53 protein-coding genes (1 of these 53 running past the window's edge) are annotated in these 57,285 nt (G+C 56.5%); 39 read left to right on the top strand and 14 right to left on the bottom strand.

The window, feature by feature from the left end:
* Positions 1-227: 227 nt before the first annotated feature.
* Both mltA and tcdA read left to right on the top strand, forming a co-directional pair.
* A complete protein-coding gene (gene mltA, locus IM265_RS09240) occupies positions 228-1,325 on the top strand; it encodes a murein transglycosylase A (RefSeq protein WP_028014275.1) in 1,098 nt (365 codons plus the stop codon).
* Positions 1,326-1,400: 75 nt separating this feature from the next.
* Positions 1,401-2,207: a tRNA cyclic N6-threonylcarbamoyladenosine(37) synthase TcdA gene (gene tcdA / locus IM265_RS09245; RefSeq protein ID WP_006811804.1), complete on the top strand. Its 807-nt coding sequence runs from the start codon at positions 1,401-1,403 to the stop codon at positions 2,205-2,207.
* Here tcdA and csdE read toward each other — a convergent pair.
* On the bottom strand, positions 2,198-2,644 hold the full coding sequence (gene csdE, locus IM265_RS09250; protein WP_047364461.1) for a cysteine desulfurase sulfur acceptor subunit CsdE: 447 nt from the start codon (positions 2,642-2,644) through the stop codon (positions 2,198-2,200). The genes tcdA and csdE overlap by 10 nt on opposite strands.
* Positions 2,644-3,849, bottom strand: a complete 1,206-nt coding sequence (csdA, locus tag IM265_RS09255) for a cysteine desulfurase CsdA (RefSeq protein ID WP_193031070.1) — start codon at positions 3,847-3,849, stop codon at positions 2,644-2,646. The genes csdE and csdA overlap by 1 nt, the downstream gene beginning before the upstream one ends.
* Before the next feature lie 192 nt (positions 3,850-4,041).
* On the opposite strand from csdA, the gene IM265_RS09260 reads away from it, so the two are divergent.
* From IM265_RS09260 to rlmM, 4 genes are all read left to right on the top strand, one after another.
* The gene (locus IM265_RS09260; RefSeq protein ID WP_008499648.1) at positions 4,042-4,269 is read left to right on the top strand and encodes a YgdI/YgdR family lipoprotein; all 228 of its coding nucleotides are present in this window, start codon (positions 4,042-4,044) and stop codon (positions 4,267-4,269) included.
* A 349-nt stretch (positions 4,270-4,618) separates the two neighbouring features.
* Positions 4,619-5,536: a glycine cleavage system transcriptional regulator GcvA gene (gene gcvA, locus IM265_RS09265; protein WP_014885066.1), complete on the top strand. Its 918-nt coding sequence runs from the start codon at positions 4,619-4,621 to the stop codon at positions 5,534-5,536.
* 39 nt (positions 5,537-5,575) lie between these two features.
* Positions 5,576-5,971, top strand: a complete 396-nt coding sequence (locus IM265_RS09270; RefSeq protein WP_028014272.1) for a DUF423 domain-containing protein — start codon at positions 5,576-5,578, stop codon at positions 5,969-5,971.
* On the top strand, positions 5,964-7,064 hold the full coding sequence (gene rlmM / locus IM265_RS09275; RefSeq protein ID WP_028014271.1) for a 23S rRNA (cytidine(2498)-2'-O)-methyltransferase RlmM: 1,101 nt from the start codon (positions 5,964-5,966) through the stop codon (positions 7,062-7,064). The genes IM265_RS09270 and rlmM overlap by 8 nt, the downstream gene beginning before the upstream one ends.
* A gap of 62 nt (positions 7,065-7,126) precedes the next feature.
* On the opposite strand, the gene xni is transcribed toward rlmM, so the two are convergent.
* The 5 genes from xni to queF form a co-directional block, all read right to left on the bottom strand.
* Complete coding sequence (gene xni, locus IM265_RS09280) at positions 7,127-7,882, bottom strand: flap endonuclease Xni (RefSeq protein ID WP_193031072.1); 756 nt, start codon at positions 7,880-7,882, stop codon at positions 7,127-7,129.
* 112 nt (positions 7,883-7,994) lie between these two features.
* On the bottom strand, positions 7,995-9,362 hold the full coding sequence (sdaB, locus tag IM265_RS09285) for an L-serine ammonia-lyase II (RefSeq protein ID WP_028014269.1): 1,368 nt from the start codon (positions 9,360-9,362) through the stop codon (positions 7,995-7,997).
* 65 nt (positions 9,363-9,427) lie between these two features.
* The gene (locus IM265_RS09290) at positions 9,428-10,723 is read right to left on the bottom strand and encodes an HAAAP family serine/threonine permease (protein WP_028014268.1); all 1,296 of its coding nucleotides are present in this window, start codon (positions 10,721-10,723) and stop codon (positions 9,428-9,430) included.
* Positions 10,724-11,237: 514 nt separating this feature from the next.
* Positions 11,238-12,602 carry a nucleotide 5'-monophosphate nucleosidase PpnN gene (gene ppnN, locus IM265_RS09295; RefSeq protein ID WP_047364454.1) on the bottom strand — a complete coding sequence of 455 codons (1,365 nt, stop codon included), beginning with the start codon at positions 12,600-12,602 and terminating at the stop codon, positions 11,238-11,240.
* Between the two features lie 114 nt (positions 12,603-12,716).
* Positions 12,717-13,559 carry an NADPH-dependent 7-cyano-7-deazaguanine reductase QueF gene (gene queF, locus IM265_RS09300; RefSeq protein WP_048957216.1) on the bottom strand — a complete coding sequence of 281 codons (843 nt, stop codon included), beginning with the start codon at positions 13,557-13,559 and terminating at the stop codon, positions 12,717-12,719.
* Positions 13,560-13,628: 69 nt separating this feature from the next.
* On the opposite strand from queF, the gene syd reads away from it, so the two are divergent.
* The 8 genes from syd (at position 13,629) to IM265_RS09340 (ending at position 21,939) form a co-directional block, all read left to right on the top strand.
* The gene (syd, locus tag IM265_RS09305; RefSeq protein ID WP_028014266.1) at positions 13,629-14,174 is read left to right on the top strand and encodes a SecY-interacting protein; all 546 of its coding nucleotides are present in this window, start codon (positions 13,629-13,631) and stop codon (positions 14,172-14,174) included.
* A 630-nt stretch (positions 14,175-14,804) separates the two neighbouring features.
* Entirely contained in the window at positions 14,805-15,134 is a 330-nt protein-coding gene (locus tag IM265_RS09310; protein ID WP_028014265.1) for a YqcC family protein, read from the top strand.
* Positions 15,131-15,907 (top strand): tRNA pseudouridine(65) synthase TruC, encoded by a 777-nt coding sequence (gene truC / locus IM265_RS09315; RefSeq protein WP_028014264.1) that lies wholly within the window; start codon positions 15,131-15,133, stop codon positions 15,905-15,907. The genes IM265_RS09310 and truC overlap by 4 nt, the downstream gene beginning before the upstream one ends.
* Before the next feature lie 24 nt (positions 15,908-15,931).
* Positions 15,932-16,381, top strand: a complete 450-nt coding sequence (locus tag IM265_RS09320) for a flavodoxin (RefSeq protein ID WP_028014263.1) — start codon at positions 15,932-15,934, stop codon at positions 16,379-16,381.
* A 292-nt stretch (positions 16,382-16,673) separates the two neighbouring features.
* A complete protein-coding gene (gene gudP / locus IM265_RS09325; protein WP_041908405.1) occupies positions 16,674-18,029 on the top strand; it encodes a galactarate/glucarate/glycerate transporter GudP in 1,356 nt (451 codons plus the stop codon).
* The gene (locus IM265_RS09330) at positions 18,029-19,369 is read left to right on the top strand and encodes an enolase C-terminal domain-like protein (RefSeq protein WP_069732813.1); all 1,341 of its coding nucleotides are present in this window, start codon (positions 18,029-18,031) and stop codon (positions 19,367-19,369) included. Before gudP ends, IM265_RS09330 begins: the two co-directional genes overlap by 1 nt.
* 15 nt (positions 19,370-19,384) lie before the next feature.
* The gene (gene gudD, locus IM265_RS09335) at positions 19,385-20,722 is read left to right on the top strand and encodes a glucarate dehydratase (RefSeq protein WP_045261271.1); all 1,338 of its coding nucleotides are present in this window, start codon (positions 19,385-19,387) and stop codon (positions 20,720-20,722) included.
* A gap of 77 nt (positions 20,723-20,799) precedes the next feature.
* Positions 20,800-21,939, top strand: a complete 1,140-nt coding sequence (locus tag IM265_RS09340) for a glycerate kinase (protein WP_028014259.1) — start codon at positions 20,800-20,802, stop codon at positions 21,937-21,939.
* Positions 21,940-22,028: 89 nt separating this feature from the next.
* Here IM265_RS09340 and barA read toward each other — a convergent pair whose 3' ends face one another.
* Positions 22,029-24,788 (bottom strand): two-component sensor histidine kinase BarA, encoded by a 2,760-nt coding sequence (barA, locus tag IM265_RS09345; protein WP_048998526.1) that lies wholly within the window; start codon positions 24,786-24,788, stop codon positions 22,029-22,031.
* Between the two features lie 57 nt (positions 24,789-24,845).
* Between barA and rlmD the strand changes: the two genes are divergently transcribed.
* The 5 genes from rlmD (at position 24,846) to eno (ending at position 32,527) form a co-directional block, all read left to right on the top strand.
* Positions 24,846-26,144: a 23S rRNA (uracil(1939)-C(5))-methyltransferase RlmD gene (gene rlmD, locus IM265_RS09350; protein ID WP_193031074.1), complete on the top strand. Its 1,299-nt coding sequence runs from the start codon at positions 24,846-24,848 to the stop codon at positions 26,142-26,144.
* A gap of 51 nt (positions 26,145-26,195) precedes the next feature.
* Positions 26,196-28,427: a GTP diphosphokinase gene (gene relA / locus IM265_RS09355; RefSeq protein ID WP_028014256.1), complete on the top strand. Its 2,232-nt coding sequence runs from the start codon at positions 26,196-26,198 to the stop codon at positions 28,425-28,427.
* Positions 28,428-28,494: 67 nt separating this feature from the next.
* A complete protein-coding gene (gene mazG, locus IM265_RS09360; RefSeq protein WP_045261274.1) occupies positions 28,495-29,286 on the top strand; it encodes a nucleoside triphosphate pyrophosphohydrolase in 792 nt (263 codons plus the stop codon).
* A gap of 223 nt (positions 29,287-29,509) precedes the next feature.
* A complete protein-coding gene (pyrG, locus tag IM265_RS09365) occupies positions 29,510-31,147 on the top strand; it encodes a glutamine hydrolyzing CTP synthase (RefSeq protein WP_028014254.1) in 1,638 nt (545 codons plus the stop codon).
* Between the two features lie 81 nt (positions 31,148-31,228).
* Positions 31,229-32,527 (top strand): phosphopyruvate hydratase, encoded by a 1,299-nt coding sequence (eno, locus tag IM265_RS09370; RefSeq protein ID WP_006811784.1) that lies wholly within the window; start codon positions 31,229-31,231, stop codon positions 32,525-32,527.
* 53 nt (positions 32,528-32,580) lie between these two features.
* Here eno and IM265_RS09375 read toward each other — a convergent pair whose 3' ends face one another.
* Together IM265_RS09375 and IM265_RS09380 are read right to left on the bottom strand one after the other, a co-directional pair.
* Positions 32,581-33,690 (bottom strand): SDR family oxidoreductase, encoded by a 1,110-nt coding sequence (locus IM265_RS09375; protein WP_126817268.1) that lies wholly within the window; start codon positions 33,688-33,690, stop codon positions 32,581-32,583.
* Positions 33,691-34,047: 357 nt separating this feature from the next.
* Positions 34,048-34,872 (bottom strand): MurR/RpiR family transcriptional regulator, encoded by an 825-nt coding sequence (locus IM265_RS09380; RefSeq protein ID WP_028014252.1) that lies wholly within the window; start codon positions 34,870-34,872, stop codon positions 34,048-34,050.
* Between the two features lie 165 nt (positions 34,873-35,037).
* Between IM265_RS09380 and IM265_RS09385 the strand changes: the two genes are divergently transcribed.
* From IM265_RS09385 to queE, 3 genes are read left to right on the top strand one after another with little or no spacing between them, the layout of a single operon-like run.
* The gene (locus IM265_RS09385) at positions 35,038-36,597 is read left to right on the top strand and encodes a PTS transporter subunit EIIC (RefSeq protein WP_193031076.1); all 1,560 of its coding nucleotides are present in this window, start codon (positions 35,038-35,040) and stop codon (positions 36,595-36,597) included.
* On the top strand, positions 36,597-37,304 hold the full coding sequence (locus IM265_RS09390; RefSeq protein ID WP_193031078.1) for an N-acetylmannosamine-6-phosphate 2-epimerase: 708 nt from the start codon (positions 36,597-36,599) through the stop codon (positions 37,302-37,304). Before IM265_RS09385 ends, IM265_RS09390 begins: the two co-directional genes overlap by 1 nt.
* A 54-nt stretch (positions 37,305-37,358) precedes the next feature.
* Entirely contained in the window at positions 37,359-38,030 is a 672-nt protein-coding gene (gene queE, locus IM265_RS09395) for a 7-carboxy-7-deazaguanine synthase QueE (protein WP_028014249.1), read from the top strand.
* 28 nt (positions 38,031-38,058) lie between these two features.
* On the opposite strand, the gene queD is transcribed toward queE, so the two are convergent.
* Positions 38,059-38,421, bottom strand: coding sequence for a 6-carboxytetrahydropterin synthase QueD (gene queD, locus IM265_RS09400; protein ID WP_100170800.1), 363 nt, complete (start codon positions 38,419-38,421; stop codon positions 38,059-38,061).
* 306 nt (positions 38,422-38,727) lie between these two features.
* Here queD and cysJ point away from each other — a divergent pair, with 306 nt between their 5' ends.
* Genes cysJ through cysH form a run of 3 tightly spaced genes read left to right on the top strand, consistent with a single transcriptional unit; the run spans position 38,728 to position 42,995 of the window.
* Positions 38,728-40,533, top strand: a complete 1,806-nt coding sequence (gene cysJ, locus IM265_RS09405; protein ID WP_041908421.1) for an NADPH-dependent assimilatory sulfite reductase flavoprotein subunit — start codon at positions 38,728-38,730, stop codon at positions 40,531-40,533.
* Positions 40,533-42,245, top strand: a complete 1,713-nt coding sequence (gene cysI / locus IM265_RS09410) for an assimilatory sulfite reductase (NADPH) hemoprotein subunit (protein ID WP_063437541.1) — start codon at positions 40,533-40,535, stop codon at positions 42,243-42,245. Before cysJ ends, cysI begins: the two co-directional genes overlap by 1 nt.
* Positions 42,246-42,260: 15 nt before the next feature.
* Entirely contained in the window at positions 42,261-42,995 is a 735-nt protein-coding gene (cysH, locus tag IM265_RS09415) for a phosphoadenosine phosphosulfate reductase (RefSeq protein WP_193031080.1), read from the top strand.
* Positions 42,996-43,039: 44 nt separating this feature from the next.
* Here the strand turns inward: cysH and IM265_RS09420 are convergent, their stop codons facing one another.
* Complete coding sequence (locus IM265_RS09420; RefSeq protein WP_193031082.1) at positions 43,040-44,083, bottom strand: aminopeptidase; 1,044 nt, start codon at positions 44,081-44,083, stop codon at positions 43,040-43,042.
* A 246-nt stretch (positions 44,084-44,329) separates the two neighbouring features.
* Here IM265_RS09420 and cysG point away from each other — a divergent pair, with 246 nt between their 5' ends.
* The 13 genes from cysG to rpoS all read left to right on the top strand — a co-directional run bounded on the left by cysG (position 44,330) and on the right by rpoS (position 55,322).
* Positions 44,330-45,679 carry a siroheme synthase CysG gene (gene cysG, locus IM265_RS09425; protein ID WP_162196524.1) on the top strand — a complete coding sequence of 450 codons (1,350 nt, stop codon included), beginning with the start codon at positions 44,330-44,332 and terminating at the stop codon, positions 45,677-45,679.
* 9 nt (positions 45,680-45,688) lie between these two features.
* A complete protein-coding gene (gene cysD / locus IM265_RS09430) occupies positions 45,689-46,597 on the top strand; it encodes a sulfate adenylyltransferase subunit CysD (RefSeq protein WP_008499613.1) in 909 nt (302 codons plus the stop codon).
* 9 nt (positions 46,598-46,606) lie between these two features.
* Entirely contained in the window at positions 46,607-48,031 is a 1,425-nt protein-coding gene (gene cysN / locus IM265_RS09435; RefSeq protein WP_193031084.1) for a sulfate adenylyltransferase subunit CysN, read from the top strand.
* Positions 48,031-48,636, top strand: a complete 606-nt coding sequence (gene cysC / locus IM265_RS09440; RefSeq protein WP_028014242.1) for an adenylyl-sulfate kinase — start codon at positions 48,031-48,033, stop codon at positions 48,634-48,636. Before cysN ends, cysC begins: the two co-directional genes overlap by 1 nt.
* Before the next feature lie 58 nt (positions 48,637-48,694).
* Positions 48,695-49,021 carry a DUF3561 family protein gene (locus IM265_RS09445; protein WP_028014241.1) on the top strand — a complete coding sequence of 109 codons (327 nt, stop codon included), beginning with the start codon at positions 48,695-48,697 and terminating at the stop codon, positions 49,019-49,021.
* A gap of 79 nt (positions 49,022-49,100) precedes the next feature.
* Entirely contained in the window at positions 49,101-49,412 is a 312-nt protein-coding gene (ftsB, locus tag IM265_RS09450) for a cell division protein FtsB (protein WP_003862095.1), read from the top strand.
* Between the two features lie 19 nt (positions 49,413-49,431).
* Positions 49,432-50,142, top strand: coding sequence for a 2-C-methyl-D-erythritol 4-phosphate cytidylyltransferase (gene ispD / locus IM265_RS09455; protein WP_193031087.1), 711 nt, complete (start codon positions 49,432-49,434; stop codon positions 50,140-50,142).
* Positions 50,142-50,621, top strand: a complete 480-nt coding sequence (gene ispF, locus IM265_RS09460; protein ID WP_006811766.1) for a 2-C-methyl-D-erythritol 2,4-cyclodiphosphate synthase — start codon at positions 50,142-50,144, stop codon at positions 50,619-50,621. The genes ispD and ispF overlap by 1 nt, the downstream gene beginning before the upstream one ends.
* Positions 50,618-51,667, top strand: coding sequence for a tRNA pseudouridine(13) synthase TruD (gene truD / locus IM265_RS09465; protein WP_045261236.1), 1,050 nt, complete (start codon positions 50,618-50,620; stop codon positions 51,665-51,667). The genes ispF and truD overlap by 4 nt, the downstream gene beginning before the upstream one ends.
* The gene (surE, locus tag IM265_RS09470) at positions 51,648-52,409 is read left to right on the top strand and encodes a 5'/3'-nucleotidase SurE (protein WP_028014238.1); all 762 of its coding nucleotides are present in this window, start codon (positions 51,648-51,650) and stop codon (positions 52,407-52,409) included. The genes truD and surE overlap by 20 nt, the downstream gene beginning before the upstream one ends.
* Positions 52,403-53,029: a protein-L-isoaspartate(D-aspartate) O-methyltransferase gene (locus IM265_RS09475; protein ID WP_028014237.1), complete on the top strand. Its 627-nt coding sequence runs from the start codon at positions 52,403-52,405 to the stop codon at positions 53,027-53,029. The genes surE and IM265_RS09475 overlap by 7 nt, the downstream gene beginning before the upstream one ends.
* A gap of 116 nt (positions 53,030-53,145) precedes the next feature.
* On the top strand, positions 53,146-54,270 hold the full coding sequence (gene nlpD / locus IM265_RS09480) for a murein hydrolase activator NlpD (RefSeq protein ID WP_041908436.1): 1,125 nt from the start codon (positions 53,146-53,148) through the stop codon (positions 54,268-54,270).
* A 59-nt stretch (positions 54,271-54,329) separates the two neighbouring features.
* Positions 54,330-55,322 carry an RNA polymerase sigma factor RpoS gene (rpoS, locus tag IM265_RS09485; protein ID WP_013098493.1) on the top strand — a complete coding sequence of 331 codons (993 nt, stop codon included), beginning with the start codon at positions 54,330-54,332 and terminating at the stop codon, positions 55,320-55,322.
* A gap of 52 nt (positions 55,323-55,374) precedes the next feature.
* On the opposite strand, the gene IM265_RS09490 is transcribed toward rpoS, so the two are convergent.
* Entirely contained in the window at positions 55,375-55,752 is a 378-nt protein-coding gene (locus IM265_RS09490; protein WP_193031089.1) for a DUF4440 domain-containing protein, read from the bottom strand.
* Positions 55,749-56,951 (bottom strand): MFS transporter, encoded by a 1,203-nt coding sequence (locus IM265_RS09495; protein WP_193031090.1) that lies wholly within the window; start codon positions 56,949-56,951, stop codon positions 55,749-55,751. The genes IM265_RS09490 and IM265_RS09495 overlap by 4 nt, the downstream gene beginning before the upstream one ends.
* Positions 56,952-57,059: 108 nt before the next feature.
* Here IM265_RS09495 and IM265_RS09500 point away from each other — a divergent pair, with 108 nt between their 5' ends.
* Positions 57,060-57,285: the 5' end (the start) of a LysR family transcriptional regulator gene (locus IM265_RS09500; RefSeq protein WP_045261239.1), read on the top strand. 662 nt of this gene lie beyond the right edge of the window; 226 of the gene's 888 nt are visible here — the first part of the coding sequence; its start codon is at positions 57,060-57,062; its stop codon lies off the right edge, out of view.

Here is a 57,285-nt window from a genome sequence, read left to right on the forward strand (position 1 = left end):
AGGCTGCTCCACCCCGCGTCCGTGGAAGCGCACTATACTCGGATAGGTTTGTGATGCAACCCCTTTTTCACATAAATCATTAACTTTGTATGTAAAGTGAACGGCATTGCGACATTTAGACTATTTTTTGCTCTGAATTTGCCAAAGGGCATGCGATCGCATTTCATTCGCTTTGTCGGTTTGTTATCTTCATCACGCGGAAATGGGCAACTTAAAGACGAGATATAATGAAAGGACGTTGGGCGAAGTATCTGATGGCGGGCGCAATGGTAGCGATTCTTGCGGCCTGTTCTTCCAAACCGACCGATCGCGGTCAGCAGTATAAAGACGGGAAGTTATCCCAGCCTTTCTCTTTAGTTAATCAGCCTGACGCCGTTGGCGCGCCGATCAACGCCGGTGATTTCTCCGAGCAGGTCTACCAGATCCGCAATGCGTCGCCGCGTCTGTATAGCTCACAGAACAATGTTTATAGCGCGGTACAGGACTGGCTGAAGGCGGGCGGCGATACGCGCAACATGCGCCAGTTTGGTATTGATGCCTGGCAAATGGAAGGGGCAGATAACTACGGCAACGTCCAGTTCACCGGCTATTATACGCCCGTGGTTCAGGCGCGACACACGCGCCAGGGCGAGTTCCAGTACCCTATCTACCGTATGCCGCCAAAACGCGGCCGTCTGCCGTCCCGCGCCGAAATCTACGCCGGTGCGCTGAGCGAAAACTACGTCCTGGCCTACAGCAACTCCCTGATGGATAATTTCATCATGGACGTGCAGGGCAGCGGCTACATTGATTTTGGCGACGGTTCACCGCTCAACTTCTTCAGCTATGCCGGGAAAAACGGCCATGCCTACCGCAGCATCGGTAAGGTGCTGATTGACCGCGGCGAAGTGAAAAAAGAAGATATGTCGATGCAGGCGATCCGCGAGTGGGGCGAAAAGCACAGTGAAGCCGAGGTGCGCGAGCTGCTGGAGCAGAACCCATCGTTCGTCTTCTTCAAGCCGCAAAACTTCGCCCCGGTGAAAGGGGCCAGCGCCGTGCCGCTGATTGGCCGCGCGTCGGTGGCATCGGATCGTTCTATCATTCCTGCGGGTACCACGCTGCTGGCGGAAGTCCCTCTGCTCGACAACAACGGCAAGTTCAACGGCAAATATGAGCTGCGTCTGATGGTAGCCCTGGATGTGGGCGGAGCGATTAAGGGACAGCACTTTGATATCTATCAGGGCATTGGCCCGGATGCTGGTCACCGTGCAGGCTGGTATAACCACTACGGACGCGTATGGGTGCTTAAGGCCGCGCCGGGCACCGGAAACGTATTCAGCGGCTGATTGTGGTATTCTGAGCGCAATACGGATTACTGTTCAGGGTGAGGAAAACCTCACCCTTTTTACATCTGAGGTTTTATGTCTGTGGTAATCAGCGATGCCTGGCGCCAGCGTTTTGGCGGCACGGCACGTCTCTATGGTGAAAAAGCCCTGCAGCTGTTTGCGGATGCGCACGTCTGCGTCGTGGGCATTGGCGGTGTCGGCTCCTGGGCGGCGGAAGCGCTGGCGAGAACCGGGATTGGCGCAATCACGCTGATTGATATGGATGACGTTTGTGTGACCAACACTAACCGTCAGATCCACGCCCTGCGTGATAACGTCGGTTTGGCGAAGTCCGAGGTGATGGCGGAGCGCATTCGCCTCATCAATCCGGAGTGTCGGGTGACGGTGATCGACGACTTTGTGACGGCAGATAACGTCGCGGAGTACATGAGCAAAGGCTACAGCTATGTGATTGACGCCATCGACAGCGTGCGGCCTAAAGCGGCGCTGATCGCATACTGCCGTCGTTACAAGGTGCCGCTGGTCACGACCGGCGGCGCGGGCGGGCAAATCGATCCCACGCAGATCCAGGTTGCCGATCTGGCGAAAACCATTCAGGATCCGCTGGCTGCCAAGCTGCGTGAACGCCTGAAGAGCGACTTCAATGTGGTGAAGAACAGCAAGGGCAAGCTAGGCGTCGACTGCGTGTTCTCCACCGAAGCGCTGGTCTACCCGCAGGCGGATGGTTCAGTTTGTGCGATGAAAAGCACGGCGGAAGGGCCAAAACGCATGGACTGCGCGTCAGGCTTTGGGGCGGCCACCATGGTAACCGCCTCTTTTGGCTTTGTGGCGGTCTCTCACGCCCTGAAGAAGATGATGGCGAAGGCGGAACGTCAGGCCTGAGCCTGACGTGCGGCGTCCAGCACCGCGTCGCTGAGCGCGATCAGGCCCTGACCGCGCGAGGCGCTAAGCTGCGCGCGCAGCCCCAGTTCGTCGAACAGCGCCAGCGGCGAGTGCGTTAACAATTCCGCCGCGCTTTTCCCCTCAATGGCGGTTAACAGGACCGCCAGCAGGCCCCGGACGATGCGCCCTTCGCTGTCGCCGAAGAAATGCAGCTTCTCGCCGGAGACGCTCACGCCCAGCCAGACGCGGTTTTCACAGCCCGCAATTTCTTTCGCCTGCGCTTTAAGATCGTCGGAAAGAGCTGGGAGCTGTTTACCCAGCAGGATCAGCTGACGATATTTATCTTCCCACTGCTGGAGCGGGGCGAAGGTCTGTTTTAAGGTCTCTTCAGTGATGACCGTGCCAAACGGATGTCCGGCTAAAGCAGCGCTAGTCATTAATCCACCAGTATTTCAAGGGCGCGGTCAACGGCGCTAACCAGCGCGTCGACATCGCTTTGGGTATTATACGGCGCAAACGAGGCGCGCAGCGTACCGCTTACGCCAAGCGCCGCCAGCAGCGGCTGGGCGCAGTGCTGTCCTGCGCGCAGGGCAATGCCGTATCCGGCCAGCAGCGTCACCATATCGCTATGATGCACGCCAGCAAAATCAAAGGCGAGCAGGCTGGAATCCTGAACGCGGAACGAGCGGAAACCCGGGCGTTTTTTCAGTTCTTCCTCTGCCAGCGTCGCCAGCCCTCGGCTCCAGCTTTCCGCCTGAACCGCGTCCGTTTCCGCCAGCCATTCAAGTGCGGCGCTGAGGCCGATGACCCCGGCCACGTTCGGCGTGCCCGCTTCCAGACGGTAAGGCACCTCCTGCGTTTTAAAACCGTCGAAGGTCACCTCGGTAATCATTTTGCCGCCGCCGAGCCACGGCGTCATTTTGGCCAGCAGTTCTGGCTTACCGTACAGCGCGCCAATCCCGGTTGGCCCGTAGAGTTTGTGCCCGGAGAAGGCGTAGAAGTCGATATCCAGCGCCTGCACATCAGCGGGGAAATGAACCACGCCCTGAGCACCGTCGACCATCACCACCACGCCGCTGGCATGGGCAATCTCAATGGCGCGAGCCAGATCCGGACAGCCGCCGGTGACGTTGGACATCTGCCCCAGCGCCAGAATGCGGCTGCGGGGGGTAATCAGCTCAGGGAGACGGGCCACGTCAGGCAGAAAGTCTGCACTCAACGGGAGCTTAACAACGCGCGCGCCCGTTTGCTCAGCCACCATCAGCCACGGCACCAGGTTAGCGTGGTGCTCTGCTTCGCTGACAATGATCTCGTCCCCTGGCTGCAGCAGCGGGCGGGCATAGCACTGGGCCACCATATTGATGGCTTCAGTCGTACCGCGCGTCCAGACGATATTTTTCCCGCTTTCGGCATTGATCAGGCGCGCAACCTGATCGCGTGCGGCTTCATAGCGCGCGGTCAGGCGCTGCGCTTCGGCAAACTGGCTGCGATGTACGTTGCCGGCGCTCAGGCTGTAGAACTGCTGCGTGGCCTCTATCACCGCCTTGGGCTTCAGGGCCGTGGCGGCGCTATCAAGATAAATACCGGCATCGGCCAGCGCCGGAAACTGTGCGCGAAACTGCGCAGGACTGAAAGCGTTCATGGAATTCCTCGTGTCGATAGAGAGATCGTCGCGCAATTTCAGCGGCAGGGCAAGGAGGTTGATATCTATCAGATTTGTCTGCTTATCCTGGCGACCTCGAAAAAGCAGGTTATGCTAAATAGTGTTAGGCGGATGTTTTAGCCTGTTATAAATCGAGGTTTGAATAGCATTAATTGCTAAAGGAGAATAATCATGAATAAGACAGCTGCAATCATTTCTGCCTGTGCGTTTACTTTTGCCCTGAGCGCCTGTTCTGGTAACAACTACGTGATGCACACAAACGATGGTCGTTCTATCGTTTCGGAAGGGAAACCGACTACCGATAACGATACCGGGATGATTTCGTACAAAGATGCTAACGGGAACAAGCAGCAGATCAACCGCACGGACGTGAAAGAGATGAAAGAGATCGAGCATTAACCGATCGCAGGCGAAAAAAAAGCACCGCAAATTGGCGGTGCTACATTAATCACTATGGACAGACAGGGTAAATGTACAGGAAGTGAAAAATTGGTAGCGTTGCTACCGTGGTCTGAATCGCAGACCAATTGCAAACACAACAACACAACATCACAACCGTAAGCCAAAAGCCCTTCAGAACACGCATTCCGAAAAAAGCTCTTCGTTCCGGCTCAGGAAGTGCCGCCACTATAGGTATTTGCTGGTAGTTCCTCAACGGACAAATTATAATGGCTCAGATAAAAAAAACTAATAGGTTAAACGTTGTTTCCTGTTTGTTAAATTCCGTTAACATCTAAGCCAGATAACCATGTCAAAGCGATTGCCACCCCTTAATGCATTACGCGTTTTTGATGCAGCAGCACGTCACCTGAGCTTCACCCGTGCGGCAGATGAGCTTTTTGTGACACAGGCCGCAGTAAGTCACCAAATCAAGTCCCTGGAGGATTTCCTGGGCCTTAAGCTGTTCCGCCGACGCAATCGTTCCTTGCTGTTGACCGAAGAGGGGCAGAGCTATTTTCAGGATATTAAAGAGATTTTTTCCCAGCTCACGGAAGCCACGCGTAAGCTGCAGGCCCGCAGTGCAAAAGGTGCCCTGACTGTTAGTTTATTGCCCAGTTTTGCCATTCAGTGGTTGGTGCCAAGACTCTCAAGCTTTAACTCAGCTTATCCGGGGATCGACGTTCGAATCCAGGCGGTGGATCGTCAGGAAGACAAGCTGGCCGATGATGTGGATGTCGCCATTTTTTATGGTCGCGGCAACTGGCCGGGCTTGCGTGTCGAGAAATTATACGCAGAATATCTGCTGCCGGTCTGTTCGCCTCTGCTTTTAACAGGCGACAAGGCGCTAAAAACGCCCGCTGACCTGGCGCAGCATACGCTTTTACATGATGCCTCTCGCCGCGACTGGCAAACTTATACCCGTCAATTAGGTCTTAGTCATATAAACGTGCAGCAGGGCCCCATTTTTAGCCATAGTGCGATGGTGCTACAGGCTGCCATTCACGGACAGGGCGTGGCGTTGGCGAACAACGTGATGGCGCAGTCCGAAATTGAGGCAGGCCGTCTGGTTTGCCCTTTTAATGATGTACTGGTCAGCAAGAATGCATTTTATCTGGTTTGTCATGACAGTCAGGCAGAACTGGGTAAAATAGCCGCCTTCCGGCAGTGGATACTGGCGAAAGCGGCAAGCGAGCAAGAAAAATTCCGCTTCAGGTATGAACAATAACGTTTGTGTGCCGGGCACGCATTAATTCAGGACTTAAACATGACCAGCCGATTCATGCTGATTTTTGCCGCGGTGAGTGGCTTTATTTTTGTTGCACTGGGCGCCTTTGGCGCGCACGTATTGAGCAAGTCTTTGGGCGCCGTCGAGATGGGCTGGATCCAGACCGGCCTTGAATACCAGGCGTTTCATACGCTGGCTATTTTTGGGCTGGCGGTAGCGATGCAGCGCCGGATAAGCATCTGGTTTTACTGGAGTAGCGTATTTATGGCGCTGGGTACCGTGCTGTTTAGCGGCAGCCTTTACTGTCTGGCCCTCTCGCATTTGCGCCTGTGGGCGTTTGTTACACCTGTCGGCGGCGTGAGCTTCCTGGCGGGTTGGGTATTAATGTTTATCGGAGCTATCCGTCTGAAACGCAAGGGCGTTGTTCATGAATAAGGTTGTTTTATATTGTCGCCCGGGGTTTGAGAAAGAGTGCGCCGCGGAAATTACCGATAAAGCGGCGAAGCGCGAAGTCTTCGGCTTTGCTCGCGTAAAAGAAAATGCGGGCTATGTGGTATTCGAGTGTTATCAGCCTGAAGACGCCGACAAGCTGGCGCGCGAGCTGCCGTTCAGCTCGCTGATTTTCGCCCGCCAGATGTTCGTCGCGGGTGAGTTGCTGAAAGATCTTCCGCCGGAAGATCGCATCACGCCGATTGTGGGCATGCTGCAGGGCGTGGTGGAGAAGGGCGGCGACCTGCGCGTTGAGGTTGCCGATACCAACGAAAGCAAAGAGCTGATGAAGTTTTGCCGTAAGTTCACCGTGCCGCTGCGCGCAGCGCTGCGTGACGCGGGCATACTGACAAACTACGAAACGCCGAAGCGTCCGGTGGTGCATATCTTCTTTATCGCACCGGGCTGCTGCTATGCGGGCTATTCGTACACCAATAACAATTCGCCATTCTTTATGGGCATCCCGCGCCTGAAGTTCCCGGCAGATGCGCCGAGCCGTTCAACCCTGAAGCTGGAAGAGGCGTTTCACGTCTTTATCCCGGCAGATGAGTGGGACGAGCGTCTGGCTAACGGCATGTATGCCGTCGACCTTGGCGCGTGCCCGGGCGGCTGGACCTATCAGCTGGTGAAACGCAACATGTGGGTGTCGTCTGTGGATAACGGCCCAATGGCGCAAAGCCTGATGGACACAGGACAGGTCACCTGGCTGCGAGAAGACGGTTTCCGCTATCGCCCAACCCGCAACAACATCTCGTGGATGGTGTGCGACATGGTGGAGAAGCCGGCAAAAGTGGCCGCGCTGATGGCCTCCTGGCTGGTGAACGGCTGGTGCCGTGAGACCATTTTCAACCTCAAGCTGCCGATGAAAAAGCGCTACGAGGAGGTATCCCAGAACCTGGCCTATATTCAGGCACAGCTGGATGAGCACGGTATTAACGTGGAGATCCAGGCGCGTCAGTTGTACCACGACCGCGAAGAGGTGACGGTACACATTCGTCGCTGGTGGGCGGCCGTAGGCGGACGTCGCGACGAGCGATAGTGCGTGCTTTGTTTTGCCCGGTGGCGCTGAGCTTACCGGGCCTACAAAACCGTGTTGACGTTTTAACGTTCTAACCGCAACTGCTGTAAATTCCCGTCCAGCTGTAAATCCGTCTGTAGCGTCGCCACCTCGCGGCAGATAAACGCCATCTCTTTATGCGCCTCCAGCTTCTTGCGCCACTTTTCTGGCACCTCATCCAGACGGGCGTAAATCCCTTCCAGACTCTGAAAATCGGTCAGCAACTGGGCGGCGCTCTTTGGTCCAATACCGGCGACACCCGGAACCTTAGAGCTGCTGATGCCTGCCAGACCCCAATAATCCGGCAGTTGCTCAGGCAAGACGCCGAACTCGCTGGCAATAAACGGCGCGTCCAGCCAGCGTTTTTGAAAATAGTCGCGAATGCGGATAGTTGGGGAGAGCAGCTGGCAGTAGCCTTTGTCAGTTGAAACGATAGTGGCCTGATGCCCGGCACTTGCCACTTTTACGGCCAGGGTGGCCGCGAGATCGTCGGCTTCATTGCCCTGTGCACCCCAGCAGGGGATGCCACGCTGCTCAAAGGCGGCACGCAGGGCGGGCATTTCGGCATGCAGATCGTCCGGCATCGGCGCGCGTCCGGCTTTGTAGTCGGGCAGGCGCTGATGTCGCCAGCCGCTGTTGCGCGCTTCGTCATCAAACACGGCCACGACGTGCGTCGGCTCGCTGTGGCGAATAAGCTGCTCCAGCGCGTGCAGGCAGGTGTCCTTGCAGGGCGTGCCTTGTACCGCATGGATTCGGCGAATCAGATTGAGCGCGTCGACGATAAGCAAATGAACAGCCACAGATATTCTCCCTTAAATCTAATGGGTAAAGGGTATCACTGTCGGCAGGATGAAACGAATAGCGTGAGGGAAAACAGGAAGAAGCCTCGCAAAACGAGGCTTCATGAGAGGCTTAATCGCAGGTTACGATCTTCATCGCCAGGCCGCCGCGAGAGGTTTCGCGGTATTTGGCGTTCATATCTTTACCGGTTTCGTACATGGTTTCGATAACTTTATCGAGACAGACGCGCGGCTCACTGGTGCGGCGCAGCGCCATACGCGCCGCGTTCACCGCCTTGACGGAGGCGATGGCGTTACGCTCGATGCACGGCACCTGTACCTGTCCGGCAACCGGATCGCAGGTTAGCCCCAGGTTATGTTCCATGCCGATTTCCGCAGCGATGCAGACCTGCGCCGGGCTTGCGCCCAACAGTTCCGCCAGGCCCGCTGCCGCCATGGAGCATGCCACGCCGACTTCGCCCTGACAGCCTACTTCCGCACCGGAAATGGAAGCGTTCATTTTATACAGAGAACCAATCGCGCTGGCGACCAGCAGGTAGCGCGCCAGGGAGTTAGCGTTCACTTCACGGATAAACTTGTCGTAGTACGCCAGCACGGCCGGAACGATACCGCAGGCACCGTTGGTTGGCGCCGTGACGACGCGGCCCCCTGCGGCGTTCTCTTCGTTCACCGCCAGGGCGAACATGTTGATCCAGTCGACGACGGCCATCGGGTCCGTTGTCGTTTTGTCGGTGCTCACCAGCATACGACGTAGCGCCGCCGCACGACGCGGTACGCGAAGCTTGCCCGGCAGAACGCCTTCGGTGGTGATCCCGCGCTCAATGCCGCCGCGCATCACTTCCCAGACGCTAGCGAAATGCTGTTCCAGCTCCTCTTTGCTGTGAAGGGCCAGCTCGTTTTTCATCATCAGGCCGGAGAGGGAAAGCCCCGTCTCCTGGCAGTGGCGCTGGAGATCTGCCGCGGTTTTGTACGGATACGGCACCTCAACAGAAGAGGTGGTGGTTTGACCAAAGTGGTCTTCATCGACGATAAAGCCGCCGCCGATGGAGTAATACGTCTGGCTGTAAACCGCTTTGTCGCCGGCCAGCGCGGTTATGCGCATGCCGTTTTCGTGCAGCGACAGGTTGTCCGCATGGAAATTCATGCAGTGGTCAACCGGGAATTCAACCTCATGCTCACCGTTTGCCAGCAGCAAACGACCGTGGGTGTTCACGTCCTGGATGAAGCCAGGGATCGCGTCAATATCAACGGTATCCGGCAGATTTCCCGCCAGGCCCATGATAATGGCGATATCGGTATGGTGGCCTTTCCCGGTCAGGGAAAGCGAGCCGTACACATCGACAACCACGCGGGTGATGTCGTGCAGAATGCCGCGTGCAATCAAGTCATCCGTGAACTGCTTACCGGCTTTCATTGGTCCGACGGTGTGAGAGCTGGAAGGACCAATACCGATTTTGAAAATATCGAATACGCTAATCATGATGCGTCCATTGCTTTCAGTCAGAGGGGGAGGAGTGCGCCGCCCGAAGGCGGCGCGGGCGTTCATCAGAACATGGTGTACAGGGAGTAGAAGATCGCAGAGATAGCGATAAGGCCCATGATAACCACAAACACGTTGCTGACCTGGCCGCTGTACTTGCGCATGGCAGGCACTTTCTGAATTGCGTACATCGGCATCAGGAACAGAATCATCGCGATAACCGGGCCACCCAGGGTTTCAATCATGCCCAGGATGCTTGGGTTCAGGGTCGCTACCGCCCAGGTGGTGAGCAGCATGAACAGTGCAGTGATTTTGTTCAGCTTGTTGATTTCAATGCTCTTGCCTTTACCGCGCAGAGATTTAATCACCATACCGTTGAAGCCTTCACGCGCGCCCAGGTAGTGGCCCAGGAAGGATTTGGTGATGGCGATCATCGCGATGATCGGTGCCATCCACGCAATCAGCGGTGCGTTAAAGTGGTTCGCCAGGTAAGACAGAATAGAGATGTTCTGTTCTTTCGCTGCCGCCAGATCCGCCGGGGAGAGGCTCAGTACGCAGCTGAAGACGAAGAACATCACGGTCAGCACCATCATCACGTGAGCGCGGGCCAGGATGCTGGAGCACTTCTTCTCTGCACCGTTACCGTACTCTTCGCGTTTCGCCACGGCGAAAGAGGAGATGATTGGGGAGTGGTTGAAGGAGAAGACCATTACCGGGATCGCCAGCCACAGGGTCATCAGCAGGCCGTTACCGGTCGCAGACGCGCTGCTCAGGGACAGGGTTTCCAGCGCTGCACCGTTCCACTGTGGGATCAGGTAGCAGGCCAGCAGCATCAGCGCAGCCACAAACGGGAAGACCAGCACGCTCATGGCCTTAACAATCATCTGCTCGCCGAAGCGCACGATGGTCATCATGCCGACGATCAGGATCAGAGACAGAATGGCACGCGGTGGCGGCGTCATGTGCAGCTGGTGCGTCATGAAGCTTTCAACGGTGTTGGTGATCGCCACGCTGTAGACGAGCAGGATTGGGTAAATCGCGAAGAAGTAGAGCAGGGTAATCAATTTACCAGCGCCAACGCCGAAATGTTCTTCAACCACTTCGGTGATGTCTTCGCCCGGGTTTTTACCGGACAGCACGAAGCGGGTCAGACCGCGGTGTGCGAAGTAGGTCATCGGGAAGGCGATGATGGCCATGATGATCAGCGGAATCAGACCGCCGACGCCTGCGTTGATAGGAAGGAACAGTACACCAGCGCCGATTGCCGTGCCGTAAAGGCCCAGCATCCACATGGTATCCGTTTTGCGCCAACCACTTCGGGATTCAATCGAAGCAACGGTGCTGGTTTGAGTGGTTTCCATCTGTATCTCCTGGAGGAAGCAAATTGTCAGGTTTTTAGTCAAATCCGATGAAAAAGTGCCTGACGGTAATATGAAATTCGTTCAGTGACGGTTTTTTAATAATTTTCGCCCGTAACTATTGGCGGGCGGAAAGATACATTCTCGTTATGAATCTATCAGTGATCGCGATCCCAAATGCAATAATCCACTTATGATGTGGGCATCTTTAGACCATTTATCTGTTAAAAAAACATCAAATAGAATTTACGGGCGCGAAGGCTACCACCAACGACATGTGGGCTAAAAGAGCGGCCCGCAATATAGGTGTCTTCCGCTGTAAAGATATGGCTTTTTAGGATTTTCTTGCGGGTAATTTAGTTTAAGGCTGATAAATTACGGTTGTTAAATGGAGGTAATCGATTGCGTTCGCCGTAAGTTTGTTTAAGTTATAAGTGAGGCCTATGAATTGATTCGCTAATAAAAAAGCCGGGACCCGCTACAGGGTGCCCCGGCTTTGAGAAGAAGAAACTGAGCGTTACGTGCAGATTTCGTAGCACGGAATGTAGGCTGAACCCGGCAACTTCATGCGGTGTTGAGCCACAAAGCCCTGAAGCATGTCGTCCATACGGCGCATCATCTTCGGGTCGCCGTGGATCTTGTACGGACCATACTGCTCAATCGCGCGGATGCCCATCTCCTTCACGTTGCCCGCCACAATCCCGGAGAAGGCGCGACGCAGGTCGGCGGCCAGCACTTCCACCGGCTGGTCCGGGTAGAGTTTCAGGTTCGCCATATTTTCATGGGTCGGCTCGAACGGGATTTGCAGGTCAGGCGCAATACGGATTGACCAGTTAAAGCTGTACGCATCACCGGTATCACGACGATTCTCTTTCACCAGCGGCATCGCTTTTTTCATCTGGCGCGCCACTTCCGCCGCATCATCAATGATGATGCGATAGTGACGACGCGCGGCTTCTCCCAGCGTATGCACGATAAACTCGTCCAGCACGCGGAAGTAGTCGGCGCTCTCTTTCGGGCCGGTCAGGATCAGCGGCAGAACCTGATCTTTGTTGGCCGGGTTCATCAGAATCCCCAGCAGATAGAGCAGCTCTTCCGCCGTTCCCACGCCGCCCGGGAAGATGATAATCCCGTGAGCGATACGAACAAACGCCTCAAGACGCTTCTCGATATCCGGCATGATAATCAGCTCATTGACCAGCGGGTTAGGCGGCTCAGCGGCGATGATTGACGGCTCGGTCATGCCGATAAACCGCCCCTCTTTGTAACGCTGCTGCGCATGACCCACGGCTGCACCTTTCATTGGTGCTTCCATTGCACCCGGACCACAGCCGGTACAGATATTCAGCTCGCGCAGGCCAAGCTGTGTTCCGACCCGACGGGCATAGAGATATTCGGTTTCGTTAATCGAGTGGCCGCCCCAGCAGACGACCATGTTTGGTGCTTCGCCAACGTGCAGGGCGCGGGCGTTGCGCAGAATAGAGAACACCAGGTTGGTGATATGAACGGAGCTTTCCAGGTCGAGATGCTGGAAGCGGCCCGCGTTGTGAATCTGCCCGTTAACAAACAGGATGTCGCGCAGGACGGCAAACAGGTTGGCCTGAAGAGAACGAATGATACGCCCGTCGACAAAGGCCTCTTCCGGCGGGTTGATCACTTCCAGTTTCACGCCACGCTCGCGGCGCAGCACGTTAATATCAAAGCTTTCGAAGCGGGACAGCAGTTCTTTACTGTTATCTGTCAGGCTTCCGGAGTTCAGTACGGCAAGTGAACAGTTACGAAACAGTTGATAAAGATCGCTGCTGGCCGTGCGTTTAAGCATGTCCACTTCCAGCTGCGACAACATATCCATTGAGCCAAGCGGGCTAATATGTGTAATCAAGTGAGCTCCTTATGGGACGATTATCGTCATTCCCTTTGATTACAATAGCCCTGGCGCGTGACGTTTCACAACACTTCGGCGGAATACCGCACGCATATTGTGAAAATATTTATATTATTGACGCACCAGCCGGCCCGTTGCCGGCACAAAATCGGTGTTAGTGCGCCACGGGTTAATGTCCAGCCCGCCACGGCGGGTATAGCGCGCGTAAACGCTCAGTTTCTCCGGCTGGCAGAAACGCTGAATATCGTTAAAAATACGCTCCACGCACTGCTCGTGAAATTCGTTGTGATGGCGGAACGACACCAGATAGCGCAGCAGTTTTTCCCGGTCAATTTTCGGGCCTCGGTACTGGATCTGCACCGAACCCCAGTCCGGCTGGTGGGTAATCAGGCAGTTGGACTTCAGCAAATGGCTGACCAGCGTCTCTTCAACCACTTTTCCGCCCGCCGCGTTTTCGAGGTAATCGGCGCTGAATTCATAATTCTCCACCTCGATGTCCTGCTCGTCGATGCAGGTTCCGTGGAAATGGGCAATGGGCTGTCCTTCCAGCTCGTGCAGGCGGTATAACGAGACGGACACGTTCCCCTGCGCGCAGGCGGCTAAATCCCGCTCCAGCGTTTGCTGAACCTCGTCCCAGCTGTTGAATCGGGTCTGGTTGAAGCTGTTGAGATAGAGCTTAAAGCTTTTGGACTCGACCAGGTTCACGCTGGCATAGTCCAGCTCAACGTGGCCCACGGCCACCTGCGGCAGACCGCGCGCGTTAAGCCAGGAGAGTTCGTACAGCGTCCAGATATCGCCGCCGACAAACGGCAATGCGTCCGCATGCAGTCCAAGAGGATCGCGGTTCAGGCTGCGCGGCACGCCCTGCAGCAGGCTTGCATCGTAGGTATCGCGGTAATCGGTCGATTTACCCAGTGTTAGGCCGGTTAACGCCTGATGATTTTCGTAAGACATGTTTCATAGCCACTTTACAGGTACACTTATGGGCAGAGTTTATCCTGTCTTACAAGAAGAGAGAAATCGGTGGACATCGAAACTGCAAATGCCCTTACTACCTTTACAACCCGCTATTGCGACGCGTGGCATGAAAAGCACGGAACATGGCCGCAAAGCGCTGATTTATATGGCGTGCCGTCGCCGTGCATTATCTCTTCGCAGGATGACTATGTTATCTGGCAGCCGAAGCCCAATACCGCTGAGCAAAATGTAAATGCGGTTGAACGGGCTATGGACCTTGTGGTACAACCAGCGGTTCACGCGTTTTATGCCACGCAGTTTGCAGGGGATATGCCCGCGCGCTTGGGTGATTTGACGCTGACGCTGTTGCAGACCTGGAGCGAAGACGATCTGCAGCGTGTTCAGGAAAACCTGATTGGTCATCTGGTCACGCAAAAACGCCTTAAGCTTTCTCCGACGCTCTTTATTGCCACGCTGGACAGCGAACTGGATGTGATATCCGTCTGCAACCTGTCCGGGGAAGTGATTAAAGAGACCATCGGTACCCGCAATCGCGAAACGCTCGCCCCCTCTCTTGCGGATTTCCTTACCCGGCTTGAGCCACTTCTGTAATCCATGATGCTACGACGCGTGTGAGAGATCTCTTACAAGGTTTGTGAGAGATCGCTGGATCATTCAGTATTGCCTTATTTAATTCAGATTAATATCACTCTGTTTTTCAAAGAATTAGTTGTTCATCGCATCTTTTTTAGGGATTTCTTACGGCTTACAGTGCTGCAAGGGTGGGTTGTAAGACGAAGCGGAATAGCGGATTCTATCTCCGTCGACAGGACGCCGACACGAGAAACGAACATCAGGATGATGGCGTTTCTTACTCAGGACACGTCAGGATGGCGCTGCAGGAAGGCTTCAGGATGAAGCAAAAGGATAACGCAGGACGCGTAAGGGACACCTCCAGGAAGGAGAACGAGAACCGAACAGGATGGTCGGTGGGTCAGGAAGGCCAGGACGTTTCAGGATGAAACAAACACGTCAGGAAGATGTGTGCAGGATGCAAAAGGTATAAGGATGACCAGGCCTTCGGGCATCAGGAAAAGTTGTCACGGAAGAGCAGGGAGCACGAATTGTAGCTGGAATGCTGCGAAACGAACCGGGAGCACTGTTTTTACAGTGCTCCCTTTTTTATTTCTGTCTTCCGCAATGCTATGCTGCGCGCCGTTCACTTTTTCAGTTGAGGTTACTATGACGCAACACGATAGCGTTCGTGCTCAGTTGCACGCCATCGAAGCCCTTTTGCGCCAGCATCAGCTGTGGCAGGAGACCGCGCCGAATCCGGAAGCGTTTGCCAGTACCCAGCCATTCTGCCTGGATACGCTGGCACCGTTCGAGTGGCTCCAGTGGGTATTAATTCCGCGCATGCACGCGCTGCTGGAAGGCGGCCACCCTTTGCCGCAGGCGTTCGCCGTTTCTCCCTACTATGAAATGGCGCTTGAGGCGACGCACCCTGCGCGCGATGTGATGCTGGTTGAGCTGGAAAAACTGGACGCCCTGTTTGCCGGTGAAGAGGCATGACGCTGGAAATCCTCTATCAGGACGAGTGGCTGGTGGCGGTGAATAAACCGTCTGGCTGGCTGGTGCACCGCAGCTGGCTGGATCGCGATGAGAAAGTGGTGGTGATGCAAACCGTGCGCGACCAGATTGGTCAGCATGTGTTTACCGCGCACCGCCTCGACAGACCGACTTCCGGCGTGCTGCTGATGGGGCTTTCCAGCGAGGCGGGCCGCCTGCTGGCGCAGCAGTTCGAACAGCACCAGATCCAGAAGCGCTACCACGCGATCGTTCGTGGCTGGCTGACCGAATCCGCCACGCTGGACTATCCGCTGGTGGAGGAGCTGGACAAAATCGCCGATAAATTTGCCCGCGATGACAAAGGCCCGCAGCCCGCGGTGACGGATTATCGCGGCATGGCGACAACGGAAATGCCGGTAGCAACCAGCAAATTCCCCACCACACGCTACAGCCTGGTTGAGCTTTTGCCCAAAACCGGACGCAAGCACCAGCTTCGCCGTCATCTTGCGCACCTGCGCCACCCGATTATTGGCGACAGCAAGCACGGCGATCTGCGCCAGAACCGCAGCGCGGCAGAGCATTTTGGCTGTAACAGACTGATGCTTCACGCCAGCGAGCTTAGCCTGACTCACCCGTTTACCGGTGAACCACTGATTATTCGTGCCGGGCTGGACGACGTCTGGATGCAGGCGTTGTCACAGTTTGGCTGGCGGGGACAACTCCCCGAAAATGAAAGGGTTGAGTTTGTATCAGGCAACGTTCAGGATGAACGGTAAGCGCAATAATTACGGGAGCAAAGCATGGCTGAAGTAGGCATTTTTGTCGGCACAATGTACGGCAACTCGCTGCTGGTAGCGGAAGAGGCTGAGGCGATTTTGACAAGCCAGGGCCATAAAGCCACGGTCTATGAAGACCCGGAACTGGCGGACTGGGAAAAGTATAAAGATAAATACATTCTGGTAGTGACCTCCACCACCGGTCAGGGCGATCTCCCGGACAGCATCGTGCCGCTTTTCCAGGGCATTAAAGATCGACTTGGCTACCAGCCGGACGTTCACTACGGCATCATTGCCCTGGGCGATAGCTCTTACGCCAACTTCTGCGGCGGCGGCAAGCAGTTCGATGCGCTTCTTCAGGAACAGAGCGCCCAGCGCGTCGGCGAGATGCTGCTGATTGATGCCGGTGAGCATCCTGAACCCGAAAGCGAGTCGAACCCGTGGGTTGAACACTGGGCAACGCTTCTTAAATAGTTTCGTAGGCCGGGTAAGGCGTAGCCGCTACCCGGCAACAAAGCCGCATCAAATCCTCAATTCCGTGAAGTATCTTCCACTGCTTTGGGCTTATGCCTCAAACCACGTTCCCCACACTCCTCAATGTTGTGTTTCTGCACGGTGAGCGAACCTGTCACTCCTTCATATACTTTTCCGGTCACAATAAAACGGCTTCACGCCGTACTAAAACGACAAAACTTATCTCATTCTGATTACCCTACCGGTGCTGTACAGAATGAACAGGCGAAAGCTATGTTTCAGGAGTGCAACAATGAGTACATTAAGCCACGCAGCGAGCAGCGCTGAAAAGCGCACTAATGCCCGCTACTGGATAGTGGTGATGCTGTTTATCGTCACGTCCTTTAACTATGGTGACCGCGCCACGCTGTCGATTGCCGGCTCGGAAATGGCAAAAGACATCGGCCTTGATCCGGTGGGCATGGGTTACGTTTTCTCTGCATTCTCGTGGGCCTACGTCATCGGCCAAATTCCTGGCGGCTGGCTGCTGGACCGTTTTGGCTCTAAACGCGTCTATTTCTGGTCCATCTTTATCTGGTCTGCTTTTACCCTTTTGCAGGGTTTCGTCGATATCTTCAGCGGCTTTGGCATTATCGTGGCGCTCTTTACGCTGCGCTTTCTGGTAGGCCTGGCGGAAGCCCCTTCCTTCCCGGGCAACAGCCGCATTGTCGCGGCCTGGTTTCCTGCGCAGGAGAGGGGAACAGCGGTGGCAATTTTTAACTCCGCCCAGTATTTCGCGACGGTGATCTTTGCACCCATTATGGGCTGGCTGACGCATGAGGTGGGCTGGTCGCACGTCTTCTTCTTTATGGGCGGGCTTGGGATCGTCATCAGCTTTATCTGGCTGAAAGTGATCCACGAACCGAATCAGCACCCTGGCGTGAACAAGAAGGAGCTGGAATACATTGCTGAGGGCGGGGCGCTGATCAATATGGATCAGAAATCTGACAAAGCAAAAGTCCCCTTCAGCCAGAAATGGGCGCAGATCAAGCAGCTCGTCGGCTCGCGCATGATGATCGGTATCTATCTCGGTCAGTACTGTATCAACGCCTTAACTTACTTCTTTATCACCTGGTTCCCGGTTTATCTGGTGCAGGCGCGCGGCATGTCGATCCTCAAAGCGGGGTTTGTTGCCTCGGTCCCGGCAATCTGCGGCTTCATCGGCGGCGTGCTTGGCGGGGTCATTTCCGACTGGCTGATGCGCCGCACGGGTTCGCTGAACATCGCGCGTAAAACGCCGATTGTGCTCGGCATGCTGCTTTCCATGACCATGGTGTTCTGTAACTACGTCAGTGCCGAGTGGATGATTATCGGCTTTATGGCGATGGCCTTCTTCGGCAAAGGGATTGGCGCGCTGGGCTGGGCGGTGATGGCGGATACGGCACCGAAAGAGATCAGCGGCCTGAGCGGCGGTCTGTTCAATATGTTCGGCAACGTTTCCGGGATTGTTACACCTATCGCTATCGGCTACATCGTCGGCACCACGGGGTCTTTCAACGGCGCGCTGATCTACGTTGGTGTGCATGCCCTGGTGGCGGTGCTGAGTTACCTGGTGTTGGTGGGCGATATTAAACGCGTCGAACTTAAACCTGTTGTGGAGCGCGGATGATGACAACACAATCAAGCCCTGTCGTCACGGAAATGAAAGTTATCCCGGTGGCCGGTCAGGACAGCATGCTGCTCAATATTGGCGGCGCGCATAACGCATGGTTTACCCGCAATATCGTGGTGCTGACCGATAGCGCAGGCAACACCGGGGTAGGTGAAGCCCCCGGCGGGGAAGTGATCTACCAGACCCTGGTAGAGGCTATTCCACAGGTCGTGGGCCAGGAAGTGGCTCGTCTGAACAAGGTGGTTCAGCGGGTGCATAAGGGCAATCAGTCGGCGGACTTTGATACTTTCGGCAAGGGCGCGTGGACGTTTGAACTGCGCGTCAATGCGGTCGCCGCCCTGGAAGCGGCGCTGCTGGATTTACTCGGTAAAGCCCTTAACGTTCCGGTCTGTGAACTGCTGGGGCCGGGCAAACAGCGCGATGCGGTCACCGTGCTGGGCTATCTGTTCTACGTTGGCGATCGCAATAAAACCGATCTCCCCTATCTGGCTCGCTCACCGGGCGACCACGACTGGTATCAGCTGCGCCATCAGGAAGCGCTCTCCAGCGAGACGGTTGTGCGCCTGGCTGAAGCTGCGCAGGATCGCTACGGCTTTAAGGATTTCAAGCTGAAAGGCGGCGTGCTGCCCGGCGAGCAGGAGATTGAAACGGCCCGGGCGCTGAAAAAACGCTTCCCGGAGGCGCGCATCACCGTTGACCCGAACGGCGCCTGGCTGCTGGATGAGGCGATTAGCCTGTGTAAAGGTCTCGGTGACGTGCTGACCTACGCGGAAGACCCGTGCGGCGCCGAGCAGGGCTTCTCAGGCCGCGAGGTGATGGCCGAATTCCGCCGCGCCACCGGGCTGCCGGTTGCGACCAACATGATCGCCACCAACTGGCGCGAAATGGGCCACGCGGTGATGCTGAACGCCGTCGACATTCCGCTGGCAGACCCGCACTTCTGGACGCTCTCCGGCGCGGTGCGCGTGGCGCAGCTGTGCGATGACTGGGGCCTGACCTGGGGCTGCCACTCCAACAACCATTTCGATATCTCGCTGGCAATGTTTACCCACGTTGGCGCGGCGGCGCCGGGTAACCCGACCGCCATCGACACCCACTGGATTTGGCAGGAAGGCGAAGCTCGCCTGACGAAAAATCCGCTGGAGATCAAAAACGGTAAAATTGCCGTACCCGATGCGCCGGGGCTGGGCGTGGAGCTTGACTGGGATCAGGTTCATCAAGCCCATGAGGCGTATAAAAAGCTACCGGGCGGCGCGCGTAACGACGCGGGCCCGATGCAGTACCTTATCCCCGGCTGGACATTTGACCGTAAGCGCCCTGTTTTTGGACGTCACTGATAAAAGGATTACACGATGAGTACTTTTACGACCCCTGTCGTCACCTCCATGCAAATCATTCCGGTCGCAGGTCATGACAGCATGCTGATGAACCTGAGCGGGGCGCATGCGCCGTTCTTCACGCGCAATATTGTCATTATCAAAGACAATGCCGGCCATACCGGCGTGGGAGAAATTCCGGGCGGGGAGAAGATCCGCAAAACGCTGGAGGATGCCATTCCGCTGGTGGTGGGAAAAACGCTGGGTGAGTACAAAAATGTCCTCAACACCGTGCGCAATACCTTTGCCGACCGCGATGCCGGTGGCCGCGGCCTGCAAACCTTCGATTTGCGCACCACTATCCACGTGGTGACCGGCATTGAAGCCGCGATGCTGGATCTGCTGGGCCAGCACCTGGGCGTTAACGTCGCGTCGCTGCTGGGCGAGGGTCAGCAGCGCAGTGAAGTGGAGATGCTCGGCTATCTGTTCTTTGTCGGCGACCGCAAGCTGACGCCGCTGCCGTATCAGAGCCAGCCAGATGAGCAATGTGACTGGTACCGCGTACGTCACGAAGAAGCGATGACCCCGGATGCGGTTGTGCGGCTGGCAGAAGCCGCGTATGAAAAATATGGCTTCAATGATTTCAAACTGAAAGGCGGCGTGCTGGCGGGGGAAGAGGAGGCGGAAGCCATTACCGCGCTGGCAAAACGTTTCCCGCAGGCGCGTGTGACGCTGGATCCGAACGGCGCGTGGTCGCTTGATGAAGCGATCGATATTGGCAAGCAGCTGAAAGGCGTGCTGGCGTACGCGGAAGATCCGTGCGGGGCTGAGCAAGGCTTTTCGGGCCGCGAAGTCATGGCGGAATTCCGTCGCGCTACGGGGCTACCGACCGCGACCAATATGATCGCCACCGACTGGCGTCAGATGGGGCACACGCTCTCTCTGCAATCGGTGGATATCCCGCTGGCGGACCCGCACTTCTGGACAATGCAGGGCTCGGTTCGCGTGGCGCAGATGTGCCACGAGTTTGGCCTGACCTGGGGTTCGCACTCCAACAACCATTTTGACGTGTCGCTGGCGATGTTTACCCACGTTGCCGCCGCCGCGCCGGGCACTATTACCGCTATCGACACGCACTGGATCTGGCAGGAGGGTAACCAGCGCCTCACCAAAGAGCCGTTTGAGATCAAAGGTGGCATGGTGCAGGTGCCGTCCACGCCGGGGTTGGGCGTTGAGCTGGATATGGATCAGGTAATGAAAGCACACGAGCTGTATCAGAAACACGGTCTGGGCGCGCGCGACGACGCGATGGCGATGCAGTACCTGATCCCTGACTGGACATTCGACAATAAACGTCCGTGCATGGTACGATAAACGCATTGGGACCGCTCCCATGAGTGGTTTTCTACGTGGTGTATGCTTAACGTAACGACTATGCGTAAGGATGGCTTATGAAAATTGTTATCGCACCGGACTCGTATAAGGAAAGTTTGAGTGCGCTTGAGGTTGCGACAGCGATCGAGCGCGGTTTTCGCGAGATTTTCCCTGAGGCGGAGTACGTCAAACTGCCGGTCGCTGATGGCGGTGAAGGCACGGTTGAGGCGATGATCGCAGCAACCCGGGGACGCATTGTGCACGTTCCGGTGACCGGTCCGCTGGGCGAGCGCGTGGACGGGTTTTATGGGATATCCGGTGACGAGCAGAGCGCCTTTATTGAAATGGCGGCGGCAAGCGGTCTGGAACTGGTAGCCCCTTCACTGCGTGACCCTCTGAAAACGACCTCCTGGGGCACGGGGGAACTTATCCGCCACGCGCTGGATGCGGGCGTTAAGCATATCATCATCGGTATCGGCGGCAGCGCCACCAATGACGGCGGCGCCGGGATGGTGCAGGCGCTGGGGGCGAAGCTGCTGGACGACAATGAACAGCCGCTGGGGCAGGGCGGGGGCGAGCTGGATAAGCTTGCGCGGATCGACCTGAGCGGCCTCGACCAGCGTCTGGCGGAGTGCCGGATAGAAGTCGCCTGCGATGTGACGAATCCGCTCACCGGTAAGGATGGCGCGTCAGCGGTATTTGGCCCGCAAAAGGGCGCCACACCCGAGATGATCGTCACCCTGGACAACGCGCTTGCGCACTATGCGAGAGTCATTGCCCGGGATCTGGACATTGATGTGCTCAACCTTGCTGGCGGCGGTGCGGCGGGTGGCATGGGCGCAGCGCTGTACGCTTTTTGTGGCGCGCAGTTGCGCCAGGGCATTGAGATTGTGACCGATGCGCTACACCTGGCCGACCAGGTGGCCGATGCGGATCTGGTGATCACCGGGGAAGGACGCATCGACAGCCAGACGATCCACGGCAAAGTGCCGGTAGGGGTGGCGAAAGTGGCGAAACGCTTTAATAAGCCCGTTATCGGCATTGCAGGTAGCCTGACGGCGGATGTTGGCGTGGTACACGATCACGGCTTAGACGCGGTGTTTAGCGTGATCTACACCATCTGCTCGCTGGAGGACGCGCTGGAAAATGCCAGCGCGAATGTACAGATGGCTGCAAGGAATATCGCGGCGGTGCTTAAAGTAGGGCAGGCATTTTAACTGTGATTGCCGGGTGGTGGCTTCGCCTTACCCGGCCAACGTTAGCGCACCTGTAGGCCCGGTAAGCGTAGCGCCACCGGGCTTTTACCTCAGCTACCCAACACCTTCATCGCTTCCCGCGTCACGTTATCCATCTCATCCAGCAGTTCCAGGAACTCCGGTTCAAGCTCCGATTCCGGCGTACCCGCGCGCAGCTGCTGCTCCAGCAGCTGGCAGAGGTTTTTCAGACGCGGTACGCCGCTGTAGCCGCAGCTGCCGTGCAGCTTGTGGATCGCTTCCAGCAGCTCTTCCGGGTTCTCGCCCACCAGCTGTTCTTCAACCTTATTACGGATCTCCGGCAGAAACGCGACCAGCATTTGCAGCATCTCTCGCGCTAAATCGGGTTTCCCTGCCGCCTGGCGCAGCGCCAGCTGCCAGTCAAAGGTCGCATTTTGATTAACGCTTACCTCAACCGGCTCGCTGAAAACCGTATATGTTCCGCCAATGTGCCCCGGCTTATAGCGTAACAGCAGGTTATGAAGCTTCTCTTCGTCGATAGGTTTCGCCAGGTAATCATTCATCCCGGCGCTCAGCAGCTTCTCTTTCTGACCGGCCATCGCATGCGCGGTGACCGCAATCACCGGGGTTTGCTGCTGATGCGGGAGCTGGTGGATCAGCTCGCAGGCACGAATGCCATCCATGCCCGGCATCTGAATATCCATCAGAATTAAATCGAACTGCATCTGTTTAGCCAGTTCAACCGCCTGGGCGCCGCTGGTACACAGCTCAACATGCTGAACCTGGTCTTCCAGCAATACGCCGATTAGCTTCAGGTTTGCCGGATTATCATCCACCGCCATCACGCTCATGGGCAGTTTTTGCTCGTCGTTAATCAACGGCAGTGCGTGCTGGCTAAGACGGCAATACTCCGTGAGGGCGGGCAGCAGGCGGGTCGCGGTGAGTGGTTTAAGCAGGCACGCGGCCGCACCGTCGTTTTTCAACTCTTCCGCATTAAGCTGGGCGTGGCAGGGCAGCGCCAGCAGCAGATAGTCGGTCATCGACGCGGCTTTCGCCAGCCGCTCCTGCTGCATGGTCAGCTCGCCGGTGAAGGTCACCGGGATCCCCATCAGCAGAATGTCGTAATGATCAACGGCCAGGGCTGAGAAGGTTGGACTGTAAACCACCTCCAGCGGCGTGGTGCTTAAGATATCCAGCGCGCACTGCGCCGCTGCCGCGTTAGGCTCGACGTAGGCCAGGCGCTTACCTTTCAGACAGTCCGTCACCGGGCCGTCGGTCAGCACGTTCGGATTGAGGTCGAGGTTAATATGGAACCAGAAGGTTGAGCCGCGGTTTGGCTGGCTGTGGAAAGAGATATCGCCGCCCATCTCGTTCACCAGACGCTGGGTGATCACCAGCCCCAGACCGGTGCCGCCATGACGGCGGGAGATGCTGGCGTCTGCCTGGCGGAAGGCCTGGAACAGACGCGACTGATCCCGCTCCGGAATGCCGATACCGGTATCGCGGATTTGAACCTCAATCTGCACCTTGTTATTACTGATGGCGCGTTTTTCTACCAGGATGTCGATGTTGCCGCTTTCGGTGAATTTAATGGCATTCCCGACAAGATTGGTAATGACCTGCTGCAGGCGCAGCGGATCGCCAATAACGTTGTCCGGCACGTCGTTTTTAATATTAAGCGTTAGCTCAAGGCCCTTGTCGTGCGACGAGTGCGCGAGTAGCGTCACCACTTCATCGAGCGTACTGCGCAGCGGGAAGGGAATACTTTCCAGAATCAGTTTGCCCGCCTCCAGCTTGGAGAAGTCCAGCACGTCGTTAATGATCGCCAGCAGGTTATTGGCCGAACGTTCAATGGTGTGCAGGTGATCCCGCTGAGTAGGATTCAGCTCGCTTTTCAGGGTCAGGCGGGTAAAGCCGATCACGCCATTCAGCGGCGTACGCAGCTCGTGCGACATATTGGCCAGAAACTCAGACTTGATACGCGCCGCTTCCTGAGCGCGCTTTTTCGCCAGATCCAGCTCAACGTTCTGGATCTCCATCTGCTCCAGCGTTTCGCGCAGGTCAGAGGTGGCCTGGTCAACGTTATGCTGCATCTCTTCGTGATAGGCCGCCAGCGACATCGCCATCGAATTAATGCCGTTTTTCAGCATATCCAGCTCGCCCAGCATAAACCCTTCCACGCGGCTGTCGAGCTGTCCCCGGCGGATGCGGTCAACGGTATTAACCATGTTGCGGATGGGGCCCGTGACGTCGCGCATCAGACGCCAGCCGAAGATCAGCGCAATACCAATGCAGAACAGCATCATCACGCCGGAGATAAAAATTTCTTTGTACTGCTGCAGCCGTACCGACTTGAGATCCAGCTCAAGCGCTACATATCCCAGCATGTTATTGCTGGATTTGGCATCGGATTGCGCAGACTCATCGGGTGAATAGCTTTCCGACACGATCGGCGTGCGCAGGATCATGATGTCGCCGCGCCGCAGTACGGTGAGGTGGCGCGGGAATGGCGTTCCGTCCGGGATTTTAAGGGCCGCCGGATCGAGATGAAAGTTTGAGGTGACAAACAGACGGTTATGTTCGTCGTAGACGGAAATGGCGCGGACGATATCCGAGTGGCGACGGTGAAGCACGCTGATTAACTGCCCAATGGATTCACGGTTTTGCAGGTTCATGCCGTACTCGCTGGAGACGGCGAGCGGTTCGATAATGCTGGCGCCCGCGTCCTCCAGCTGTCGCTGCAAATCGTTATAGCGGTGCACCACAAAGAAGATACTCAGCAGCAAACCGATGAGCACGGTGGGGGCGAGGATCAAAATCATCATGCGCGCGCGCAGGCTGTAGTTGGTCATGGCGTTCCGTTATGGGACAATTAAGATAATTATGTTTATGTGAGAAAAATCTCGGCGATGGCGCAATTCTACTCTGCAAAGCGACGCGTGACGACGCGTCAAATCATTACTGTTGAAGCCACGGACCTTGATCCGTTTGGTCAGGGAGTGGCTCGTCACAACGGTAAGGCTCTGTTTATAACAGGTTTGCTGCCAGGAGAACGAGCAGAAATTACGCTGACGGAAGACAAGCGTCAGTACGCGCGCGGACAGGTGAAGCGTCGCCTCAACGCGAGCCCGGAGCGCGTGGAGCCCCGCTGTCCCCATTTTGGCGTGTGCGGAGGCTGCCAGCAACAGCATGCGAGCACAGAATTACAGCAAAAAAGTAAAAGCCGCGCGCTGGCGCGCCTCCTTAAACACGAAGTTGACGAGATTATCGCCGATGAGCCCTGGGGCTATCGCCGCCGCGCGCGCCTGAGCCTGAGCTATCAGCCCAAAACGGAGCGGCTGGAGATGGGTTTTCGCAAAGCGGCCTCCAGCGATATTGTTGACGTGAAGCGGTGCCCCATTTTGGTGCCCCATCTTGAGGCGTTGCTTCCGGACGTGCACCGCTGTCTTGCATCGCTCGACGGGGTGCGTTCATTGGGCCACGTTGAACTGGTGCTGGCGAACAACGGCCCGCTGATGGTGCTGCGCCACACTGCGCCGCTGTCGAAAAAAGATCGCGAAAAACTGGAACGCTTTTCGCATTCTCATGAGCTTGCGCTTTTCCTCGCGCCGCAAAGCGAGATACTTGAACAGGTATCGGGCGAAGCTCCCTGGTATGCGTCAGACGGGCTACGCTTAACGTTCAGTCCGCGTGATTTTATCCAGGTCAACGACGGCATAAACCAGCAAATGGTGGCGAAGGCCCTGGAATGGCTTGACGTACAGCCCACTGACCGTGTGCTCGATCTGTTCTGCGGCATGGGTAACTTTACCCTGCCGCTGGCGCGCAGAGCGGCAAGCGTGGTCGGGGTGGAAGGCGTTGAGGCGCTGGTGGTCAAAGGCCAGGAAAACGCAGAGCAGAACGGCTTGCAAAATGTGACATTCTTTCATCAAAATCTTGAGGAAGATGTCACTCAACAGCCGTGGGCAAAGCAGGGTTTCGACAAAATCCTGCTCGACCCGGCGCGTGCAGGTGCCCCAGGCGTCATGGCGCATATTATTAAACTCGCGCCCAGGCGCGTGGTCTATGTTTCCTGTAACCCGGCCACGCTTGCCCGTGACAGTGAGGCGTTAATCAGCGCGGGTTACCAGATTCGGCGTCTGGCAATGCTGGACATGTTCCCGCACACTGGACATCTGGAATCGATGGCGTTGTTCGAGCACATCTAATTTGTTTGGCTTGTCGACTTCGACAGGCCCTGGTCCCTAAAGGAGAGGACAATGGTTGCGGTAAGAAGTGCACATCTCAATAAAGCTGGGGAGTTTGACCCACAAAAATGGATCGCAAGTCTGGGAATTTCCAGCCAGCAGTCGTGTGAACGCTTAACCGAAACCTGGGCCTACTGTCTGCGCACCACGCAGGGACACCCGGATGCCGATCTGCTCTTATGGCGCGGCGTGGAGATGGTTGAAATCTTGTCCATGCTGAACATGGACATCGAAACGCTGCAGGCCGCGCTACTGTTCCCCCTCGCGGATGCGGATGTGGTCAGCGAGGATGTGCTGCGCGACAGCGTCGGCAAATCCGTCGTTGCGCTGATCCACGGCGTGCGCGATATGGCGGCCATTCGCCAGCTAAAAGCCGCGCATACCGATTCCGTCTCCTCTGAGCAGGTTGATAACGTCCGCCGGATGCTGCTGGCCATGGTGGATGATTTTCGCTGCGTGGTCATCAAGCTGGCCGAGCGTATTGCCCACCTGCGTGAAGTGAAAGATGCGCCGGAAGACGAGCGCGTGCTGGCCGCCAAAGAGTGTACGAACATCTATGCGCCGCTGGCGAACCGCTTAGGGATTGGTCAGCTGAAATGGGAGCTGGAAGATTACTGCTTCCGCTATCTGCATCCGGCAGAATACAAGCGCATTGCTAAACTCCTGCATGAGCGCCGTATCGATCGTGAGCACTATATCGACGAGTTTGTCAGCGGCCTGCGTCAGGCCATGAAAGAAGAGAACGTCCGCGCCGAAGTCTACGGTCGACCAAAACATATCTACAGCATCTGGCGCAAAATGCAGAAGAAACACCTCGCCTTTGACGAGCTGTTTGACGTGCGCGCCGTGCGTATCGTGGCGGAGCGTCTGCAGGACTGCTACGCCGCGCTGGGGATAGTACATACTCACTTCCGCCACCTGCCGGATGAATTTGACGACTATGTCGCGAACCCAAAACCGAACGGCTACCAGTCCATTCATACCGTGGTGCTTGGCCCCGGCGGCAAAACGGTCGAGATTCAAATCCGCACCAAACAGATGCACGAAGACGCCGAGCTGGGCGTAGCCGCGCACTGGAAGTACAAAGAGGGCACTTCTGGCGGGGCACGCTCCGGCCACGAAGACCGCATTGCCTGGCTGCGTAAGCTGATTGCGTGGCAGGAAGAGATGGCCGATTCCGGCGAGATGCTGGACGAAGTGCGCAGCCAGGTCTTTGATGACCGCGTCTACGTCTTTACCCCGAAAGGGGACGTTGTCGACCTGCCGGCTGGCTCCACGCCGCTCGATTTTGCCTACCACATCCACAGCGACGTGGGGCACCGCTGCATCGGGGCGAAGATCGGCGGACGTATCGTGCCGTTTACCTATCAGCTGCAGATGGGCGACCAGATTGAAATCATTACCCAGAAGCAGCCAAACCCGAGCCGCGACTGGCTTAACCCGAACCTCGGTTACGTCACCACCAGCCGCGGGCGCTCCAAAATTCACGCCTGGTTCCGCAAGCAGGATCGTGACAAAAACATTCTTGCCGGTCGCCAGATCCTTGACGACGAGCTGGAGCATATCGGGATCAGCCTGAAAGAAGCAGAGAAATTCCTGCTGCCGCGCTACAACTTCAACGAGCTGGACGAGCTGCTGGCGGCGATTGGCGGCGGTGATATCCGTCTGAATCAGATGGTCAACTTCCTGCAGGCGCAGTTCAACAAGCCTAGCGCGGAAGAGCAGGACGCGGCGGCGCTAAAGCAGCTGCAGCAGAAAACCTATGCCCCGCAGCAGCGCAGCAAAGACAACGGCCGCGTGGTGGTCGAGGGCGTGGGTAACCTGATGCACCACATTGCCCGCTGCTGCCAGCCGATTCCGGGGGATGATATCGTCGGCTTTATCACCCAGGGGCGCGGGATCTCGATCCACCGCTCCGACTGCGACCAGCTTGCCGAACTGCAGTCCCACGCGCCGGAGCGTATCGTGGAAGCGGTCTGGGGGGAGAGCTACTCCGCCGGCTACTCGCTGGTGGTGCGCGTCACCGCCAACGATCGCAGCGGGCTGCTGCGCGACATCACCACCATTCTCGCCAACGAGAAGGTCAACGTGCTGGGCGTTGCCAGCCGCAGCGATACCCGCGAGCAGCTTGCCACCATCGATATGACTATCGAAATCTACAACCTGCAGGTGCTCGGCCGCGTGCTGGGCAAACTGAACCAGGTGCCGGATGTGATTGACGCGCGTCGTCTGCACGGCGGCTAAACACACTCTTATGAAGGCCGGGTAAAGCTTCGCTGCCACCCGGCCCTTTTTTTAAATGGGAAAAACCATGACTCAAATCGACCGCCTGCTCGGCATCATGAAACGCCTGCGCGACCCGGAAAACGGCTGCCCGTGGGACAAGGAGCAGACTTTCGCGACCATCGCACCTTATACCCTCGAAGAGACCTATGAGGTGCTGGACGCCATTTCACGCGAGGATTTCGATGACCTGCGCGGTGAACTCGGCGACCTGCTATTCCAGGTAGTGTTCTACGCCCAGATGGCGCAGGAGGAAGGGCGCTTTAACTTTGACGATATCTGTGCCGCTATCAGCGATAAGCTGGAGCGCCGCCATCCGCATATCTTTGGCGATGCCACCGCAGGAAACAGCGCAGAGGTGCTGGCCCGCTGGGAGCAGATTAAAAGCGCCGAGCGCGCTGAAAAGTCCCAGCACTCTGCGCTGGACGACATCCCGCTGAGCCTGCCCGCGCTGATGCGCGCCCACAAAATTCAAAAGCGCTGCTCGGCGGTAGGATTTGACTGGGATTCCCTGGGACCCGTGCTGGATAAAGTGCATGAAGAGATCGACGAAGTGATGCACGAAGCGCAGCAGGCGGTGGTCGATGAAGCAAAGCTGGAGGAAGAGATGGGCGACCTGCTGTTCGCCACCGTCAATCTTTCTCGCCATTTAGGGGTAAAAGCGGAAACCGCGCTGCAAAAAGCCAACCTGAAATTCGAACGACGCTTTCGTGAAGTCGAGCGGATTGTGGCCTCGCGCGGCCTGGAAATGACCGGAATTGACCTCGACGCGATGGAAGAAGTCTGGCAGGAAGTAAAACGCCAGGAATCTGATCTCTAACGGAATTTTGCGATCAAGCGCAATTTGTGTGATTTTTTAAATGACAAGCGCTTGATTTGCGTCAAAAACATTTACCCAAAAGGGGCTATTTTCTCACTCCTTATGTTTGTCATGGCCTGGAATGGAGACGGAGAATGAAAGTTTGTGGCGCTCGCCGTGTTCGGGTATACTACTTTCCCGTCCTGGTTATTCCATCGTTTCACCCTAACTTCTCAGGTTCAGCATGACAACGAACTATATTTTTGTGACCGGCGGGGTCGTATCCTCTCTGGGTAAAGGCATTGCCGCAGCCTCCCTCGCAGCCATTCTTGAAGCCCGTGGCCTCAATGTGACCATGATGAAACTGGATCCGTACATCAACGTCGATCCTGGCACCATGAGCCCAACCCAACACGGGGAAGTGTTCGTTACTGAAGACGGCGCTGAAACCGATCTGGATCTTGGCCACTACGAGCGTTTCATTCGTACCAAAATGACCCGTCGTAACAACTTTACGACTGGCCGCATCTACTCTGACGTTCTGCGAAAAGAGCGCCGCGGTGACTACCTGGGCGCGACCGTGCAGGTTATCCCACACATCACTAACGCCATCAAAGAGCGTGTTCTTGCCGGTGGCGAAGGGCATGACGTTGTGCTGGTTGAAATCGGTGGTACCGTGGGTGATATCGAATCCCTGCCGTTCCTCGAAGCGATTCGTCAGCTGGCGGTAGACATTGGTCGTGAACACGCGCTGTTCATGCACCTGACGCTGGTGCCTTACATGGCGGCGGCAGGTGAAGTGAAAACCAAACCGACTCAGCACTCCGTTAAAGAACTGCTCTCTATCGGTATTCAGCCTGACATCCTGGTTTGCCGTTCCGATCGTGCCATTCCAGCGAACGAACGTGCGAAAATTGCATTGTTCTGTAACGTGCCTGAAAAAGCCGTTATTTCAATGAAAGATGTCGATTCCATTTATAAAATCCCGGGCCTGTTGAAATCACAGGGTCTGGACGATTATATTTGTAAACGATTCAGCTTGAACTGTCCGGAAGCTAACCTGTCTGAATGGGAACAGGTTATTTATGAAGAAGCGAACCCGGCAGGCGAAGTGACTATCGGTATGGTCGGCAAGTACATCGAACTGCCGGACGCCTATAAGTCCGTTATCGAAGCGCTGAAGCACGGTGGTCTGAAGAACCGCGTCTCCGTGAACATCAAGCTGATTGATTCGCAAGATGTTGAAACACGTGGCGTTGAAATTCTGAAAGATCTGGATGCTATCCTCATCCCTGGCGGCTTCGGCTACCGTGGTGTTGAAGGCAAGATCGCCACTGCACGCTATGCGCGTGAAAACAATATTCCATACCTCGGCATCTGCCTGGGTATGCAGGTTGCGCTGATCGAATTTGCGCGCAACGTAGCGGGAATGGAAAACGCGAACTCTACGGAATTTGTGCCAGACTGTAAGTACCCTGTCGTGGCGCTGATTACGGAATGGCGCGACGAAGACGGTAACGTCGAAGTCCGTACCGAGAAGAGCGATCTGGGTGGCACTATGCGTCTTGGCGCGCAGGCCTGCCAGCTGTCCGACGATAGCGTGGTTCGCAAGCTGTACGGCGAGCCGGTCATCACCGAGCGCCATCGTCACCGCTATGAAGTCAACAATATGTTGTTGAAACAAATTGAAGCCGCGGGCCTGCGTGTTGCGGGTCGCTCCGGGGACGATCAGTTAGTCGAGATCATCGAGGTGCCAAACCATCCGTGGTTTGTTGCCTGCCAGTTCCACCCGGAATTTACTTCAACGCCGCGTGATGGACATCCGCTGTTTGCAGGCTTCGTGAAAGCCGCCAGCGAGTACCAGAAGCGTCAGGCGAAGTAAAAAAGTTAGAACGGCAACGCGTACCAACGGTACGCGTTGTTTGTCTGGAGTTTTAGTTTAACTTGTACTGAGGAAAATCTAATGTCCAAAATCGTTAAAGTCATCGGTCGTGAAATCATCGACTCCCGTGGTAACCCGACCGTTGAAGCCGAAGTTCATCTGGAAGGTGGTTTCGTCGGTATGGCAGCTGCTCCATCAGGTGCTTCTACGGGTTCCCGTGAAGCGCTGGAACTGCGTGATGGCGACAAATCCCGTTTCATGGGCAAAGGCGTACTGAAAGCGGTTGGCGCTGTTAACGGTCCTATTGCTCAGGCTATCGTTGGCAAAGATGCCAAAGATCAGGCTGGCATCGACAAGATCATGATCGATCTGGACGGTACTGAAAACAAATCTAACTTCGGTGCGAACGCAATCCTGGCCGTTTCCCTGGCGAACGCCAAAGCAGCAGCCGCTGCTAAAGGTATGCCACTGTTCGAGCACATCGCTGAACTGAACGGCACCCCAGGCAAATACTCTATGCCTGTACCAATGATGAACATCATCAACGGTGGTGAGCACGCAGACAACAACGTTGATATTCAGGAATTCATGATTCAGCCTGTTGGCGCGAAAACCCTGAAAGAAGCGGTTCGTATGGGTTCTGAAGTGTTCCACAACCTGGCTAAAGTTCTGAAAGCTAAAGGTATGAACACTGCTGTTGGTGACGAAGGTGGCTACGCGCCAAACCTGGGTTCTAACGCAGAAGCACTGGCTGTTATCGCTGAAGCGGTTAAAGCAGCAGGCTACGAGCTGGGCAAAGACATCACCCTGGCGATGGACTGTGCAGCATCTGAATTCTACAAAGACGGTAAATACGTTCTGGCTGGCGAAGGCAACAAAGCGTTCACCTCCGAAGAGTTCACTCACTTCCTGGAAGACCTGACCAAACAGTACCCAATCGTTTCTATCGAAGACGGTCTGGACGAGTCTGACTGGGATGGTTTCGCATACCAGACCAAAGTACTGGGCGACAAAATCCAGCTGGTTGGTGACGATCTGTTCGTAACCAACACCAAGATCCTGAAAGAAGGCATCGAGAAAGGCATCGTTAACTCCATCCTGATCAAATTCAACCAGATCGGTTCTCTGACCGAAACGCTGGCTGCGATCAAAATGGCGAAAGACGCTGGCTACACCGCTGTTATCTCTCACCGTTCTGGCGAAACTGAAGACGCGACCATTGCTGACCTGGCTGTTGGTACCGCTGCTGGCCAGATCAAAACCGGTTCTATGAGCCGTTCTGACCGTGTTGCTAAATACAACCAGCTGATTCGTATCGAAGAAGCGCTGGGTGAAAAAGCACCTTACAACGGTCGTAAAGAGATCAAAGGCCAGGCATAATTGCTTAAGCCTTAACATGAAAATGCCAGTCGAATGACTGGCATTTTTTTTGGTTATTTAAAATCGACCGCCATCTGCTCGGGAATGGTTAGTCCCCGGGTGGTTTGCACGCAGCGGGCGATATAATCCGTAAAACGAGGTGGCTTCGGCATCCCCATGCTGAGCAGCTTATCGTTGCTGAAGCGCACGTTCAGCGTGGCAAAGGCACCGTATAAGCGCATCGCTCTCAGCATCAGACGTTCGTTGCACGGACCAAAAATGGTTTTCAGTTCACGGCGCATTTTGACCAGCGTTTCGTAGCTGACCTGCGCGTACTTATCGCCAACGGGCGCTTTCTCCAGCGCCTGCGCCATTGCCCGATCGATATCCGCAAAGCGAACGCTGTTCTCTTCCCCGGCAGAAATGTGTACCACTTCCCCCGGACGCGCGTTGCTGCTCAGCAGCATTAACATTGCGTCGGCGCAATAATCTACCGGGACAACGTCGATCCGGTCTTCCATCGAGCACATAAACTTCTGCAGCATCAGGCCCATGCTGAAGACCCAAAAGATACTGCTCGACGGCGTGCAGCCGTGGCGGGTATGGCCGACGACGATGGACGGACGGGCGATGAGCAGCGGCAGGTTAGGACATTCCTGGCGCATCAGCTGTTCGATGGTTGACTTCGAATACGTATATTCCACCAGGTGCTCAGCGTTTTCTCTGAATTCCGCACTTTCGGCGACCAGCGAATCCTGCTCCGGCGTGCATGACATTGCGGTGCCTACATGCAGGAAACGCTGCAGCCCTGCGACCTTCTCCATGCGGCGCGCCAGCGCTAGCGTACCCTCTACGTTCACCTTCCAGATCAGCGGGTTATTGCCAAAAGACGCAACTGCCGCGCAGTTAACGACATGCGTAACCTGGTCCAGACGGGGATCGTTCAGAAAGGCTTCCGGCTGGCTGAGGTCGCCGATGAGGATATTATCCACGCTCAGGGAGGCCAGTTTCTCCTCAGAAATGTTGAACTTACGCATGTTCTCCTGCACGCGCGCCAGCCCGCTTTGCGGATCGCCGGCACGGGCAAGCAAAAGGAGTTTTACGGATTGATCGCTGGTCAGGATTTTTTCAAGTACTGCACCGCCCAGAAACCCGGTCACGCCTGTAATTAATAACATCTTCATTATTACCGTCTCATCATGATTGATGAGGCGGATTGTAGGCGCGCAAAAGTAAACGGCGTTTAAATAATAAAACGTCGGGACCGACAGCGTCTTAAGCTTATTTTAAGGAAAGGAAATCAGGTGAAAATATTGGACATTGCAGAAAGCGGAAAAATTCAATTTATTCATGTTTTTATTTTAACCTAATGATTTTAATCTGTTTTTGTCTCTGGGGTGGCGCGAGGTAAATAATTCAAACTGTAATAAACAAAATAATTTGTTACACCAAACATTTATCATATAAATGAATTGAGCCCTGCTTAAGTAAAATTGAGAAAAATAAAACGCAGGCTATTTTATTCAGCCTGCGAAGGGTTTTTAGAGCAGAAGAGGAAGCGTGGCGCTGGCCGTTTGCTGGCTGACGTCAGCGTAATGACCATCCAGCGCAATCATAGATGTCGTAAGTAATTCGACCAGCAGCATCACCCCAACTTTGGCATTAAGCGCGCCCGCGCTAAGAGGGCCTTCTGGCTTGGCGGCTACCAACAGCATATCGCTAAGAGACGCCAGGGGGCTGCGGGGCGTGTTGCTGAGCGCCAGAACCTTCACCCCGCGCTTGCGGGCAAGTTTCACCACGTGAAGTAAATCTCGCGTTGAACCGGAGCTGGAGATCGCCACCACCAGCGTCTCTGCCGAAAGCGTGGTCGCATTCATGGCTGCGCGGTGCATATCGCTAAACAGCTGTGCGGATTTACCCAGCCTTAATAACTTGTAATGCAGATACTCCCCGAGGATTGCGCTGGCCGCGACGCCATAAATCTGCACGGACTGCGCCTGATGCAGCGCCAGTGCGGCTTTTTCAAGCAGCGCGCGGTCGAGGAGTCTCGCGGTATCCTGCAGAGCCTGCACCGATTCATCCACCACGCTGTCAATCTCATCCCCCGCCTGACGCGCGGGCTGACCCTGCTGAATATCCAGCGCCAGCGCCATTTTGAATTCGTTATACCCCTTGCACCCCAGCGTCCGGCAAAGACGCGTCACGCTGGCCTCGCTGGTGTGGCTCTCTCGCGCCAGTTCGGTGATGGTCAGGTAGAGCACCCGGGCAGGGTCGCTGAGGACAAACTCACCGAGTTTTTGTTGCGTTGGGCTGTACCCGGAAGCCTCCTGGCGGAGCTTCAGCAGCAGGTTTTCATGGTCCGACATGCCACGTCCTTAATGTGTTTCACTGCGACTAGTGTGGCGGAAAGCGGGGGAAAGATGCCAGTCATTTTAAAAAAGTATGATCGGCCTCCTGGTTTGTGATGATAATTTTCACTATAAAATATTTATATGGTAAAAATTTTCATCTTTTAATGGGGGGATGAAAAAATGATGCAAATATTCAGTGGCGCTTCGTCGGGTGGATGGTTTGAAAAAGCGCAGCGCTTTGGCAAATCCTTTATGTTGCCTATCGCCGTATTGCCCGCGGCGGGTCTGCTGCTCGGTATCGGCGGGGCGTTATCGAACCCTAATACGCTGGCGGCCTATCCGTTTTTAGATGTGAGCTGGCTGCAGGCCATTTTCACCATCATGAGCAGTGCGGGTTCGATTGTGTTTGCGAACCTCTCGGTGCTGTTTGCGGTTGGGGTGGCCGTCGGGCTGGCAAAAAACGATAAGGGCACGGCGGGGCTGGCAGCGCTACTCGCGTTTCTGGTGATGAACGCCACCATCAACGCGCTGCTGATCCTCACCGGAAAACTGGCGCACGAGAACCCGGGCGCTGTAGGGCAGGGCATGACGCTGGGTATTCAGACGCTGGAAACCGGGGTGTTTGGCGGCGTGGTGATTGGTCTCGTGACCTGCGCGCTGCATCATCGGTTTAACAAGATAGCGCTTCCGCAGTTCCTGGGCTTTTTTGGCGGCTCGCGCTTTGTCCCGATTATCAGCTCGCTGGCGGCGATACTCGTTGGCGCGATCATGACCGTGGTCTGGCCGCATTTCCAGAAGCTTATTTTTGGTCTGGGCGGGCTGGTGGATGCCACCGGTTATCTTGGCACGCTGCTGTACGGCTTTATTTTGCGCATGCTTGGCCCGTTTGGTCTGCACCACATCTTCTATCTGCCGTTCTGGACCACCGCGCTCGGCGGCAGCGAGATCGTCAACGGCCACCTGGTTGAGGGCACGCAGCGGATCTTCTTCGCTCAGCTCGCCGACCCGAACACGCAGCATTTCTATGAAGGCACGTCACGCTTCATGTCCGGGCGCTTTATCACGATGATGTTTGGCCTGCTCGGTGCCTGCCTGGCGATGTACCACATGGCGAAACCGGAGAACAAAAAGCGCGTTGCCGGGCTGCTGCTCTCCGCGGCGTTAACCTCATTCCTGACGGGAATTACCGAGCCCATCGAGTTCTCCTTCCTGTTCATTGCGCCGGTGCTCTACGTCATTCACGCGCTGTTTGACGGGCTGGCGTTTATGCTCGCGCATATGCTGCACATCACCATCGGGCAGACCTTCTCCGGTGGTTTTATTGACTTCGTGCTGTTCGGCATATTGCAGGGGGAGGCCAAAACCAACTGGATGTTCGTTCCGCTGGTCGGCGTGCCGTGGTTCTTCCTCTACTACTTCACCTTCCGCTACCTGATTAACCGCTTTGATTTCGCCACGCCGGGCCGTGAAAAGGAGGCGATGGTTGATGACGTCAGCCTGCCGCAAAGCGAGCGCGCTGCGGCGGTGATCGCCGGGTTAGGCGGAAAAGACAATCTGGAAGAGGTGGACTGCTGCGCCACGCGGCTTCGCGTGACGGTCAAAGACGGCAGCAAAGTGAATGACGCGGCGCTGAAAGCCACCGGCGCGCGCGGCGTTATCGTGCGCGGTAACGGTGTACAGGTCATTTATGGCCCGCACGTCACGATTATCAAAAACGAAGTGGAAGAGATCTTATCGTAATGAAAAATGTACTGGATAACCTGAAGGGAAAACTGGTCGTCTCCTGTCAGGCGCTGGAAAACGAACCGCTGCACAGCCCGTTTATCATGTCGCGAATGGCGCTGGCGGCGGCACAGGGTGGAGCCTTCGCCATTCGCGCCAATAGCGTGGTAGATATCGAGGCCATTAAACAGCAGGTGTCTTTACCGGTTATCGGCATCATCAAACGGGACTATCCAGGGAGCGAAGTATTTATCACCGCTACGATGAAAGAGGTGGATGAGCTCATGGCCGTCTCTCCGGAAATCATTGCCCTTGATGCGACGGCGCGGGAACGTCCTGGCGGTGAATCCCTGGAAACACTGGTCACGGCCATCCGCTCACGTTACCCCTCGGTACTGCTGATGGCAGATATTTCCACCGTAGACGAAGCCGTGACGGCGCAGACGCTTGGCTTTGACTACGTCGGTACCACGCTGTACGGCTATACGGCGGAAACGGCAGGCCATACGCTTCCGGAGAATGACTGTGCGTTCCTGAAAGCGGTGCTGGCGGCCGTGACGGTCCCCGTGGTTGCCGAAGGCAACGTGGATACGCCCGAGCGCGCGGCCCGGTGTCTGGCACTGGGCGCGCATACGGTCGTTGTCGGCGGGGCGATCACCCGCCCACAGCAAATTACCGCGCGCTTTATGGCGGCGATTAGCGCGCAAAGCACCGATGGAGCATGACCATCCGGCGGGGATCTGCGATACTTATCGTTTATCCCCTTTACTGAGATGACTATGCAGTACCCGATTAACGAGATGTTCCAGACCCTGCAAGGCGAGGGTTACTTTACCGGCGTTCCCGCTATCTTTATTCGTTTACAGGGATGCCCGGTTGGCTGTGCCTGGTGTGATACCAAACATACGTGGGATAAGCTCGCAGATCGGGAAGTGTCGCTGTTTAGCATTCTGGCGAAAACCAAAGAGAGCGATAAGTGGGGCGCGGGCAGTGCAGAAGACCTGCTGGCCATAATTGGTCGCCAGGGCTGGACGGCTCGCCACGTCGTCATCACCGGCGGCGAACCCTGCATTCACGATCTGACGCCGCTGACCGAGCTGCTCGAAAAGAACGGCTACAGCTGCCAGATTGAGACCAGCGGCACCCATGAAGTGCGCTGCTCGCACACCACCTGGGTGACGGTATCGCCAAAAGTGAATATGCGTGGCGGGTATGACGTGCTGTCTCAGGCGCTGGAGCGCGCGGATGAAATTAAGCATCCGGTAGGACGCGTACGTGATATCGAAGCGCTGGATGAACTGCTGGCAACGCTGACGGATGAGAAGCAGCGGGTAATCGCCCTGCAGCCGATCAGCCAGAAAGAGGATGCGACGCGCCTGTGCATTGAAACCTGCATTGCGCGCAACTGGCGCCTGTCGATGCAGACGCACAAGTATCTGAATATTGCCTAGAAAAAAGCCCGGTTTTGCCGGGCTTTTTTTACTCTCCGCGATACACGCAGCCTGCCGTGCAGGTTTCTTTGATCATCACCGCGCTCAGCAGCGGTACCAGCGGCTTCATCTGATCCCAGATCCATTTTGCCAGCACTTCGCTGGTCGGGTTTTCCAGACCCGGAATATCGTTGAGATAGTAGTGATCCAGACGATCGTAGGTCGGCTTAAACGCGGCCTTCAGCTCGGCAAAGTCCATGATCCAACCGGTAAGCGGATCAACTTCACCGGTGATCTCAAGACGCACCATAAACGAATGCCCGTGCAGGCGGCCGCATTTATGTCCTGCAGGAACGTGCGGAAGGTGGTGGGCGGCTTCGAAGGTGAAATCTTTAAACAGTGTGGTGGACATGATCGCTCTCAGTAATGCGGAAAAAACCGCCGCATAGTACCGGAAAGCACAATTTTTAGCATTAACTAAAACGGCTCTGAACGGTGAACGTCCGGTATTCAGAGTGATTATTGGTTTTTATTCTTTTATTTCAGATGGTTATTCAATCGTTTTTATCGCTAAGAACGATAACTAAAACAGGTTAGTCCATTTGGTTATTTATTATTTCCATCCCTTCTTTAATTGTTATTATCCACGCCGTTAACCTTATCTTCAGTTTGGATTTATTCGCTTAAAGTCCGCTTGGCTACTGGAACATAACGACGCATGACAACACAGGCCCCACCTTCAAATTTGCTTCCCCTTAACCCGGAGCAACTGGCGCGCCTTCAGGCTGCCACCTCTGATTTTTCTCCCACTCAGCTTGCCTGGGTCTCCGGTTATTTCTGGGGAATGCTCAACCAGCAGCCTGGCGCGGTGGCTGGCGCACCGGCAACGGCCGTTGAAATTCCTGCCATTACGCTGATTAGCGCCTCGCAGACGGGCAACGCCCGCCGCGTGGCCGAAGCGCTGCGTGATGATCTGCTGGCCGCCAAACTGAACGTGAACCTGGTCAACGCCGGGGATTATAAATTCAAACAAATCGCGTCAGAAAAACTGCTGGTGATGGTCGCCTCGACCCAGGGGGAAGGTGAACCCGCTGAAGAAGCGGTGGCGCTGCACAAGTTCCTGTTCTCAAAAAAAGCCCCTAAGCTGAATGGCACGGCGTTTGCCGTATTTGGCCTGGGCGATACCTCCTATGAATTCTTCTGCCAGTCCGGTAAAGACTTCGACAGCAAGCTGGCGGAGCTGGGCGCGGAGCGCCTGCTAGACCGCGTGGACGCGGATGTGGAATACCAGACTGCCGCCGCTGAATGGCGTGCGCGCATCGTTGAGGTGTTGAAAGCCCGCGTCCCGAAAGAGACGCCAGCGCAGGCCGCGGTGACCGCTGCGGGCACCGTCAATGAGATCCACACCAGCCCGTACACCAAAGAGTCGCCGCTGACGGCGAGCCTGTCGGTGAACCAGAAAATTACGGGCCGCGACTCGGAAAAAGACGTGCGCCATATTGAAATCGATCTTGGCGACTCCGGCCTGCGCTATCAGCCTGGCGATGCGCTGGGCGTCTGGTATCAGAACGATCCGGCGCTGGTGAAAGAGCTGGTGGAACTGCTGTGGCTGAAGGGTGACGAGCCCGTCACCGTTGACGGCAAAACCCAGCCACTTTCAGAGGCGCTGCAGTGGCATTTCGAGCTGACGGTGAACACCCCGAATATCGTCGAGAATTATGCCACCCTAACGCGCAGCGAATCCCTGCTGCCGCTGGTGGGCGACAAAGCGAAGCTGCAGCATTACGCCGCGACGACGCCGATTGTCGATATGGTGCGTTTCTCGCCGGCACAGCTGGATGCCGATGCGCTGATCGGTCTGCTGCGTCCGCTGACCCCACGCCTGTACTCTATAGCCTCTTCCCAGGCGGAAGTGGAAAGCGAAGTTCACGTTACCGTCGGCGTGGTGCGCTACGACATCGAAGGCCGCGCCCGCGCGGGTGGGGCATCAAGCTTCCTGGCGGACCGCGTGGAAGAAGAGGGCGAGGTGCGCGTCTTTATCGAGCACAACGACAACTTCCGCCTGCCGGCGAACCCGGAGACGCCGGTGATCATGATTGGCCCGGGCACCGGCATCGCGCCGTTCCGCGCCTTTATGCAGCAGCGTGCCGCGGACGACGCGCCGGGTAAAAACTGGCTGTTCTTCGGCAACCCGCACTTTACCGAAGATTTCCTCTACCAGGTTGAGTGGCAGCGCTACGTCAAAGAGGGCGTACTGACCCGCATCGATCTGGCCTGGTCCCGCGATCAGAAAGAAAAAGTATACGTACAAGACAAACTGCGCGAACAGGGCGCAGAGCTGTGGCGCTGGATCAATGACGGTGCCCACATTTATGTCTGCGGCGACGCCAATCGCATGGCGAAAGACGTTGAGCAGGCACTGCTGGAAGTGATTGCCGAATTCGGCGGTATGGATGCCGAAGCGGCGGATGAATTTTTAAGTGAGCTGCGCGTTGAGCGCCGTTATCAGCGAGATGTCTACTAATGAGCGAAAAACATCCAGGGCCACTGGTGGTCGAAGGTAAACTGACAGACGCCGAGCGCATGAAGCTGGAAAGCAACTATCTGCGCGGCACCATTGCTGAAGATCTGAATGACGGCCTGACCGGCGGTTTCAACGGCGACAACTTCCTGCTGATCCGTTTCCACGGCATGTATCAGCAGGACGACCGTGATATCCGCGCCGAGCGCGCAGAACAGAAGCTGGAGCCGCGCCACGCGATGCTGCTGCGCTGCCGCCTGCCGGGTGGAGTGATCACCACCAAACAGTGGCAGGCGATCGACAAATTTGCGGGTGAAAACACGATTTATGGCAGCATCCGCCTGACCAACCGTCAGACCTTCCAGTTCCACGGGATTCTGAAGAAGAACGTCAAGCCGGTGCACCAGATGCTGCACTCCGTGGGTCTGGACGCGCTGGCGACCGCCAACGACATGAACCGTAACGTGCTCTGCACCTCGAACCCGTACGAGTCCGAGCTGCACGCCGAAGCGTATGAGTGGGCGAAGAAAATTTCCGAGCACCTGCTGCCGCGTACCCGCGCCTATGCGGAGATCTGGCTCGATCAGGAAAAAGTCGCCACCACCGACGAAGAACCGATCCTCGGTCAGACCTACCTGCCGCGTAAGTTCAAAACCACGGTGGTGATCCCGCCGCAGAACGACATCGATCTGCACGCCAACGACATGAACTTCGTGGCGATTGCCGAAAACGGCAAGCTGATTGGCTTTAACCTGCTGGTGGGCGGCGGCCTGTCTATTGAGCACGGTAACAAGAAAACCTACGCCCGCACCGCGAGCGAGTTCGGCTTCCTGCCGCTGGAGCACACGCTGGCCGTGGCGGAAGCGGTAGTGACCACCCAGCGCGACTGGGGCAACCGTACCGACCGTAAAAACGCGAAAACCAAGTACACTCTGGAGCGCGTGGGCGTTGAAACGTTCAAAGAGGAAGTGGAGCGTCGTGCGGGGATCAAATTTGAGCCGATCCGCCCTTACGAATTCACCGGTCGCGGCGATCGCATCGGCTGGGTGAAAGGCATCGACAATAACTGGCACCTGACGCTGTTCATTGAAAATGGCCGTATTCTGGATTATCCGGGCCGCCCGCTGAAAACCGGTCTGCTGGAAATCGCGAAGATCCACAAAGGCGAGTTCCGTATCACTGCTAACCAGAACCTGATCGTCGCCAGCGTGCCGGAAAGCGAAAAGGCGAAAATTGAGGAACTGGCGCGCGAGCACGGGTTGATGAATGCGGTGAAGCCACAGCGTGAAAACTCGATGGCCTGCGTGTCGTTCCCGACCTGTCCGCTGGCGATGGCCGAAGCCGAGCGTTTCCTGCCGTCATTTACTGACAAAGTGGAAGCGATTCTGGAAAAACACGGTATTCCGGACGAGCATATTGTTATGCGCGTGACGGGCTGCCCGAACGGCTGCGGTCGTGCGATGCTGGCCGAGCTGGGGCTGGTGGGGAAAGCGCCGGGCCGTTATAACCTGCACCTGGGCGGTAACCGTATCGGCACGCGTATTCCACGCATGTTCCGCGAGAACATCACCGAGCCGGAAATTCTTGATTCCATCGACGAGCTTGTCGGGCGCTGGGCGAAAGAGCGCGAAGCGGGTGAAGGCTTCGGCGACTTTACGGTGCGTGCGGGCATCATTCGCCCGGTGCTCGATCCCGCCAGGGATTTCTGGGAGTAACCACGAGAGGTAATTATGTCCGTACTCGATCTAAACGCCCTTAATGACCTGCCAAAAGTCGAACGCATTCTGGCCCTGGCAGAAACTAACGCTCACCTTGAAAAGCTGGACGCCGAAGGGCGCGTGGCGTGGGCGCTGGAAAACCTGCCGGGAGAGTATGTGCTCTCGTCGAGCTTTGGTATTCAGGCGGCTGTGAGCCTGCATCTGGTGAATCAGATCCGTCCGGACATACCGGTGATCCTCACCGATACCGGCTACCTGTTCCCGGAAACCTACCAGTTTATCGACGAGCTGACGGACAAGTTCAGGCTGAACCTTAAAGTCTACCGCGCAACGGAAAGCGCGGCCTGGCAGGAGGCGCGCTACGGCAAGCTGTGGGAGCAGGGCGTTGAGGGCATTGAGAAATACAATGAGATCAACAAAGTTGAGCCGATGAACCGGGCGCTGAAAGAGCTGAACGCCCAAACGTGGTTTGCCGGCCTGCGCCGCGAGCAGTCCGGGAGCCGCGCAACCTTACCGGTACTGGCGGTACAGCGCGGCGTGTTCAAAGTGCTGCCGATTATCGACTGGGATAACCGCACGGTGTATCAGTACCTGCAAAAACACGGGCTCAAGTACCATCCGCTGTGGGACCAGGGCTACCTGTCCGTGGGCGACACCCACACCACGCGCAAATGGGAGCCGGGAATGGCGGAAGAAGAGACGCGATTCTTTGGGCTGAAGCGCGAGTGCGGGCTGCACGAAGGGTAATGTTTTTTCGCCCGGTGGCGCTGCGCTTACCGGGCTTAACGACATCAGGCTTTGCCCGCTTTCGCCAGCTCCTTCACCAGCGGCAGCATCACTTTCACCACGTCCCGGCTGCGGTTCTCAATCCGCTGCGGCAGCGTTTTATCAATGTGCTGCTGATTATCCAGCCGCACGTCATGCCAGCTGGTCCCGTCCGGGAACGCTTTCGATTTAGCGCGCTGCTGATAGCCATCCTTTTTGCCCAGCGCCCAGTTCGTCGCCTCGACGTACAGCACCGGAATGCCTGCCTTATCAAATATTTCCCCGTCGTTACAACAGCCAGTGCCTTTTGGGTAATCCGGGTTACCGCCTGGGTTTGTTGCAGCATAGACGCCATGCGTACGGGCAAGCGCCAGCGCACGGTCGCGGGTGAGTTTACGCACGCTGCTCGGCGTGCTCTGTCCACTATTAAAATAGAGCTTATCGCCCACGATCAGGTTATCGAGGTTAATCACCAGCAGCGTATTTTTCTTCTCCTCAGCGCTCATCCGTTTAAGGAGATTCTCAGCGCCGAGTTTTCCTTCTTCTTCGCCGCTGGTCGCCACAAAGCGAATACCGTATTTCGTCGGAATATTTTTAAGGCGTTCAGCCAGTTCAAGCATCACGCCGAGACCCGCTGCGTTATCGTCCATGCCCTGCAGCGTCAGTCCCCCGAGGTTATTATCAATATCGGCGTCGCTCATTGGCGCATAGGTATCCAGGTGCGCCATGATAATAATCTGCTCAGCCGCTTTCCCCTCATGCGCCGCAATCACCGTGCTGCCGGTCACGTTATGCCAGTTTTGCGTTTTATTGCGTGAGGTATAGATGTAGCGGCTGTGAAACGAGCGTATGTCACTCTGGTAGCCCATCTGTGCAAACTGCTGGCGAATATAGTCGGCGGAGAGCATCTCCGCGGGTGAACCGGTCATGCGGCCAGGGAAAACCGTCGCAATATGTCGCGCCTGCATAGTGGCGATTTCACCATAAGGTTGATTTTTTGCCTGAGCCGGAAGGATAAAGCAAACGCCGAGCGCCAGGGCAGCAATACGGTGGCGCGTTGCGGAAAACATAGTGAGTCCTTAAAAACAGAGCAAAATAATAACGTGCATAGTATGAAACTGTGATCGTCCATACACAATTTGAATTGCTCTTAAATGCCCGAAATTTCGCGTGTTAAGCATTTTTTGGTATTTGCTTTTTCACGGCGTTATTCCATTGAGTAACTACTCATTCCAATTCGTAATTTCATTCGATCTAAGCCGCCCCCTATAGTCCCTCTATTCCTCGTTGTTAGTGAGTTGTTGCCTGTGGACTATCTGCCCCTTTTTGCCGCCTTAAAAGACCGACCGGTACTGGTTGTCGGCACGGGAGAAATTGCCGATCGCAAAATCGCGTTTTTGCAGCGCGCAGGGGCACAGGTGCGGGTTGTTGAAGAGGCGGATTTCGACGAGTCACAGATCGACAGCGTGGTGCTTGTGATTGCGGCGACTGAAAATCGGGAACTTAACCGGCGGGTCTCCGACGCGGCCCAGGCCCGTTACCGTCTGGTGAACGTGGTGGACGACCAGCCTTTATGCTCGTTTATCTTCCCGTCGATCGTTGACCGCTCACCGCTGCTGGTGGCGATCTCCTCCGGCGGCACCGCGCCAGTGCTGGCGCGCGTGCTGCGGGAAAAGATCGAAGCGCTGCTGCCGACCAGCCTCGGGCGCATGGCGGAGAAAGCCAGCTACTGGCGCAACCATTTAAAAAACCGCCTGACCAGCGTGACGGAACGCCGTCGCTTCTGGGAGCGCGTATTTCGCGGCCGCTTTGCCAGCCTGATGCAGGCGGGCAATGAGACGGCGGCGCAGAAAATTCTCGAAGACGAACTGGATAACCCCGGCAGTACGGGCGGGGAAATTATTCTGGTGGGAGCCGGGCCGGGGGATGCCGGTTTGCTGACGCTGCGCGGCCTGCAGGTGCTGCAGGATGCGGACGTGGTGTTCTACGACCACCTGGTCACCGATGGCGTGCGCGAGCTGATCCGTCGCGATGCGGAGCAAATCTGCGTCGGCAAACGGGCGGGGGAACACTCCGTGCCGCAGCACGATACCAACCAGATGCTGATTGACGCCGCGAAAGCGGGCAAAACCGTGGTCCGCCTGAAAGGGGGCGACCCGTTCATTTTCGGTCGTGGCGGTGAAGAACTGCAGGCGGCAGCCGAGGCGGGCGTACCGTTCCAGGTGGTGCCCGGCATCACGGCGGCCTCTGCGGTGACGGCCTACGCCGGCATTCCGCTGACCCATCGCGATTACGCCCAGAGCGTCACCTTTGTGACCGGGCACTACAAGGCCGACAGCACGCCGTTCGACTGGTCGCACCTCGCCCAGAGCCGACAAACGCTGGCGATATACATGGGCACGATGAAGGCCGCGGACATCAGCGAACAGCTTATTCAGCACGGTCGCGAGGCGACGACGCCCGTTGCCGTCATTTCTCGCGGTACGCGCGTCGATCAGCATGTCGCTATCGGCACATTACAAGACCTTGCAACCCTGGCGAAAGACGCCCCGATGCCTGCCCTGATCGTGGTGGGAGAGGTGGTGCAGCTGCACAGCACCCTCGCCTGGTTCCAACACACAACCGATACAGAAGGCTTTGGTTCTTCTGTTGTAAATTTGGCTTAAGGAACGGTTATGGACCAAAAACGACTTACTCACCTGCGGCAGCTCGAAGCGGAAAGTATCCATATTATCCGCGAAGTGGCCGCCGAGTTCTCTAACCCGGTGATGATGTACTCCATCGGTAAAGATTCCAGCGTCATGCTGCACCTGGCGCGTAAAGCGTTTTATCCGGGCACGCTGCCGTTCCCGCTGCTGCACGTGGATACCGGCTGGAAATTCCGCGAAATGTACGAATTCCGCGACCGTACCGCCAAAGCCTACGGCTGCGAGCTGCTGGTGCACAAAAATCCGGAAGGGGTGGCGATGGGTATTAACCCGTTCGTCCACGGCAGCGCCAAGCATACCGACATCATGAAAACCGAAGGGCTGAAGCAGGCGCTGAATAAGTACGGTTTTGACGCGGCCTTCGGCGGCGCGCGGCGTGACGAAGAAAAATCCCGCGCCAAAGAGCGAATCTACTCCTTCCGCGACCGCTTCCATCGCTGGGATCCGAAAAACCAGCGCCCGGAGCTGTGGCACAACTACAACGGCCAGATCAACAAGGGCGAAAGCATTCGCGTCTTCCCGCTCTCTAACTGGACCGAACTGGATATCTGGCAGTACATCTATCTGGAAAACATCGAGATTGTTCCGCTGTACCTGGCCGCCGAGCGCCCGGTGCTGGAGCGCGACGGCATGCTGATGATGATTGACGACGATCGTATCGACCTGCAGCCGGGTGAAGTGATCAAAAAACAGATGGTCCGTTTCCGTACCCTCGGCTGCTGGCCGCTGACCGGCGCGGTGGAATCGAACGCGCAGACGCTGCCGGAGATCATCGAAGAGATGCTGGTGTCCACCACCAGCGAGCGACAGGGGCGCGTGATTGACCGCGACCAGGCAGGCTCCATGGAGCTGAAGAAACGTCAGGGTTATTTCTAAGGAGCCGCCATGAACACCACTATTGCTCAACAAATTGCCAACGAAGGCGGCGTGGAAGCGTATCTGCACGCCCAACAACATAAAAGCCTGCTGCGCTTTCTGACCTGCGGCAGCGTGGATGACGGGAAAAGTACCCTGATTGGCCGCCTGCTGCACGACACGCGCCAGATTTATGAAGATCAGCTCTCTTCCCTGCATAACGACAGCAAGCGTCACGGCACCCAGGGCGAAAAACTTGACCTGGCGCTGCTGGTGGACGGCCTGCAGGCGGAGCGCGAGCAGGGCATCACTATTGACGTGGCCTATCGCTATTTCTCCACCGAGAAGCGCAAGTTTATTATCGCCGACACCCCGGGGCACGAGCAGTACACCCGCAATATGGCGACCGGCGCATCCACCTGCGATCTGGCGATCCTGCTGATGGACGCCCGTAAAGGCGTGCTGGATCAAACCCGTCGCCACAGCTTTATCTCCACTTTGCTGGGGATCAAGCACCTGGTGGTGGCGGTCAACAAGATGGATCTGGTGAACTTCAGCGAAGAAAAATTCGAGGAGATCCGCCAGAGCTACCTGACCTTTGCCGAACAGCTGCCGGGCAACCTGGATATTCGCTTTGTGCCGCTCTCGGCGCTGGAAGGGGATAACGTCGCCTCCCAGAGCGCGAACATGCCGTGGTACAGCGGCCCGACGCTGCTGGAAGTGCTGGAGACCGTTGAAATTCATCGCGTGGTCGACACTCAGCCAATGCGCTTCCCGGTGCAGTACGTGAACCGTCCAAACCTCGATTTCCGCGGCTTCTCCGGCACTATTGCTTCCGGTTCCGTGAAGGTGGGGCAGCGCGTGAAGGTACTGCCATCCGGCGTGGAGTCAGCAATCGCTCGCATCGTGACGTTCGACGGCGACCTGCAGGAAGCCGGGGCAGGGGAAGCGGTCACGCTGGTGCTGAAAGACGAAATTGATATCAGCCGCGGTGACCTGCTGGTCGACGCGCAGGAGACGCTGGCGGCGGTGCATGGCGCGTCCGTGGACGTAGTGTGGATGGCCGAACAGCCGCTGACCGCAGGCCAGAGCTACGACATCAAAATTGCGGGCAAGAAAACCCGCGCCCGCGTGGACGGCATTCAGTTCCAGGTGGACATCAACAACCTGACCCACCGTGACGTGAGCGAGCTGCCGCTGAACGGTATTGGCCTGGTGGATCTGACCTTCGACGAGCCGCTGGTGCTGGATCCGTATCAGCAGAACCCGGTGACGGGCGGGCTGATCTTTATTGACCGCCTGACCAACGTTACCGTCGGTGCTGGCATGGTGCGCGAGCCTAACGCGCAGGCGAGCGTGACCTCTGAGTTCAGCGCCTTCGAGCTGGAGCTGAACGCGCTGGTGCGTAAGCACTTCCCGCACTGGGGCGCCCGCGATCTGCTGGGAGGCAAGTAATGGCCGCCCATGATGAGAACGTCGTCTGGCATCCTCATCCGGTCACCGTCGCCCAGCGCGAACAGCTTCACGGCCACCGTGGGGTGGTGCTGTGGTTTACCGGGCTGTCTGGCTCCGGTAAATCCACGGTGGCGGGCGCACTGGAAGAGGCGCTGCATCAGCAGGGAGTAAGTACCTACCTGCTGGATGGCGACAACGTGCGTCACGGCCTGTGCAGCGATTTGGGGTTCAGCGACGACGACCGCAAAGAGAACATTCGCCGGGTAGGTGAAGTCGCCAGCCTGATGGCAGACGCCGGGCTGGTGGTGCTGACGGCGTTTATCTCGCCACACCGCGCAGAGCGCCAGATGGTGCGCGAGCGCGTGGGTCAGGATCGCTTTATCGAAGTGTTTGTCGATACGCCGCTGGAGATCTGCGAAGCGCGCGATCCGAAAGGGCTGTACAAAAAAGCGCGTGCCGGCGAGCTGCGAAACTTCACCGGAATTGACTCGGTTTACGAAGCGCCTGAATCGCCTGAGATTCACCTGGAAGGTCAACAATTGGTAACAAATTTAGTAAGCCAATTATTAGACCTGCTCAGACGGGACGATATTATCAGATCCTGAGGCGGTATCGTTCGGGAGCTGTCTTCCCGAACGATGAGTCACGGTCACAGGATTAGCTATGCGCAACAGTGAAAACTACATTATCACCACCGGGTCGGAACCGTTAACCACCGACAATGAGACGACCTGGTCCTTCCCTGGGGCGATAGTCGGCTTTGCGTCGTGGTTACTGGCGCTGGGTATCCCGTTTTTGATCTACGGTGGTAACACCCTTTTCTTCTTTCTCTACACCTGGCCCTTCTTCCTGGCGCTGATGCCCGTTGCGGTCGTTGTCGGGGTTGCGCTGCACTCCCTTTTCAACGGCAAGCTCCTGTACAGTACGGTTATCACGATTGCCACCGTTGTCGTCATCTTTGGCCTGCTGTTTTTATGGCTGATGGGCTAACTTGCGACATAATTAAAACCCCGCAGTAGAGTCGAACGGAAAGTTATGGGATGATGATGCCGTTTTTTCAGGGGGCAGGATGGGTAAACTAACGCTGCTGTTGCTGGCTTTGCTGGTCTGGCTGCAATATTCGTTGTGGTTCGGTAAGAACGGGCTGCACGACTACAGCCGGGTGAGCGATGACGTCGCGGCTCAGCAGGCAACAAATGCCAAACTTAAGGCGCGTAACGATCAACTTTTTGCTGAAATTGATGACCTCAATGGCGGCCAGGAGGCGATTGAGGAGCGCGCACGCAATGAACTCAGTATGACTAAGCCGGGCGAAACCTTTTATCGTCTGGTTCCGGATGCGTCTAAACGCAATCAGGGCTCAGCACAAAACAATCGATAATCAGGCCCAGGATTACGACATGGCAGCAACTTTTTCGGACGTATGTGCCGTGGTGCCGGCCGCAGGTTTTGGCCGGCGCATGCAGACAGAATGTCCCAAGCAGTACCTCTCAATTGGCGATAAAACGATCCTTGAGCACGCCGTGGCGGCGCTGCTGGCGCACCCGCGGGTGACGCACGTGGTCATCGCCATCAGTCCCGGCGATGCCCGCTTTGCGCAGCTGCCGCTGGCAAACCACCCACAGATTACCGTAGTTGATGGCGGCGCCGAGCGCGCCGATTCCGTGCTGGCGGGCATTCAGGCTGCCGGAAGCGCCAAGTGGGTGCTGGTCCATGACGCGGCACGTCCGTGCCTGCATCAGGACGACCTGGCACGCCTGCTGGCGCTGAGCGAAACCAGTAAAGTGGGCGGCATTCTGGCCGCGCCGGTGCGCGACACCATGAAGCGTGCCGAGCCGGGCAAGCGAGCCATCGCCCATACCGTTGAGCGCGTCGACTTATGGCACGCGCTGACGCCGCAATTTTTCCCCCGCGAACTGCTCCACGACTGCTTAACGCGTGCACTTAATGAAGGCGCGACCATCACGGACGAAGCCTCCGCGCTGGAGTATTGCGGTTTTCACCCCACGCTTGTTGAAGGGCGCGCTGATAATATAAAAGTGACGCGCCCGGAAGATTTACAGCTCGCGGAATTTTATCTTACCCGTTCGACCCATCAGGAGAAGGCATAATGCGAATTGGACACGGTTTTGATGTACACGCCTTTGGCGGAGAAGGCCCAATTATCATTGGCGGCGTACGTATTCCTTACGAAAAAGGGCTGCTGGCGCATTCTGATGGCGACGTGGCGCTGCATGCGCTGACCGACGCGCTGCTCGGCGCTGCCGCGCTGGGTGATATCGGCAAGCTGTTCCCGGACACCGACCCGGCCTTTAAAGGGGCGGACAGCCGCGAATTGCTGCGCGAAGCGTGGCGCCGCATTCAGGCGAAAGGTTACACCCTCGGCAACGTCGACGTGACGATTATTGCCCAGGCCCCGAAAATGCTGCCGCACATTCCGCAGATGCGCGTATTTATCGCTGAAGATCTGGGCTGCCATATGGACGACGTCAACGTCAAAGCCACCACCACGGAGAAGCTGGGCTTTACCGGTCGTGGCGAAGGGATTGCCTGTGAAGCCGTGGCGCTGCTGGTGAAGGCGGCAAAATGACGGACTTCGATAACCTGACATACCTGCACGGCAAGCCGCAGGGGAACGGGGTGCTGAAAGCCAGCCCGGAAGATTTCCTCGTGGTGGAGGATCTGGGCTTTGAGCCCGATGGCGAAGGCGAACATATCCTGGTGCGTATTCTGAAAAACGGCTGCAACACCCGCTTTGTGGCCGACGCGCTGGCAAAATTCCTCAAAATTCACGCCCGGGAAGTGAGCTTTGCCGGGCAGAAAGATAAACACGCCGTCACCGAGCAGTGGCTCTGCGCCCGCGTACCCGGCAATGCGATGCCTGATTTAAGCAAATTTGAGCTTGAAGGCTGTAAGGTGCTGGAGTACGCCCGCCACAAGCGCAAGCTGCGCCTGGGGGCGTTGAAAGGCAACGCGTTTACGCTGGTGCTGCGCGAAGTGACTAACCGTGAAGACGTTGAAAAGCGCCTGAATGCCATCAATGAACGCGGCGTTCCGAACTACTTTGGCGCGCAGCGCTTTGGCATTGGCGGCAGCAACCTACAGGGCGCGCTGCGCTGGGCGCAAAGCGATGCGCCGGTGCGCGACAGGAATAAACGCAGTTTTTGGTTGTCGGCGGCCCGCAGCGCGTTGTTTAATCAGATTGTGAGCGAAAGGCTGAAAAAACCGGACGCGAATCAAGTTGTTGTTGGCGATGCGCTACAATTAGCGGGACGCGGAAGCTGGTTTGTGGCAACGGCCGAAGAAATGGCCGATGTGCAGTCGCGCGTGGATGCCAAAGCGCTGATGATTACCGCAGCTTTGCCGGGCTCAGGCGACTGGGGCACCCAGGGCGACGCGTTGAGCGCTGAGCAGTCCGCCGTGGCGGATGCGCCGGAATTACAATCCTTGCTGGTGCGGGAAAAAGTCGAAGCAGCGCGCCGCGCGATGCTGCTCTATCCGCAGCAGTTAAGCTGGAACTGGTGGGATGACGTGACCGTCGAGTTACGCTTCTGGCTGCCGGCAGGTAGCTTTGCCACCAGTGTTGTCAGGGAACTAATCAACACCTCGGGTGATTATGCGAATATTGCTGAGTAACGATGACGGGATCCACGCGCCGGGCATTCAGACCCTGGCGAAGCACCTCCGTGAATTTGCGGATGTGCAGGTTGTGGCCCCCGATCGTAACCGCAGTGGAGCGTCTAACTCACTGACGCTGGAGTCGTCGCTTCGCACCTTTACCTTTGAAAATGGCGATATTGCCGTGCAGATGGGCACGCCGACGGACTGCGTGTTTCTGGGCGTGAACGCGCTGATGCGCCCGCGTCCGGATATCGTCGTCTCCGGCATTAACGCCGGGCCGAACCTCGGCGATGACGTGATTTACTCCGGAACGGTAGCGGCGGCAATGGAAGGGCGCCATCTGGGGTTCCCGGCGCTGGCGGTCTCGTTAAACGGGCACACGCACTACGATACCGCCGCCGCGGTGACCTGCTCGATCCTGCGGGCGCTCGGCCGCGAGCCGCTGCGTACCGGGCGCATTCTCAACATCAACGTGCCGGATCTTCCTCTCAATGAAATTAAGGGTATTCGCGTTACGCGCTGCGGAAGCCGGCATCCGGCCGATCAGGTGATCCCGCAGCAGGATCCTCGCGGCAACACGCTTTACTGGATCGGGCCTCCTGGCGATAAGTGCGATGCGGGTCCGGACACCGACTTTGCCGCCGTGGATGAAGGCTATGTCTCGGTCACTCCGCTGCACGTAGATTTAACCGCGTATAGCGCGCATGATGTGGTGTCGGGCTGGCTGGATCGCGCAGGAGTGAACGCGCAATGGTAAGCAAACGTGTACAAACTCTTCTGGAACAACTTCGCGCACAGGGGATCCGCGACGAGCACGTGCTTGAAGCGCTCGCTCAGGTCCCGCGTGAGAAATTTGTAGACGAGGCGTTTGAACACAAAGCGTGGGAAAACGTAGCGCTGCCCATCGGGCAAGGCCAGACGATTTCGCAGCCTTATATGGTGGCGCGGATGACGGAGCTGCTGGAGCTCACGCCCGACTCACGCGTGCTGGAGATTGGCACCGGGTCGGGGTATCAGACCGCCATCCTGGCGCATCTGGTACACCATGTCTGTTCCGTAGAGCGGATCAAAGGTTTGCAATGGCAGGCGCGTCGTCGCCTGAAACAACTTGATTTACATAATGTTTCGACACGACACGGTGATGGATGGCAGGGTTGGCAGGCTCGCGCCCCGTTTGACGCTATCATCGTGACGGCGGCTCCGCCTGAAATTCCCGCTGCGCTCTTGTCGCAGCTGGATGAGGGGGGCATTCTTGTTCTGCCCGTCGGGGACGAGCAGCAGCTATTAAAGCGCGTTCGTCGGCGCGGCGGCGAGTATATTATCGACACCGTGGAAGCCGTGCGCTTTGTGCCTCTGGTAAAGGGGGAGTTGGCCTGAGACTCGGATTTATCCAGGGTTATTAAGGCAAATTCAGCGTATGGTGTGGCGCGAAAGATTCGTGTCATCACGGTAAATTTTAAGTCACTGGTAGTTAACACATTCCTGGGGGATAAATGAGCGCGGGAAGCCCTAAATTCACCATCAGCCGTGTTGCGGCATTATCACTGGTTTCGCTCTGGCTGGCAGGCTGTACAAGTTCCAACAACGCGCCTGCGCCCGTCAGTTCCGTCGGGGGAAACAGCGGCTCCGGTAACACGTCCAGCGGAATGTTGATCACGCCTCCGCCTAAAATGGGTACTGCTGCGCCGCAGCAAACACCACAAATTCAGCCTGTGCAACATCCTGTTACACAGCCAACGCAGATTCAGCCAGTTGAACAGCCTGTTCAGACCCAAAATGGCCGCATAGTCTATAACCGCCAGTATGGGAACATTCCGAAAGGCAGCTATACCGGCGGCAGCACCTATACCGTGAAGCGTGGCGATACGCTGTTCTACATTGCCTGGATCACCGGGAACGATTTCCGTGACCTCGCGCAGCGCAATAACGTCCAGGCCCCGTATGCTCTGGAAGTTGGCCAAACGCTCCAGGTGGGCAACGCAACGGGTACGCCACTGACGCCTGGCAATACGGTTTCAGCGGCCGATGTGACGGCTCAAAATAACAGCGTCAAGCCTGCACAAAAATCCACCACGGTGGTTGCTTCACAACCTGTAATTACGTATTCTGAGGATTCAGGTGATCAGACTGCTAACAAAATGTTGCCGAATAATAAAGGGACTGCGACTGTTGTCACAGCACCGACCACGGCACCTGTGGTTAGCTCTACTGAACCGACTGCAAGCAGTCAGAATGCCAGTTCGTCCATCACCGCATGGCGCTGGCCGACCGACGGCAAGATTATCGAGAACTTCGCAACCTCTGAGGGTGGGAACAAAGGGATCGATATCGCAGGCAGTAAAGGACAGGCTATCATCGCGACCGCAGACGGACGCGTTGTGTATGCCGGTAACGCGCTGCGCGGTTACGGTAATCTGATTATCATCAAACATAACGATGATTACCTGAGTGCCTACGCCCATAACGACACAATGCTGGTCCGGGAACAACAAGAAGTTAAGGCGGGGCAAAAAATCGCTACCATGGGTAGCACCGGAACCAGTTCTACACGCTTGCATTTTGAAATTCGTTACAAGGGGAAATCCGTAAACCCGCTGCAGTACTTGCCGCAGCGATAAATTGACGGGGCATGCCAGCCAGGGTGTCTCGTTCAGGGATCACGGGTAGGAGCCACCTTATGAGTCAGAATACGCTGAAAGTTCATGATTTAAATGAAGACGCGGAATTTGATGAGAACGGAGCAGAGGCTTTTGACGAAAAAGCCTTAGTAGAAGAGGAACCCAGTGATAACGATTTGGCTGAAGAAGAGCTGTTATCGCAGGGCGCCACACAGCGTGTACTGGACGCGACTCAGCTTTACCTTGGGGAGATTGGTTACTCCCCACTGCTAACGGCCGAAGAAGAAGTCTATTTCGCACGTCGTGCTTTGCGTGGTGATGTTGCCTCGCGTCGTCGCATGATCGAAAGTAACCTGCGACTGGTCGTGAAAATTGCCCGCCGTTACGGCAATCGTGGTCTGGCTCTGCTGGATCTGATTGAAGAGGGCAACTTAGGTCTCATCCGCGCAGTTGAGAAGTTTGACCCGGAACGCGGGTTCCGTTTCTCAACCTACGCGACCTGGTGGATTCGTCAGACCATCGAACGGGCTATTATGAACCAGACCCGTACGATCCGACTGCCGATCCACATCGTCAAAGAGTTGAACGTCTATCTGCGTACCGCGCGCGAGTTGTCCCATAAACTGGACCACGAGCCAAGCGCAGAAGAAATTGCCGAACAACTCGACAAACCGGTTGATGACGTAAGCCGTATGCTGCGTCTCAACGAGCGCATTACCTCGGTTGACACCCCGCTGGGAGGTGACTCCGAAAAAGCGCTGCTGGACATCCTGGCCGATGAAAAAGACAACGGCCCGGAAGACACCACGCAGGACGATGACATGAAGCAGAGCATCGTCAAATGGCTGTTCGAACTGAACGCCAAACAGCGTGAAGTGCTGGCACGTCGTTTCGGTTTACTGGGGTATGAAGCTGCGACACTGGAAGACGTCGGCCGCGAAATTGGCCTGACCCGTGAACGTGTTCGTCAGATTCAGGTAGAAGGTCTGCGCCGCCTGCGTGAAATCCTGCAGGGGCAAGGTCTGAATATCGAAGCGCTGTTCCGCGAATAAGCATCCTTTCGTCAAAAAAGGCCCGTCGTGAGACGGGCCTTTTTCTTTTGTGCTACGGCTGGGCCGTTTCGTGCAGCAGACGCCATGTAATCCCGCCGCCTTCCTGATTAAGCACCGCGGTTGACCAGCGCACGTTGACGGGCAGGTCCGGTCGGGTTTGCGTCTCCCGGTAGTGCAGTACCGCGCCACGATCCCAGTGCTCGATCGTGGATAATTCGTCAATGACGATCTTCAGTCCGGGGCGGCTTCCTCGCTGACTGTGCAGAAAGCCCACAAGGCCGTGATAGTCGATATGAACGCCACTCGGTGGGATCATCAGAAAATCTGGCCGGAAACGGGCGAGCAGGGCGTCGGAGTCGCCTTCGCCTTTGCCTAACCAGTTTTCAAGCGCAATATGGAGGTCGATAATGTCGTGTTCAAAAGGCGTCATGAATTCTCCTGTCGCAGCTGGGCGAGCACCTGCGTATTGTTAAGTCGGAAAACGTACAGTACAGGCAATAGGGTCATGCCTGCGGCAAAAAGAAACATTCCGTGCCAGGCGGCGAGCGGCGCCAGATAACTTTGCGCCAGACTCAGCACCTCTGCCAGCAGCAGGGCTCCGGCAAAAAAGCTCAACTGACGATTGAGATTCCACAGCGCGCTGGCATCCGGCATCTCTTCCCGGCGCGTTGTCAGAAAAGCGCTGCTCTGAGCGGTACTGCTGCACAGGCTGCCCCCCGCGCCCATCAGGGTAAACGCAACGACCGGAAGCAGCGTAGCCGAACTGACGTTAAGCAAAAGCAGAATGCCCGTCGCCTGCAGCAGGCAGCCGATAACAATCAGCGGCTGTGGGCCGATACGGTTAAAATAGCGTCCCGTCGCCGTGATGGCGATAAACGATGCCACGGACCACGGCAGCATGAGCATACCCGTTGCGGCTGGACTCATGTTCGCCTCGTGCTGAAGATAAAACATGCCCGTAACGTTTACCCCGATAAATACGCCAGGAACGCATACATAGACAAGCATGGCAAAACGCAAAAGCGGGTCCGCGAGCAACCGCAGGTTGAGCAGCCTGGCCGCTTTCATCGCGGGTATTTCATGTTTAAGCCACAGGCAGGCCAACACAAAGGTCAGGATGGCCACCGGAAGCGTCGCGAAAAATATCCACCGCCAGCTTAGCATCTGCACCAGCAGGCCCCCGATAGCGGGGGAGCAGGCGGGAGCAAGCAGCGCGACCAGCATGACCGCCGAGGAGAGTCTGGCTCGCTCGTGAGGCTGAAACAGTTGCCAGGTCAGCGCCTGTCCGACGGGGATCAGTAAGCCACCGCCCACGCCCTGCAGCACGCGCCAGGCGATCAGACTTTCCAGCGTTGCAGACAAGCCTGCCGCAGCAGAAGCCGCGCTGAACAGAAAAAGCGAGATCAGGATGACCCGCTTTGGTCCGAAGCGGCGCGTGAGCATGCTGCTAAACGGGATCGCCAGCGTCAGGCCGGCAATATACCCGTTACTGACCCAGGCAAGCGCTGAAGGCGTGGCGTTAAGAGCTTGCGCCATCGCCGGAAAAGCGACGCTGGCAATAAACATGTTGATCAAATCAAGAAAAAAGCCCAGCAGATAGACAGCGGCGACTTTGCTGCGATACGTCATGGTGGATCCTCCCGTGAGGTGGCGTATCGTATCGACCCCGAAAGCACGGATAAACCTGACAAAGCGCGATATACTGTCAAAAAAATTTTGACGGTAAAAGGCGTAATGATGATTAACCTACAGCGGACGCAGATGTTTGTTGCGGTGGCCGATACCGGCAGCTTCACTGCCGCAGCCGATGCACTGGGCCTGACAAAAGCCGTGGTCAGCTTCAATATTCGCCAGCTCGAAGCCGAGCTGGGGGTGACGCTGCTGCTGCGCTCCACCCGCCGCCTGACGTTAACCGAGGCGGGAGCGCTTTTTCATCAGCGCAGCGTGGCGCTTCTGAAGGACG

The sequence above is a fragment of the Enterobacter cloacae complex sp. P17RS genome (assembly GCF_014895885.1).
GTDB classification, from domain to species: domain Bacteria; phylum Pseudomonadota; class Gammaproteobacteria; order Enterobacterales; family Enterobacteriaceae; genus Enterobacter; species Enterobacter bugandensis.

Excerpts from the sequence above, each read along its gene's own strand:
- truC (WP_028014264.1), top strand. The coding sequence starts at position 15,131 with ATGACGCTGGAAATCCTCTATCAGGACGAGTGGCTGGTGGCGGTGAAT.
- IM265_RS09270 (WP_028014272.1), top strand. The coding sequence starts at position 5,576 with ATGACCAGCCGATTCATGCTGATTTTTGCCGCGGTGAGTGGCTTTATT.
- IM265_RS09320 (WP_028014263.1), top strand. The coding sequence starts at position 15,932 with ATGGCTGAAGTAGGCATTTTTGTCGGCACAATGTACGGCAACTCGCTG.
- ftsB (WP_003862095.1), top strand. The coding sequence starts at position 49,101 with ATGGGTAAACTAACGCTGCTGTTGCTGGCTTTGCTGGTCTGGCTGCAA.
- gudP (WP_041908405.1), top strand. The coding sequence starts at position 16,674 with ATGAGTACATTAAGCCACGCAGCGAGCAGCGCTGAAAAGCGCACTAAT.
- IM265_RS09475 (WP_028014237.1), top strand. The coding sequence starts at position 52,403 with ATGGTAAGCAAACGTGTACAAACTCTTCTGGAACAACTTCGCGCACAG.
- surE (WP_028014238.1), top strand. The coding sequence starts at position 51,648 with ATGCGAATATTGCTGAGTAACGATGACGGGATCCACGCGCCGGGCATT.
- csdE (WP_047364461.1), bottom strand. The coding sequence starts at position 2,644 with ATGACTAGCGCTGCTTTAGCCGGACATCCGTTTGGCACGGTCATCACT.
- IM265_RS09375 (WP_126817268.1), bottom strand. The coding sequence starts at position 33,690 with ATGAAGATGTTATTAATTACAGGCGTGACCGGGTTTCTGGGCGGTGCA.
- IM265_RS09390 (WP_193031078.1), top strand. The coding sequence starts at position 36,597 with ATGAAAAATGTACTGGATAACCTGAAGGGAAAACTGGTCGTCTCCTGT.
- IM265_RS09445 (WP_028014241.1), top strand. The coding sequence starts at position 48,695 with ATGCGCAACAGTGAAAACTACATTATCACCACCGGGTCGGAACCGTTA.
- barA (WP_048998526.1), bottom strand. The coding sequence starts at position 24,788 with ATGACCAACTACAGCCTGCGCGCGCGCATGATGATTTTGATCCTCGCC.
- gudD (WP_045261271.1), top strand. The coding sequence starts at position 19,385 with ATGAGTACTTTTACGACCCCTGTCGTCACCTCCATGCAAATCATTCCG.
- IM265_RS09330 (WP_069732813.1), top strand. The coding sequence starts at position 18,029 with ATGACAACACAATCAAGCCCTGTCGTCACGGAAATGAAAGTTATCCCG.
- ispD (WP_193031087.1), top strand. The coding sequence starts at position 49,432 with ATGGCAGCAACTTTTTCGGACGTATGTGCCGTGGTGCCGGCCGCAGGT.
- IM265_RS09260 (WP_008499648.1), top strand. The coding sequence starts at position 4,042 with ATGAATAAGACAGCTGCAATCATTTCTGCCTGTGCGTTTACTTTTGCC.
- IM265_RS09310 (WP_028014265.1), top strand. The coding sequence starts at position 14,805 with ATGACGCAACACGATAGCGTTCGTGCTCAGTTGCACGCCATCGAAGCC.
- pyrG (WP_028014254.1), top strand. The coding sequence starts at position 29,510 with ATGACAACGAACTATATTTTTGTGACCGGCGGGGTCGTATCCTCTCTG.
- relA (WP_028014256.1), top strand. The coding sequence starts at position 26,196 with ATGGTTGCGGTAAGAAGTGCACATCTCAATAAAGCTGGGGAGTTTGAC.
- queD (WP_100170800.1), bottom strand. The coding sequence starts at position 38,421 with ATGTCCACCACACTGTTTAAAGATTTCACCTTCGAAGCCGCCCACCAC.
- gcvA (WP_014885066.1), top strand. The coding sequence starts at position 4,619 with ATGTCAAAGCGATTGCCACCCCTTAATGCATTACGCGTTTTTGATGCA.
- rlmM (WP_028014271.1), top strand. The coding sequence starts at position 5,964 with ATGAATAAGGTTGTTTTATATTGTCGCCCGGGGTTTGAGAAAGAGTGC.
- IM265_RS09495 (WP_193031090.1), bottom strand. The coding sequence starts at position 56,951 with ATGACGTATCGCAGCAAAGTCGCCGCTGTCTATCTGCTGGGCTTTTTT.
- cysH (WP_193031080.1), top strand. The coding sequence starts at position 42,261 with ATGTCCGTACTCGATCTAAACGCCCTTAATGACCTGCCAAAAGTCGAA.
- mazG (WP_045261274.1), top strand. The coding sequence starts at position 28,495 with ATGACTCAAATCGACCGCCTGCTCGGCATCATGAAACGCCTGCGCGAC.
- tcdA (WP_006811804.1), top strand. The coding sequence starts at position 1,401 with ATGTCTGTGGTAATCAGCGATGCCTGGCGCCAGCGTTTTGGCGGCACG.
- nlpD (WP_041908436.1), top strand. The coding sequence starts at position 53,146 with ATGAGCGCGGGAAGCCCTAAATTCACCATCAGCCGTGTTGCGGCATTA.
- IM265_RS09290 (WP_028014268.1), bottom strand. The coding sequence starts at position 10,723 with ATGGAAACCACTCAAACCAGCACCGTTGCTTCGATTGAATCCCGAAGT.
- IM265_RS09490 (WP_193031089.1), bottom strand. The coding sequence starts at position 55,752 with ATGACGCCTTTTGAACACGACATTATCGACCTCCATATTGCGCTTGAA.
- cysD (WP_008499613.1), top strand. The coding sequence starts at position 45,689 with ATGGACCAAAAACGACTTACTCACCTGCGGCAGCTCGAAGCGGAAAGT.
- csdA (WP_193031070.1), bottom strand. The coding sequence starts at position 3,849 with ATGAACGCTTTCAGTCCTGCGCAGTTTCGCGCACAGTTTCCGGCGCTG.
- IM265_RS09380 (WP_028014252.1), bottom strand. The coding sequence starts at position 34,872 with ATGTCGGACCATGAAAACCTGCTGCTGAAGCTCCGCCAGGAGGCTTCC.
- ispF (WP_006811766.1), top strand. The coding sequence starts at position 50,142 with ATGCGAATTGGACACGGTTTTGATGTACACGCCTTTGGCGGAGAAGGC.
- queF (WP_048957216.1), bottom strand. The coding sequence starts at position 13,559 with ATGTCTTACGAAAATCATCAGGCGTTAACCGGCCTAACACTGGGTAAA.
- queE (WP_028014249.1), top strand. The coding sequence starts at position 37,359 with ATGCAGTACCCGATTAACGAGATGTTCCAGACCCTGCAAGGCGAGGGT.
- sdaB (WP_028014269.1), bottom strand. The coding sequence starts at position 9,362 with ATGATTAGCGTATTCGATATTTTCAAAATCGGTATTGGTCCTTCCAGC.
- rlmD (WP_193031074.1), top strand. The coding sequence starts at position 24,846 with ATGGCGCAATTCTACTCTGCAAAGCGACGCGTGACGACGCGTCAAATC.
- truD (WP_045261236.1), top strand. The coding sequence starts at position 50,618 with ATGACGGACTTCGATAACCTGACATACCTGCACGGCAAGCCGCAGGGG.
- IM265_RS09385 (WP_193031076.1), top strand. The coding sequence starts at position 35,038 with ATGATGCAAATATTCAGTGGCGCTTCGTCGGGTGGATGGTTTGAAAAA.
- cysN (WP_193031084.1), top strand. The coding sequence starts at position 46,607 with ATGAACACCACTATTGCTCAACAAATTGCCAACGAAGGCGGCGTGGAA.
- IM265_RS09340 (WP_028014259.1), top strand. The coding sequence starts at position 20,800 with ATGAAAATTGTTATCGCACCGGACTCGTATAAGGAAAGTTTGAGTGCG.
- cysI (WP_063437541.1), top strand. The coding sequence starts at position 40,533 with ATGAGCGAAAAACATCCAGGGCCACTGGTGGTCGAAGGTAAACTGACA.
- mltA (WP_028014275.1), top strand. The coding sequence starts at position 228 with ATGAAAGGACGTTGGGCGAAGTATCTGATGGCGGGCGCAATGGTAGCG.
- eno (WP_006811784.1), top strand. The coding sequence starts at position 31,229 with ATGTCCAAAATCGTTAAAGTCATCGGTCGTGAAATCATCGACTCCCGT.
- IM265_RS09420 (WP_193031082.1), bottom strand. The coding sequence starts at position 44,083 with ATGTTTTCCGCAACGCGCCACCGTATTGCTGCCCTGGCGCTCGGCGTT.
- rpoS (WP_013098493.1), top strand. The coding sequence starts at position 54,330 with ATGAGTCAGAATACGCTGAAAGTTCATGATTTAAATGAAGACGCGGAA.
- cysJ (WP_041908421.1), top strand. The coding sequence starts at position 38,728 with ATGACAACACAGGCCCCACCTTCAAATTTGCTTCCCCTTAACCCGGAG.
- cysC (WP_028014242.1), top strand. The coding sequence starts at position 48,031 with ATGGCCGCCCATGATGAGAACGTCGTCTGGCATCCTCATCCGGTCACC.